Here is a 56146-nt window from a genome sequence, read left to right as displayed (position 1 = left end):
ATGTAGGAATAGGCGCGCGGGCGAAACTGCAGCGCGTTGGAATGCGCCGAAAGCCGGATGTCGACCGGCAGCACCCACAGCTTCTTCAGCAACTGCAGAACGCGCGATTCGGCGGTCAGCGGCAGCGATACGATCAGCATGTCGATGCGGGCGATGCGGGCGAATTCGATCAGTTCCGAAATGGTGCCGAGCTTGGGGTAGCCGGCGACGATGGGCGGCGAGCGCTTGTCGCCGCGATCGTCGAAGATGCCGCAGATGCGGATATCGTTGTAGGGCTGCTTTTCGACCGAGCGGATCAGGATTTCCGCCGCCTTGCCGCCGCCGACGATGACGGCGCGCCGCTCCATGCGGCCATCGCGCGCCCAGGCCCGGATCAGCTTCGACATCACCAGCCTGAGGCCGAAGATGAGAACGAAGCCGATGACGAACCAGCTGCCGAACAAAAGGCGCGAATAGTCCTGCGACATCTTCATGACGAATGCCGTCAGCGCCATCAGGGCGAAAGTGCCGGCCCAGACGAGCAGCACGCGGCCGAAATTGGCGATGGGCCGCATCAGGGCGACGATCTGGTAGCAGTCGGTGACGTCGAGCAGCACCACGGCAAGGAACGAGCCCGCTGCGATCGTCACCGGATATTGCCAGGCGAGATAGTTGAAGAACCCGACATAGTGGAAATAGACGGCGAGTCCGGACAGGAACAGCAAGCCGAATTCGACCATGCGCAGGACACCGCTGACCATGATCGGCGACATCGTATCGCGCCGGTACTGCGAGGCGACCTGGCGGGCGACATCGTTCATGCCGCTTGGCGTGTCGCCGTCGGCCGGGCCGTCGAATTTACGCACCGCCTCTGCTGAAAAGCGGCGCGCGGGGTCGATCTCGTTCATGAGGGCTTTCCGCAAGCTTCCCCCCGGTCATAGCAAAAGAGAGCTAAGAAACCCTTGAAACAACGCATGGCTTTGGAACGGCTTGGTCCTGCGCCTACGTGTCGAGCGCGGCGAAATAGGCCTTCTCGATGTCGGCGGCCATCACATCGGCGCCGAAGCGTGCCTTGAGGTTGGCGCTATCGGGCATCAGGTCGCGATAGGCGGCCGGGTCGGCCAGCGCCTGGCTCATCCTGTCCGCGAGCTCGATCGGGTCAGGTCGGATCAGGGCGGGGGAACCGATGTCGAATATCTCCGGAATGCCGCCGACCGCGGTTGCGATCATCGACTTTCCCGCGGCAAGCGTTTCCAGGACGATATAGGGCATGGCTTCGGCGCGCGAGGGAACGATGATAAGCGCGGCAAGGGCAAAGGCCTCCCTGGCCGGCATCGGCGGCAGGAAGCGGACATGGCGCTCGAGCCCGAGGCGTTTCACTTGCCCGTGGTAACGCGGAAGGTCGTCGCCGTCGCCGACCATCACCGCGGTCAGCGCGCGGCCGAACCGCGGGCCGGCGAGCGCCAATGCGTCGATGAAGATGTCCGGTCCCTTCAGGTCGCGCATCATGCCGATATAAAGCAGGTCGGCTGCGTCCGGCGCGGTGATCACCGGCTCGAATTCAGTGGCGCGCAGGCCGTTATAGACGAGGGTGTTGGGAATGGGCGGCTCGCCTACCTTGTGGCGATAGGTCCGCCGCTCATAGTCCGAGACAAACAGCAGATAGTCGGTGAAGCGAGCCATGAAGCGCTCGAGCGCGAAGAACAGCTTTCCGGTGGTCGTGTTCTCGTCATAGTGGAGCGAGCCGCCATGCGGCGAATAAAGGCGGGCTACGCGAGACCTTGATACCCGCAACAATGAGCCGAACAGACGGGCATAGGCGCCACCCTTGGCGCCGTGCCCATGCAGTACGTCCGGCCGCAATTCCTTGATGATCCTGTACGTGCGCCAGGCCGAGGCAAGGTCGCCGGGACCGACGTGGCGCTGCATCGGCGTGCGATGAATGCCGAGCGCCAGCAAGTCCTTCATCTGCTCGAACAGATGTTCCTCGAACGTGCCGCCTGTCGTCGAATCGCAGACGATGCCGACGGAATGCCCGGCGGCGACCTGCGCCTCGGCCAGGTCGCGCACATGCCGGAAAATTCCTCCGACGGGTGAGCGAAAGCAATGGACGATCCTGAGCCTGTCCGCCACTTGGTATCTGTCAGAACAGACGTTCGCGGACGTAGACCGTATCGCCCGGCAGCAACGGGTCGGAGGTGACCACGCGGCCGGTCATCACCTTGCCGTTGATGTCGCGGGTGATGTCGACGCTTTCCTGGTTGGCGCGCGGCGTGAAGCCGCCGGCAATGGCGATCGCCTTCTGCACCGTCAGGCCGGGAACATAGGAATATTGGCCGGCGGCACCCACTTCGCCCATGACGAAGATCGGGCGGTAGCGGTCGATCTCGACCGAAACGTCGGGATCGCGCAGATAGCCTTGCCGCAATTTGTCGGCAATCTCCTTTTCCATTTGCTGCGCGGTGTGGCCGCGCGCTGGTATGGCGCCGACAAGCGGGAAGGAGAGATAGCCGGATTGATCGACGCTGTAGGTGTTGGTCAGCCCGTCCTGCTCGAACACGGTCACGCGGACGCGGTCGCCGGCGCCAAGACGGTAGGGCTGATCGAGCACCTCATGGAAGGCGGCCGGCGTCGGCCGGTAGCTGGAACAGCCAGCCAGCATCGATACGGCAAGCAGCGCGCGAAACAGGGAAGCAGTGCTTTTCATGGCCGGACAGGTACCTTCGACTGGTCGCTGCAACGTCGCAGCAACTCTAGGGATCGAGGTCCGTTATCATCCTGTTAGGGTTAATGGCCGGTAAAGGGAGCGGCCGACACGTGGCGCATCGGCAAGAGTTTTTGTGATTTTTGGCGGTTTTGTTTGTCACCCGCCAGTAAACCCTAACGGAAACTTACCACGATCTTAACGGCTGAGTTACCATAGTTGTTTACGGTGCGTGCTGACCCAGTATCGGAGTAGGGATGCATGTCCGTTCAGTCCGCGGCCGCAGATGTCGATGTCGATCTCAGGCAGCTCTTCGCCAGCCTGGCGAGGAACTGGCTGCGTATAGTCCTCGTCGTCCTGTTGGCAACCGGGCTGGCCTTCGCTTTCGCCTCGCTGGCAACCCGGCACTACAAAGCCGAGACGCAGGTGGAGATCGCGCCGCGCGAATCCATCTACACGCGGCCGGCCAGCAACAACAACGACACCGACAAGCCTATTCTCGACGAACAGGGCGTCGCCACCCAGGTCCAGATCATTTCCTCGAACGAAATCCTCAAGCAGGTCTCGCAAAAGCTCGGTCTGGAAAAACTGCCCGAGTTCAATGAAGCGCTCGACATGTCGGCGCTGAGCCGCGCTCTGGTCCTGGTCGGCCTGAAAAGCGACCCGATGGAAATTCCGACGGAAGAGCGCGTGCTCAAGAAAATGCACGAGAAGCTCAACGTCTATGGCGTCGAGAAGACCCGCATCATTGCCATCGAGTTCTCATCGGAAGATCCCAAGCTCGCGGCCGCCACACCAGACGCGATCGCCGCCGCCTATATAGCGGGGCAAGGGGCGGCCAAGCTCGAATCGAACAGCGCCGCGGCGGACTTCCTGGCGCCGGAAATCGCCGACCTGCAGCGGCAGGTCAAGGATGCCGAGGCGAAGGTCGCCGCTTATCGCGCCCAGTCCGATCTTCTGATGGGTGGCAACAATTCGGTGCTGGCCACCCAGCAGCTTTCAGAACTGTCGAGCGAACTGTCGAAAGTGCGCGCCAACCGCGCCGCTGCGGAAGCGACCGCCGACGGTGTGCGCAGGGCGCTGCAGAATGGCGGTTCGCTGGATGCCGTGCCGGAGGTTCTGTCATCGGACCTGATCCAACGCTTGCGTGAGCGACAGGTCGAATTGCGCTCCAACATCGCCGATCTGTCGACGACACTGCTTGGCAATCATCCGCGCATTCGCGCGCTGAAATCGCAACTGTCCGATCTCGACGCGCAGATCCGCAGCGAGGCCCAGAAGATCATGAAAGGCCTGTTGATGCAGGCCGAGACCGCAAAGGCCCGCGAGAACCAGCTTGTCGCAGACGTCAACACGTTGAAGGCCGCTTCGGCGCAGGCCGGCGAACAGCAGGTCGATCTCGACGCACTGCAGCGCGACGCGACCGCCAAGCGACAGCAACTCGAGCTCTACCTGACCAACTACCGCGAAGCGGCATCGCGCCAGGATCGCAACTATCTGCCGGTCGACGCCCGGATCGCCTCGAAGGCTTCTGTTCCCTCCGAGGCCTATTTCCCGAAGGTCGGGCCGATCGTCGGCGCGGCTTTCGCCGCATCGCTGCTGATCATGGCCATCGTGACGCTTCTGCGGGAGCTGTTTTCAGGCCGCGCGATGCGGCCGGCGAGCGGTTCCCGTTTCGAACGGATCGATGAGGTCGCAATGCCCCGTGTGGCGCAGGCGCCGGTCGCCAAGCCATTTCTCCGCCAGGAGCCTGCCGTTTTGCAGGACCCCGTCGTTCGCCAGGAGCTGCCTGAACCTGCGGATGAAGCAGATGCGGAGCCCTATGCCGCCGCGATGCCGGCCATGGCCGAGGCGCCGGATGTGGTCGCAATGCCCGCAACTGCGGCGACAGAGCAAACGGCTGTCGGGCCCGAACCGGCGCGTTCCACCTTGGGCGAGATCGATATCGAGAAAGCTGCCGAAAAGCTGATCTCCAGCGGTGCGGCGCGCGCCATATTCGTCTCGCCGGAAGGCGACGAGGCGGCTGCATCCGCGATCCTGGTGGCGCGCGAGGTCGCCGACGCCGGGCTGCGCGTGCTGTTGCTGGACCTCACCGCGTCGGGGGCCGCCTCGCGGCCGATGCTGGACAGCGGCCTTTTCCCGGGCATCACCAACCTGCTCGCTTCGGAAGCGCAGTTCAGCGACGTCATCCACGCCGATCTCTACTCGGACTGTCACGTCATTCCCGTCGGAACCGCCGATCCGGTTCGTGCCATGCGTGCCGCCGACCGGCTGCCGATCATCATGCAGTCGCTGACGACAGCCTACGACCTGGTCGTGGTCGAGTGCGGACCGGCCGACGCGCAAGGCATCGGCCGCCTGACCGGCGATGCCACCGAGGTCTTTCTCTCCATGCTGGAGGCCGACGATGAGGTGACGCAGGCTGCGGTCAAGCTGATCGAGAACGGCTACCCCGACCTGACGCTGGTGACGCCGCTCGGCCACGAACCGCCCGGCAATCCGGTGCCGGGACGGCGCACTGCCGCTGCCTGAGGGAGCCGCGGATCGCTTGGCGGAACCGTTCTGCGGTTCGCCCGATCTATCCCAGTTCAAGCGTCGTTACGCCGAACACCCTTTGCAGGTCCAGTTCCGGGGCAGGACCTTTGTACATGCGCGTGGTGGTGAAGGTCGGCGCAAAGCCGGCCGCATCGAGCGCAGTTATGAAGCCGGTGTTATCGGCGGGGACGTCGATGTGCAGCTCGCCGCCCTCACAGGCACCGGCCAGTCCCTCCAGGAGTTGCAAAGCGGTTTCCATGTCGTCGGCAAACAGCGGGCCGATCTTGAAGCCGGATCGACAGCGGCGCGCCACACCAAAGCCGGTGACGCCGCGCGAACCGATCGCCGCCAGTCCATGATGCGGTTCCTGCAGCCATCCCTGCAGGAAGGCCCATCGTGACGCCGGAAAACAATGGGAGTCATAGGCGACGATGTCGGACAGGAGCTGCTTTGTAATCATCCGCAGCCCATCGTCCCTGACCGCCGGGCCTGCCTTGCGCCCGGTGAAGCGGATGGTCTCGTAGGCCGGTGCGAAGCCCTTGCGCCGGTAATTGGCCTGCTGCTCGGCGACGCCGTCAAGGCCGACGGTCCGGCCAACGAGCCTTTTCATGCCGGCGTCCCACACCGTCTTGCCGTAGCCCATGCCGCGCATGTCAGGCCGGGAGATGTAGAGGCCGATGAAACCGAATTCGCTTCCATAGGCCACGGCCGAAATTGCCGCAGCCATGTCGTCGCCGACAAAGGCGCCGATGAAGCCTTCGGGGTCCGCCGCCTGGAGCATCGCCGGGTCTTCAAGACCTGGGTTCCAGCCTTCCGCGGCCGCCCAGTCGACGAGAAGCCCCAGTTCCTGCAGGGACAGTGTGCGGATGATCGGCTTCATGGCGTCAGCTATCTTCTTCCGAGGGCGCTGCCTGACCGGCGGCTTTGCGGCGCAGCACCTTGGTCAGCTTCCAGATCATCGGGCTGTTCTTGACGAAGGCTTTCAGCCGCGCGCCTTGCCGAAGCGTCAGCGCCAGCATGCGGCCCTTCACGGTCAACGGGACCAGCACTTCGAAATGCCGCGTTTCGATATCGCACCACAGCCGCTTGTAAGGCTCATCTCCGACCGAAAAGTCATAGACCTCGAAACCAGTCTCGCAGGCTTCCTGGATGTTGTCGAAGAACAGGAAGTCGCCGGGGCTGGCGTGCCCGAGATCGTCCTCGGCGATCGCTCCGAATTCGCAGATCAGGCGTTTGCCCGAGCGGCTTGAACCGGTGATGGCGCGCAGCTTGCCGGCAACCGCGAGTCCGTGCAGCACGAACGAAGGCTTGTCCTCGGCAAGCGCCTGCATGAACAGCGCGCGGAAGAAGCCGCGTACCTGCGCGTCGCCAAAAACATTGGCGATGCCCATCTTGCGGAAGCGGAGCTCCTTCATCTCGAAGAAGGCGTCGAGCAGCGTGTCCACCTCGTCGGGGGTGCGGGCCTCAATGCGCCGATAGCTGCCTACGGCCTCGAATTTCCGGATCTGCGACCGGTGCTTCTTGCGTTTGCGTTTGCCGCTGGCGCGGGAAAGCAGCGCATCGAAGCCGCCGGCGAGATCGACGGCTAGCGACAGATTGGGGCTGGAAAAATGGTCGAGCGATGCGAGCGGATTGGCGACGCCGTCGAGATCGGGCAGCAACCGCTCGAGCGCGACCAGATCGATGTCCGGGCGTGCCTTGGCGATGGCCGCCAGTACCGATCGGAGGGCCGGTATATCCGCCTTGGCCAGCCAGTTCGGGTCCGCGGCGACGAAGTTGCCGTTGGCGTGGCGCCCACCCATGAAGCGGGCGATCCGGAACAGCCCCTTGGAGGCAACCTCCAGCGCCAGCGAAAAAACCGGTTTGCCCTCGACACTCAGCGTCGCGACAAGCAGGTCCGGTCGTGTCTCGGCCGCCCAATTCTGGACCCAGGCAGCACTCTGCGCCGGCCCAAACAAAGCCGAGCGGCAGAACTCGGCATAGGCCGCGAGTCCGTCCGTGGACGCCACTGAAATCGACAGGTCGGCATGGTCCCGTGGCAAGGCCCGCGACGATGCCTCGGTCGCCGCAAGCCGATTGCCGTCAAATGACGCAGTTGCGTCAACCATACCTCAATCCTTAGGGCGTATTGATCGCGATTTGGGGGTTCGCATAGGCGCATTCCGTGCTTGGATCAGCCTAGGCGCAAAAGGTGAATGAATGATCGACGGCGGGGAGGCAATCCGGAAACTGGCGCTGAACGTCGCCCGCTATACCGGCCTTGCACCGCTGGCCAAGCCGTTCATCGGCGGCATTGGCGCCATCCTGATGCTGCACCGTGTTACCGCGACGCCGGAAAAGCCGGACAGCGTCAACCGGCATCTGAATATCGCGCCCGGCTTCCTTGACGCCATGATCGCCGACATGAAGGCGCATGGCTATGCCTTCGTCTCCATGGACGAAGCGGTGGAGTGCATCAAGGTGGGCGGCAAAGGCGGTCAGTTTGCCACGATCACCGCCGACGATGCCTATCGCGACAACATGGTCGAGGCGCTGCCGGTGCTCGAGAAGCACGGCGCGCCGATCACCATCTATGTCGCGCCCGGGCTGATCAACGGCACAGCCGACCTGTGGTGGGACGTTGTCGAGGACATCGTCAACGCGCGCGATACCCTCACTCTGACGCGGCTGAACGGTCCCCTGACAATCGATTGCTCGACCCCCGCGAAGAAGCTGCAGGCCAATGCACGCCTGCACGCCTATCTCACCGCCGAAATCCGCGAGGAGGACCTGCAGGCTGTGTTGCGTGACCTAGCTCGCGCAAACGGCATCGACTCCGACGGCCCACGCTTGCGCACATTGATGAGCTGGGATGAAATCCGTCGCATCGCCGCGCATCCGCTGGTGACGATCGGCGCCCATACGATCAACCACAGCAACCTGAAGCGGCTCTCCGAAGCCGATGCCCGGCACGAGGTTGGCGCCGTGCGCGCCATGTTGCAGGCCGAACTGGGCGAAATGCCCCGCCATTTCGCTTATCCCTATGGCTATGCCAGCGCCGTCGGCTGCCGCGAAGTGGGCTTTGCCCGCGACGCCGGCTATACCTCCGCCGTGACGACGCGCCACGGCGTGCTGCGCGCCGAGCATGCCGGGTTCCTGCACGCCTTGCCGCGCATCTCCGTCAACGGCCGCTACCAGAGCCTCGCCCACATCCGCACCATGCTGTCGGGCGTGACGACGCCGCTCGCCAACGCCGGCAAGATGGTCGTCACCATCTGACGCTGGCGTTTTCGCCTAGCGCTTGGCTCTCGGCTCCAGCATCAGCCACTTGATGATGCCCATCGCCGGCAGCACCCAGAGCAGGCCGCTGAGCAAGAAAAAAAGGAAATGCACCCACGGACCCGACTCCGACAGCCGGGCGACCGCGAAGATCGATGCGACCAGCGCATAGACAATGACCAGCGCCACCAGCAGAAACATTCCGATCAGCTTTTTCAGGCGCAGGGGCATGGTGGTCTCCTGATCGAGCATGCCGGAATTCGCACAGGCGGCCTGGCCGGCTCAAGGGGTATTGGCCTCGCATAGGCCTTGAGGCGAGACTGTGCAACCGGTGAGACGCGGCGCGACGGCGTGCCGCGCCGTATGGTCTTGCCAGCACGGGTGCGATGGTCCACCAATCCGCCAAATCAACCTGCCGGGACAAGATCATGGCTGCCATATCAGCTGCCGCGCCATACGTTGCCCGCGACCGCGACCTGCATAACCGGGCGCTGCTGCGCGGCTGGCTCTATGTGGTGCTTCTGGTGCTGTTTGCGCTGGTGCTGGTCGGCGGCGCCACCAGGCTGACCGATTCCGGCCTGTCGATTACGCAGTGGAAACCGATCCACGGCGTGATCCCGCCGCTCAACGATGCCGAGTGGCAAGAGGAATTCCAGCTCTACCAGCAGATCCCGCAATATGCCGAGCTCAACAAGGGCATGAGCATCGAGGCCTTCAAGTCGATCTTCTGGTGGGAATGGGCGCACCGCATCCTGGCGCGCAGCGTCGGTCTGGTCTTTGCGTTGCCGCTGCTGGTTTTCTGGGCGACGCGCCGCATCGAGCGCGGCCTGGGCCCGAAACTCGTGGGCATTCTCCTGCTCGGCGGCCTGCAGGGCGCCATCGGCTGGTGGATGGTGGCTTCAGGATTGGTCGACCGCGTCTCCGTCAGCCAGTACCGGCTGGCGACCCACCTGACGCTTGCCGCGCTGATCTTCACCGCCACCATGGTGGTCGCGCGCGGACTGGCGCCGCATTCCGAGCCTGCCGCCGATGGATCGACGCAGAGGCTGGCCGGCTTCATCGTGCTGCTGGCGCTGATCCAGATCTATCTCGGCGGCCTGGTCGCCGGGCTTGACGCCGGCCTCAGCTACAACACCTGGCCGTTGATGGACGGCAAGATCATCCCGGGCGATCTGCTGATCCTCGAGCCGGCATGGCGCAATTTTTTCGAGAGCCCAAAGACGGTGCAGTTCGTCCATCGGCTTGGCGCCTACACGGTATTCGTCGTGGCGTTGTGGCACGTGATCGCCACGCGCCGGCGGCTGCCTGAAACAACGCATGCGCGCCGCGCGACGCTGCTGTTCTTGGCTGTGCTGGTGCAGGCCTCGATCGGCATCGGCACGCTGCTGATGCATGTGCCGCTGCATATGGCGCTGACCCATCAGGGATTTGCGCTCATCGTCCTGGGGTTTGCAGCCGCCCATTGGCGCGGCACCAAGGGCGCCTATCCCTTGCCGCACGAAATCGCACGCAGGGCCTGACCTCGAACCGATCGGCCAACTACATCCAGAATTCGTTTGTAGATGTCGTCTTCTCGCCATCGAATTCCGCCTGCCGCAACGCCGCGGCGGACGGCGCGGACTGGTCCTGAGCGGCTTTGGCTACCTTGTCGGCGGCCTTGAGCGCATCGAGCCTGGCCTGGGCCACGGCGATATCCTGCTGCACCTGGGCAGCCTTTACCTGATCCGTGATCGCCTTGGCCTGGTCTTCCAGGTCCTGGATCTGCTTTTCGAGCGCGGCCTCCTGGGCTGCATTGCTCGAGGAATTCGACGAGGAATACTGGGCTGCCTGGGAGGAACCCGAAATCGCGCTGACCATGACAAATCCCGAAGTGGAGCCGAGGCCAGTCAGTAGCCCATCGCTGTGAACAAGCGATTACCGCGCCGCAGCCCGCGATCAGAAGCTTGCCCGCACCGCCCGGATCGCCTCGGCGATCGACAATTCGCGGCTCTCCTCGACCTCATTGTCGTCCTCATGATGCCAGGCAGCCGACAGGCAACCATAGGCGATGGCATGATCAAGGACGGCTGGTGGCGTCTGGCCCAGTGTTTTGGCGAAGATCTCGGCCATATGCGCGATCCGCTCCGGATCGAGGCAAAGCTCGTCCCGGTCGAGCGGGTTGTAGAACATGTTCGCGGCGTCGAAGCCGGGGTCGCCGAGAACGCTCTTCGGATCGATCGCCAGCCAGCCGCGCGGCCCGTGCAGGATGTTTTCGTGATGCAGGTCGCCGTGCAGGGGCCTGATATCGTGCGGATTGGCCAGCAGTCGATCGGCGATGATGGCGGCCTCGACATAGAGGCTGTCATGGCCCGAATCGCGGTCGATTGTCGCCTTCTTGAACAGGCTTGAAAACCGTTCCCGGAGCGGCTGAAGCTCGGGCGGGAAGGGGTCTTTCCCCTGTGAAAAATAGTTTCGCCATCACCTCGGCCGCGATTTCGGTGGCGGCGTTGTCGCCCTGTTGGTCGAGCACCTGCTCCAACAAGGTCTCACCGGCATATTCGAGCAGCATGCTGTGGCCGTCGCGGCCGAGCAGGCGCACCGCGCCTTCGCCGCGTCGCCAGGCGAGATAATGCTCGCCGCGCAACTCGTCGGCGACGTCGTCGAAAGGCTTGAGCGCCTTGACGATCGCCGGCGAGCCGTCTGCGCGCAAAACCTTCCAGATGCGGCTCGAAAAGGTCTCGGCAATGAGTTCGGGTGCGCTGACTTTCCAGCGCGCCGGAAAGGCGGGCGTGTCCATCAGAGGCCGAGCATCAGATCCATGTTCTGCACGGCGGCGCCCGAGGCACCCTTGCCGAGATTGTCGTAGACCGCCAGCAGCAGGGCCTGCGCCCGTTTGTCATTGGCGAAGACATAGACCTTCATCCGGTTGGTGCCGTTGTAGACCTCGGGATCGATCTCCGGCATGCGCTCCGAATGCGCATAGGGCGCCACCTCGACCACGCCGCCCTTGATAGCGGCGAAATGGTCGGCAATCGCCGCATGCAGTTCCGCACCGGTCGGCACATGGTCGAGGCCGCCAAGCTGCAACGGTACGACGGTGATCATGCCTTGCGCGAAATTGCCGACCGCCGGCTGCATGATCGGATCATGCGACAGCCTGGCATAGGCCCTCAATTCCGGCACGTGCTTGTGCTGAAGGGTGAGGCCGTAGGGCAGGAATTCCGAGGCGTCCTCGCCCTTGGCGATATAGTCCTCGATCATCGGCCGTCCGCCGCCCGAATAGCCCGAAATGCCGTTGACGGTGATCGGGAAATCCGCCGGCAGCAAGCCGGCGGTGACGAGGGGCCGCAACGTCGCGATCGGTCCCTGCGGCCAGCAGCCTGGATTGGCGACGCGTTTTGCCGAGGCGATCGCCTTTGCCTGGTCCTTGTCCATCTCGGCGAAACCATACGCCCAGCTTTCCGCCACGCGATGCGCGGTCGACGCATCGATGACTTTGGTGGTGTCGTTGGCGATCAGCGAGACGCTTTCCTTCGCCGCGTCGTCGGGCAGGCACAGGATCGCGACATCGGCGGCGTTGAGGAACTCGGCGCGTGCCGCCGTTTCCTTGCGGCGTTCGGTCGGGATGGAAATGATCTCCAGATCACTGCGCTCGGTAAGCAGCGCCCTGATCTGCAGGCCTGTGGTGCCGTGTTCGCCGTCGATGAAGATTTTCGGTTTCATGGGTTGATCAAATTCCTTGATATTTCAAAACTATATGCCCTGACCTTGAATCACTGCGGCACCATTGTGGTTGCCGTTGTTCAACTCTTCAAGCCGGGCCTTTCGCTCAGCCAGCAGGCCGAGATATTGCATAGCCACCATCGAGCCGGCGATCGCCGTTATATCGGCGTGATCATAGGCCGGCGCAACCTCTACGACATCGGCGCCGACAATATCGACCTGGTTGAGTTGACGCAGCGTCGACAGGATCTTCGCCGAGGACGGCCCGCCGGCAACTGGCGTGCCTGTGCCAGGCGCATAGGCCGGATCGAGGCAGTCGATGTCGAAGGTGAGATAGGTCTTCTTGCCGCCGGTGCGGTCGACGATGGCGTAGGCGATATCGGACGCCCGCATCTCCTCGATTTCATGGCCATGGAGGATCTTGATGCCGAACGTGTCGGGCGCATGGGTGCGGATGCCGATCTGGATCGAACGGTCGGGATCGATGATGCCTTCCTTGACGGCACGGCCAACGAAGGATCCGTGGTCGATGCGCTTGCCGTCGTCCGGCCAGGTATCCTGATGGGCGTCGAACTGCACCAGTGCGAGCGGACCATGGATGGCGGCATGCGCCTTGAGCAGCGGCCAGGTGACGAAATGGTCGCCGCCGAGCGTCAGCAGGAAGGCGCCGGATTTGAGGATCTTGGCCGCTTCGCGCTCGATCGTGCCGGGGGTCTTCTGGTGATTGCCCGAATCGAGCAGGCAATCGCCATAGTCGACGACCGCCAGATGCTCGAACAGATCGCGTGAAAACGGATATTGCGGGTCGTTGTCGAGGATCGCCGAGGCGCGGCGGATGGCCTGCGGCCCGAAGCGGGCGCCCGGCCGGTTGGTGACGGCGGCATCGAAGGGAATACCCCACACCACAGCATCCGCGCCCTTCACGTCCTTGGTGTATTTGCGCCGCATGAACGACAGCGCGCCGGAATAGGTCGGCTCGAACGCGGCGCCCGTTTTGGAACGGGCGGTGAAGGCGTTGTCGATGTTGTTGTTCGCCATTACGGATCCTCGTTTTTCATCGGGTTGCAACAACTACAGAACCGGCACGGAAGATGCCAGTCACAGCTTGGCGAGACGGAATGGCGCTGCCCGAGTGCCACGGCAAGACAGGATTGTATCATCATGACGCAGACCGCGTTTCTCAACCCCACCCGTGCCGCGGCGTCGACCCACACCGGCACGGTCGCCGGTGAACGCTTCCTGGTGCTCGATTCGTGGCGTGGCATCTGCGCGCTTCTGGTGGCGCTGTTTCACTTTCCGACCGCTTCGACGATTTCGCAAAGCGCCTTCATCGGTTCGTCCTACCTTTTCGTCGACTTCTTCTTCGTCCTTTCCGGTTTTGTCATCGCCAGCAGCTACGGCGATCGGCTGAACCAGCCGGAACAGGTCGCGCGTTTCGCCCTGGTCCGTTTCGGCCGTATCTACCCACTGCACCTTCTCATGCTTGCCGCCTTCGCTGGCTTCGAGCTGCTGCGGCTGATGCTGCCGCAATTGCACGGCACCGGGGCTGCGCCCTTCACCGGAGGCTTCGACCTTGGGAGTCTGCTTGCCAATCTTCTGCTGCTGCAAGGTGTCGGCTTCGAGGATCAATTGACCTGGAATGCGCCAAGCTGGAGCATTTCCGCCGAGTTCTTCGCCTATCTCCTGTTTGCCGGCGTAGTCTTGGTCGCCGGCGCGCGCGCCTGGATATGGTTCGTTGCCGCCGCCGTCACCGCGCCGTTGTTCCTGCTCGGCTTCTCGACCCATCATATGGATGTGTCCTTCGATTTCGGCTTTATCCGCTGCCTGTACGGCTTCTCGCTCGGCGCCTTGCTGGCCTGGTTTCAGCATGATTCCATTGCAGGGGCACGACAGGCCCTGGCCAGGGGCGGCCCGCGGATGGACTGGACCCTTGCCGAAATCGTCATGGTGACCGTCATCGTGCTTTTCGTCTCGCTGGCGGGCGGCAATGATTTCGGCATCGCGGCACCCCTGGTGTTCGCGCTGGCGCTGTTCCTGTTCGCCCATGAGGGCGGCTGGATCAGCGCCTTGCTGAGAACTCCGTTCATGTTGACGCTCGGCGCGCTGTCCTACTCCATCTACATGGTGCACATCTTCGTCCAGGCGCGCATGATCAACGTCGCCGGGCTCGTCGAGCGCAAGCTCGGCCTCGGCCTGATCGGCGATTTCATGCTGCGCGGCCAGCATGCCACCGGCTTCGGCGCCGGCTGGGGATCGGTGGCGATCGTCGTCATGCTCGCCGCCACCATCGCCGCCTCCTGGATCACTTGGCGCCTCATTGAGATGCCGGCCATGGCGTGGTTCCGCAGGCTCTCAAAACGCATCTGACGCGCACTCCCCGCGAACAACCGCTAGCCGGCTTCGTTCACCTGGATGTCACGAGGGTCGCCTATCCCGATTTCGATCCGGCAAGGAGCGATTCTCGATGCGGACCATCTGGCTGAGCCTTCTGTTTTCCTCGGCACTTGCGGCCTTTTCTGGCCAGTCATTGGCCGGCGAGACCCGCGCCAGGCAGATTCTTGACCGCTTCGAGCACGCCAACCAGTGGCGCGACCACGTCATGGTGGTCGCGCATCGCGCCGGCAGCATGCAGGCGGGCAAGACGCTCTACGCGGAAAATTCGATTGCCGCCGTGGAGGGGGCGATCGCGATGGGCGCAGAAATCGTCGAGGTCGATATCAGGCGCTCGAAGGACGGTGAGTTCGTCGTCATGCATGACAGCTGGCTCGACCGCACCACGACCTGCAAGGGCGAGGTGGTCAAATACACACTGGCCGAACTGAAGACCTGCAGGCTGGTGATCGAGGGCACCGGCGCCGTCACCAATGAGACGGTTTCGACGCTGCGCGAGATGCTCATGGCAACCAGGGACAGGATCCTCATCAACCTCGACAACAAGCTCGACGTCGGCGACCTCTCGGGCATGATCGCGGTCGCTCGCGATCTCGGCATGGCCGAACAGGTCATCGTCAAGGAGAATTTGTGGAACCAGGACAGGATCACCATGGTCAAGGCCGCAATGGCCGCCATCGGCGACGGCTTCGAGTTCATGCCGATCATCGCCGATGATGCGGTGCGTGATGCCGGCTTCGCCCGGACGGTCGACCATGCCTTTTCGCCGCGCGCGATCGAGCTGATCAACTGGCGGGCAGGCGCCGAGACGCTGACCGAGACCGGCGGACCGTTGTTCAGCACACGCATGCGCGCGGCCGCGGTGAGGGGAAACTGGCATATCTGGGCCGACACCTACGCCATCGCTGGCAAGCCGGGCGGCTTCCTTGCCGGCGGCCGCGGCGACGAACTGGCCGTGCAGGCCAGCCTGCCGCGCGAAAGCTGGGGTTTCTGGGCCGATCGCGGCGCCACCATCATCCAGACCGACGAGCCGAAGGCGGCCATTGGCTGGCTGGCAGCGAACGGTTTTCGCGTGCCTTATGCGAACGAGGCGCGGCCCGTTGAGCCGGCGAATACGGCGAGTATCAACTAAGCGGCGGCTGCAGCAGCCAATCTCCCCCCTCGTGGGGGAGATGCCCCACGAGGGGGGAGATTGGCTAGCCTCAGGCCGCCTTAGCCATCCCATCCAACTCCCCCAGCACATCGTCCGAAAGCTTGAGTTCGGCAGCAGCGAGGTTTTCCCGCAAATGTCCGACCGACGATGTGCCGGGAATCAGCAGGATGTTGGGCGAGCGGCGCAGCAGCCAGGCGAGCGCAACCTGCATTGGCGTGGCGCCGAGGCGCGCCGCGATTTCCGACAGGGTGGAGGATTGCAGCGGGTTGAAGCCGCCGAGCGGGAAGAACGGCACATAGGCGATGCCGTCGCGGGCAAGGTCGTCGATCAGGGCGTCGTCGCCGCGATGCGCAAGATTGTACTGGTTCTGCACGCAGACGATCTCGGCGATCCCGCGTCCTTGCGCGATCTGGGCCGGCGTCACGTTGCTCAATCCTATGTGCCTGACCAGGCCCTGTTGTTGAAGCTCGGCCAGCACGGTGAGCGGCGCTTCGATCGATCCCTCGGCTGGACCATGGGTATCGAACATGATGCGTAGGTTGACGACGTCGAGCACATCGAGCCCGAGATTGCTGAGATTGTCATGCATCGCCTGGGTCAGCGCTTCGGCAGAAAAGGCCGGCAACCACGATCCATCCGCGCCGCGCCGGGCGCCGATCTTGGTGACGATGACGAGATCGTCAGGGTAAGGCGCCAGCGCTTCGCGGATCAAAAGGTTGGTGACGTGCGGGCCATAGAAGTCGCTGGTATCGATATGGTCGATGCCTTGCGCAATCGCCTCGCGCAGCACGGCCAATGCCGTGTCATGGTCCCTAGGCGGTCCGAAAACGCCGGGACCGGCGAGCTGCATGGCGCCGTAGCCGAGCCGCTTCACGGTATGACTGCCGAGCTTGAAGGTGCCGGATTGTTGGATGTTGGACATGATTGATCTCCTTTGAGGAGGCAGAGATAGGCGCTGCCCAACCTCGTGATAATCCGGTACAATCCACACAGGCCGTGCGGAATGGCGAACAATGATGGACCTCAGCGATCTGAACGCCTTCGTGGCGGTGGCGCGCGCCGGCGGTTTTCGCGATGGCGCGCGTGCGAGCGGCGGCAGCGCCTCCGGGTTGAGTGAGGCGGTGCGTCGGCTGGAAGTGCAGCTCGGTGTCAGGCTGTTCAACCGCACGACGCGCAGCGTTGTTCCCACCGAGGCGGGCCTCAGCCTGCTGGAGCGGCTCGGCCCGGCGCTGTCGGAGGTGGAGGCGGCGCTGGACGTGGTGAACGGCTTTCGCGACAGGCCGGCGGGCTCGCTGCGTCTCAATGTGCCGGTCAGCGCCGCGCGGTTGATCTTGCCCGATATCGTGCCGGGTTTCCTCGCCGCCTATCCCGGCATCCGCCTGGAAGTGATCGCCGATGAGAACTTTGTCGATGTGCTGGCGGCCGGGTGTGACGCCGGCATCCGCTATGACGAGCGGCTGGAGCAGGACATGATCGCGGTGCCGATCGGACCGCGCGTGCAGCGCTTCGCCACCGCCGCCAGCCCTGCCTATCTTGCTCGCCATGGGCGACCGCAACACCCGAGCGACCTGCTTGGCCACTCTTGCGTGCGCGGGCGCTTTGCCAGCGGTGCGATGCTGCCCTGGGAGTTCGAGCGCGACGGTGAGGTGGTGCGGGTCGATCCGACAGGGCCGCTGATCGTGCGCATCGGCGGCGCGACCGATCTTGCCGTCGATACGGCCATCGCGGGCACAGGCATCGTCGGCCTCTTCGAGGGCTGGCTTCGCCCTTACTTCGAAAGCGGCGCGCTTGAGCCCATTCTCGAACCGTGGTGGCCGAGTTTTCCCGGACCGTTCCTCTATTATCCCGGCCGGCGCCTGGTTCCGGCCCCGCTGCGGGCGTTCATCGACTATATCAAGGGCGGCAAGGCCTGACCTGTTTTGTGACGGCGCCATCACCCCACCGGCACTACGCGCCGACCTCCCCATCGAGGGAGGTCGCGCCGCAGGCGCGGATGGGGTGACTGCCGAGCCGCAAACAAAAAGGCCGCCCGGAGGCGGCCTTTCGATGGTCTGAAGCTACGGAGCGTTTAGCGCTTCGAGAACTGGAACGAACGACGGGCTTTCGCCTTGCCGTACTTCTTGCGCTCGACGACGCGGCTGTCGCGGGTCAGGAAGCCGCCCTTCTTGAGCACGGCGCGCAGCGTCGGCTCGTAGTAGGTCAGCGCCTTGGAGATACCGTGACGCACGGCGCCAGCCTGGCCGGAGAGACCGCCGCCGACAACTGTCGCGACGATGTCGTACTGCCCGGCGCGGTTGGAGGCGATGATCGGCTGGTTGAGGATCATCTGCAGGACCGGACGCGCGAAATAGGTCGCGAATTCCTTGTCGTTGACGATGATCTTGCCGGAACCCGGCTTCACCCAGACGCGCGCAATGGCGTTCTTGCGCTTGCCGGTGGCATAGGCGCGGCCCGACTTGTCGAGCTTCTGGACGTGGACGGGGGCCGCCGGCTGGGTATTGGTGTTGCCGGTGGCGGCGCCCAGTTCTGCGAGCGAGGAAAGCTCAGCCATCTTATGCGACCTTCTTGTTCTTGGCGTTCAGCTTGGCCACGTCGAGCACGACGGGCTGCTGGGCGACATGCGGATGCTCGGCACCTGCATAGACGCGCAGGTTCTTCATCTGGCGACGGCCGAGCGGGCCACGCGGGACCATGCGCTCAACGGCCTTCTCGACGACACGCTCGGGGAAACGACCCTCGAGCAGCTGGCGCGCGGTGCGCTCCTTGATGCCGCCTGGGTGGCCGGTGTGCCAGTAATAGACCTTGTCGGTGAACTTCTTGCCGGTGAACACCACCTTGTCGGCATTGATGACGATGACGTTGTCGCCGTCGTCGACATGCGGGGTGAAGGTCGGCTTGTGCTTGCCGCGAAGATGATTGGCGATGACAGTGGCCAGACGACCGACGACGAGACCTTCGGCGTCGATCAGGATCCACTTCTTCACCACATCCGCAGGCTTCTGCGAAAAGGTTGTCATGTTTTCTGCTCTCGGTTCTGACCTTCATAAGAGAAGGCGTTTCTTGTTGCTTGGATTGTCGGAAGAACGCTGCCCGCCGCCAATAACAAAACGGCGGCCTTTGCGGGCCGCTGCTTCGTGAGGGGCTTATAGGCGAGGGTGTTTCTGGCGTCAAGGTGCACGAAACGGTCGATAGCAGGTAAAGTAGTGCAAAAACAAGAGTTTAGGTAAAAGGTATTATTTTACCACATCGCCATTTCGCTTTGGCGGGATGGAATAGGTGCCGGTGGCGTGCGCCACCGTGTGTCCGTCCGGGCCGGCAACGATGTCGATATCGAACACCATCAGGCTTTTTCCCAGCTTCAGGATGCGGCAATGGCCATCGATCGGTCCGGCCCCGGCCTTGCGCACGAAATTGATGTCGAGGTTGACGGTAACGGAAAGCGCATCCGGCCCGGCATGGCTGAGCACGCAGACGTAGCCGCCAATGTCGGCCAGCGTGAACAGCGAAGGGCCGGATACGGTGCCGCCCGGACGCAAGTGCCGCTCGCCGGCGTTGAGCCGCACGGTGCAGCCGCCGGGGAACACGTCGATCGCCTCGAAATATTTGAACTGCTCATTGAGCTGCGGATAGACGGTCTCCATCAGCGCATTGACTTGTTGCGCGGTCAGCACCGGCTTCAAATTGGTTTGGGCGGGCATGTCGGTCTCTCGTTTTTGGCCTACCTGTATGGGCGCGGCGCGGCATTTCTGACAATCTTCGTCCCCTGGTGCAAGCGATCGGTGTTGGACGAAACCTGATCCGGTATTAGATACTCTGGCAGCCCCAGCGGAATCGCGGAGACCTTACCATGGCCGAAATCCTTGCCATCAAGCCTGCCGCCGTTGAGGGTCCGGTTGTTGCACGACTGGACAAGGGCGTGCTGCGCCTCACACTCGCCAATCCGCCCGCCAACGCCCTGTCGCTGGCGGTGATGGCGGCGCTGACGGCCGAACTCGAGCGCGCCAAGGCCGATAAGGCGGTTCGCGTGATCGTTTTGTCGGCAGCCGGCAAGGTGTTCTGCGCCGGCCATGATCTCAAGGAAATGACGGCGCGCCGCACTGACGCCGATCATGGCAAGGCCTTCTTCGCAGAGACGTTTGCCGCCTGTGCGACGCTGATGCAGGCGATCGTGCGGCATCCCTTGCCTGTCATCGCGGAAGTCGACGGCCTCGCCACCGCCGCCGGGCTGCAACTGGTCGCCAGCTGCGACCTGGCGATCGCTTCGCATGAGGCGACCTTCTGCACGCCGGGCGTCAACATCGGCCTGTTCTGCTCGACGCCGATGGTGGCGCTGTCGCGCAACGTCTCGCGCAAGCAGGCGATGGAGATGCTGTTGACCGGAGAGACGATCGATGCGGCGACCGCCAAGGAGTTCGGCCTGGTCAACCGCGTCGTGCCGCGCGAATATTTGAATCAGATCGTCACCAAATACGCGCAAACCATTGCTTCCAAATCATCTTTGGTGGTCAAGACCGGCAAGGAGGCGTTTTACGCGCAGGCCGAAATGGGGCTGGCGGACGCCTACGCCTATACCGGTCGGATCATGGTCGAAAACATGCTCGCGCGCGACGCCGAGGAAGGCATCGGCGCCTTCATCGGCAAGCGCAAGCCGGAATGGACGGACGAATAGGAGCAGCACCATGGAACCGCGTATCTCCATCATCACCATCGCCACGGACGATCTCGACCGTGCGGTGCGCTTCTACGAGGCGATGGGCTTGAAGCGGCATGCCGGTATCACCGACGGTGTCGCCTTCTTCCAGATGGGTGGCGTCATTCTTGGCCTGTTCCCACGTGCCAGCGCAGAAGAGGATTCCGGCATTGCCTTCGCCGCGGCGCCATCGGCGGTCTACCTCGCCTACAACACCCGCTCCGACGCCGAAGTCGACGACGTGCTCGCCAGGGCGGAAAAAGCCGGCGGCCGCATCGTCAAGCCGGCCGGCCGGGCCTTTTGGGGCGGCTGGTACGGCTACTTCGCCGACGCCGACGGGCATGTCTGGGAAGTGGCGCACAATCCGGCCTTTCCGATCGCGGAAGACGGCACGATTTCGCTCCCCGGCTGATGGCTCATCGCAAGCAACTGACGCGGCTAAAGGCTCCCTATCTGAAGCGCATCCTGCTTGACGCTGAGCGCGTGGCGGACTGGGAGAAATATCCCTGGAACCTGCCGCTGTTTCGCGGCCATGAGTTCGAGCTCGAATTCACCACGCCGATCACCATCATTGTCGGCGAGAACGGCACCGGCAAATCGACGCTGCTCGAGGCGATCGGCGCACTGGCCGGCTATGACGAAGCCGGAGGCGGCAAGGGCTACAGGCCTGTCGACCATGCCGGCGCCATCGACAAGAGTGGCGCAGCACTTGCAGACACTTTCCGCGGTCACTGGCTGCCGAAAGTCACTGCCGGCTGGTTCTTTCGTGCCGAATCTTTCTACTCCGTGGCCCGCTATCTCGATCAGGCGGCGCTGGAGTCTGGCGGGACGCCGCCGGACTTCCTGTCCTGGTCGCATGGCGAAGGTTTTATCCGCTTTTTCGAGGAGCGCTGCCGCAGGCAAGGCATCTACATCCTCGACGAGCCCGAGAGCGCGCTTTCGCCGTCGCGACAGATCGAGCTGCTCAAGATGCTGCGGCGCATGGACCAGTCGGGCACCGCGCAGGTGATCATGGCGACGCATTCGCCATTGTTGATGGCTTGTCCAGGCGCGCGGCTGTTCCGCATCAGCCGGTTCGGGCTGGAGCCCGCCGACTTTCGCGACACGGACCACTTCCGCATGCTGCGCGATTTTAGCAATGACCCGGATGGCTTTCTCGACGAGGCGTTGTATGAGGACGAGGCATGATCCACGATAGCTACGACAACACCTACATCGCCGGCATCCTCAATTCGGTGAAGACCGTCGCCATGGTCGGCGCGTCCGCCAATGATGTGCGGCCAAGCTATTTCGTGCTGAAATATCTGCTGGCCAAGGGCTTTTCGGTGTTCCCGATCAATCCCGGCCAGGCCGGCAAGGAGATACTCGGTCGGATGACCTATGCCAGGCTCGCCGATATTCCGGAGCCGGTCGACATGGTCGACATTTTTCGCGCGCCGGCGGCGGTGCCCGGCATCGTCGACGAGGTGTTGCGGCTCGATCCCTTGCCGAAAGTCATCTGGATGCAGCTTGGCGTTCGCCATGACGAGGCAGCCGCGCGCGCCGAGGCCGCGGGCATCAAGGTGGTGATGAACCGCTGCCCCAAAATCGAATATGGCAAACTGTCCGGCGAGATCGGCTGGACCGGCGTCAACTCCGGCGTGCTGTCGTCGAAGAAGCCGCTGATGCGGTCGGGATTCCAGAGTTTCGGCGTTCGCCAGAAATAGGCGAGGGGCGAAAGCGCAAGATTATTCCGGCAAACGCCGTATTTTCCTGCCGCTTGATAGAAGGTCCTGCACGGAAGGGCATTTTCTTCTTTGCATTCGCGGCCGGGCTTCGCCAAGAATGCCCGGCGATTTCAAGAGTTTCAAAAAGGGAGGTTTTCAGTGACCCGCACGCCAGGTTTTAACACGCTCGCCGTCCACGCCGGCGCCAAGCCCGACCCGGCGACCGGCGCTCGTGCCACGCCGATCTACCAGACGACCTCCTTCGTCTTCGACGATGCCGACCATGCCGCCTCACTGTTCGGCCTGAAGGCTTTCGGCAACATCTACACCCGCATCATGAATCCGACGCAGGCGGTGTTGGAAGAGCGCATGGCGGCACTCGAAGGCGGCACGGCGGCTCTTGCGGTCGCCTCCGGCCACGCCGCGCAGGTGATAGTGTTCCACAATCTGATGCAGCCGGGCGACAATTTCGTTGCCGCCAACAAGCTTTATGGCGGTTCGATCAACCAATTCGGCCATGCCTTCAAGAATTATGGTTGGGAGGTGCGCTGGGCCGACACCAACGACATCTCGACCTTCGAAAGCCAGATCGATGACAGGACCAAGGCGATCTTCATCGAGAGCCTTGCCAATCCGGGCGGCACCTTCGTCGACATCGAGAAGATCGGCGACATCGCGCGCAAGCATGGTCTGCCGCTCATCGTCGACAACACGCTGGCCTCGCCCTACCTGATCCGGCCGATCGAGCATGGCGCCGACATCGTCGTCCATTCGCTGACCAAGTTCATCGGCGGCCACGGCAATTCGATCGGCGGCGCCATCGTCGATGGCGGCACCTTCGATTGGTCGAAGTCGGGCAAATATCCGATGCTGTCGGAACCGCGCCCCGAATATGGCGGCCTCGTCCTGCACGAAACCTTCGGCAATTTCGCTTTCGCCATTGCCGCGCGTGTGCTCGGCCTGCGCGATCTCGGCCCGGCGATCTCGCCGTTCAACGCCTTCCTCATCCTGACCGGCCTGGAAACCCTGCCGCTGCGCATGCAGCGCCACTGCGACAACGCCGTGACGGTTGCTGCCTGGCTGTCCAACCACCCCAAGGTTGCCTCGGTGAACTATCCCGGCCTGCCCAGCGACAAGAACAACGCGCTGCAGAAGAAATACTCACCACTTGGCGCCGGCGCCGTGTTCACCTTCGCTCTCAAGGGCGGCTATGACGCCGGCGTCAAATTCGTCGAGGCGCTCGAACTGTTCTCGCACGTGGCCAATGTCGGCGACACCAAGTCGCTGGTCATCCACCCGGCCTCGACCACGCACCGCCAGCTTTCCGACGAGCAGAAGGTCAAGGCCGGCGCAGGACCGGACACGGTGCGGCTTTCGATCGGCATCGAGGACGTTAACGACATCGTCGCCGACCTCGAACAGGCGCTTGCCAAGGTCTGACCGATCATGAGCGAGTCAAAAATTCTTGCCATCGGCGTCGACACTGTCGACGCCGAACAGGGCGCGCCGGCACCGGACCGGCTGATCTCGGGCGATCCCAAATTCCGCACCTGGAATGTCGAGGAGCGCGACGGCGGCCTCTACGCCGGCATCTGGGAATCGACCCCGGGCAAATGGCGCATCGTCTATGACGAGTGGGAGTTCTGCCACATCCTGTCTGGCGTTTCGGTGATCGCGGAAGACGGCGGGCAGGCACGCACCGTCAAGGCCGGCGACAGCTTCGTGCTGAGGCCCGGCTTCAAAGGCAGCTGGGAAGTGCTTGAGACGACTCGCAAGGAGTATGTGATCAAGCTGTAGACCATGATCCCGAAAAGTGGAGGCCGGTTTTCGGGTAAAGATCATGGTCGAACAACAAAAGATGCGCGGATCAAACGATGCGATCGATATCGCTGTCCGAGAATCCGTATCGCGCCATCATCTGTCGGTGCCAGTCGCTGCCCACCAATTCATCGAGGCAAGCATCGACGCGCCGGAGCAGGGCTGAATTGCCTTTGGCGATCGCGAAGGCACCGGCCGACGGCTGCTTTTCAACCGGGGGAACCTCGACAAGTCCAAGCCGCATTTCGGGCCGCCGGGTCAGATAGCCTCGATGCGCCATGGCGACGCTGGCATAGGCGTGCACGACGCCGTTGGCCACTGCGTCCGCCGCATCCGCCTGCGTTGCAAACATCCTGATCTGCCCAGGCGCTATTCCGTTGTGCAATGCCGTAAGATGCTGAACCTGATCGGTTATGACCCCAATCAACGCGGTCCGGTCCTCGGCAATGGATTGGTAGCCGCGAAAGCCGCACGGATTGTCCGCCGCGACCAGCAACCCATCCTGCAACGCCCATATCGGCCGAGTGAAGTCGACAAGCTGCCTGCGCTCTTCGGAGACGAACAGGCCGGTCGTCATGGTCCAACGGCCCTCGACCAGCCCAGGCAGCAGCTCAGCGAATTCGGTTTCGATCGGCTTAAAGCTCGCCAATCCGAGCATGTCACCGAGCCTGCGCGCAAGCTCGACGTCACAGCCTGAGACCTCGCCCGATGCGCCGGTGAAGCAAAATGGCGGTTCTTCCAGGAAGGCGAATTTCAACTCGGTCATGTCAGGCAAAGCGTCGCCGTCCTATTTTGCCGGAAACTGGCTGAGGCAGCCCCAGGTTCGCGATCGTCAAAAGCCGACGGCGAGCGTTTCCAGCCCATGGAAGTGGTAAGTGTCGCGGAACCGCGCCTCTTCAGCAAGATGCAGCTTCGGATGCCGTTCGAACAAGGTTTTCAGCGACACCTGCAATTCGAGCCGGGCGAGCGGCGCGCCGATGCAGAAATGAATGCCGGCGCCGAAGGAGACGTTCTTCTGGTCGGCACGGTCGGGCCGGAAAGCGAGGGGATCGGCGAAGGCGCGCGGGTCATGATTGGCCATGCCAAGCAGCAGCCCGATCGTCTGCCCCGGCTGCACGACGATGCCGGGCGAGACTTCGATCTCCTGATAGGCGTAGCGCGTGAACATGTGCAGCGGCGCGTCGAACCGCAGGCATTCCTCGACCGTTGCCGCGGTCGTCTCGGGCGAGCCGAAGAAGCGGCTGACATCGCCCCCTTGCGCAAGGATCGAGCGGACGGCATTGCCGGTCTGGTGCACGGTCGCTTCATGGCCGGCATTGAGCAGCAGGATCGCCGAGGACACCATCTCGTCCTCCGACAGCTTTTGGCCATCCTCCTGCGCCGAGATCAGCAGCGACAAAAGGTCGTCGCCGGGATTCCTGCGTCGTTCGGTGACGTAGCCACGGAGGAAATCCGCAAATTCGCGCGCGGCGCGGTTGGCCGTCTCTTCGATTTCGCGGGTGCGGCCATGCATATACATGGCAACCATCTGGTGCGACCAGTCGAGCAGTTGCGGCCCCATTTCGACCGGCACGCCGAGCATTTCGGCAATGATGGTGATCGGCAAGGGCGCCGCGAAAGCAGGCAACAGGTCGACCGTCTTGCCTGGTTCGAAACGGTCGATCAGGTCGTTGGCCAAGGCCTCGACACGCGGCCGCAGCCTTTCGACCTGGCGCGAGACGAAGGCGCGGTTGACCAGTGTTCTCAGACGCGTGTGCACCGGCGGCTCCAGTTCCAGCATCGAATTGGCTTCGAGCCCGTCGAAGGCCCTGAGATGGCTGCGGTCCTGTCCAATGCCGCGGCTGTCTGGAATGCCGGCCGGGTTCTGGCGGCCGAAGCGGCGGTCGCGCAGCAGCCGGTTGACGTCGTCGAAGCCGCCAAAGCACCAGAAGCCGAATTCTTCCCAGAAGAATGCATTCGATACGCCATGCAGGAAAGCATAGGCATCATAAGGGTTTTGAAAAAAGGCCGGCTCGTGCGGGTCGAGCCGCAGGCGTCGAGTGGCTGGATCAAAGACCAGGGCGGGTGGCGTCAATTTGCTCATGCCAGACCAATAGCGCGGCTTGCCAGCCTGGTTCCAGACCGTATGTTGGCGCCCGCAATCGAATACGTTGAGCCAGCCGACCGGCTGCGGAAAGTCTGATTTGATGAATGTGATCGTTGTCGGCGCGGGCATTGCCGGTCTCTCCACGGCGTGGTCGCTGGTCAAGGCCGGCCACAGCGTTTCGATCGTCGAGCAAGGGCCGATCCCAAACCCGATGGCCGCGTCGGGCGACCATCATCGCATCATCCGCCGCGCTTACCGCGCGGGGACCGGCTATGGCCGGCTGATCACCGAAGCCTACCAGGCCTGGGACGAGATGTGGGCCGATCTCGGCGAAAGCCATCTTGATGCGCGCGGATTTGTCTGCGTTTCGCGCGAACCGGGCGACGAGGCCGAGGAATATCGCGAGGGCCTGGAAGAAGGCAATTTTCCGTTCGAATTGCTGGAGCCCGATGCAGCAGTGAAACGCTGGCCGTTTCTCGAAGCCGGCTCGTTTCGCTACGCCTATTTCTCGACCGAAGGCGGCGCCCTGCATTGCCGCAAGATAGCCTCCGGCATGGCAAACTGGCTGCGCGCCAACGGCGCCAATGTCTACGAAAACAGCAAGGTCATCGAAGTCGACGCCGAAGCCGGCCACATCGTGCTCGAAAGCGGCGAGACGATGCAGGCCGACCGTATCGTTGTCGCCGCCGGCGCCTGGGTGCTGAAACTGTTTCCGGAACTGGACGGCGAGCTGAAGACCTATCGAACCGCACTCGCCTATGTCGAACCGCCGGCCGACCTCAAGGCCGCCTGGCGGGTGGCACCGGTTGTCCTCGATGTCGGCGGCGCGATCGACGGCTATGTGATCCCGCCCTCCGGCGGCGCCGGCATGAAATTCGGGTCCGGGCTGCACAGGGTGCCGACCAGCGACGCCGATTGGAACCGTCAGCCGGTGGCGGGCGAGGGCGAGGCGATCCGCAACCTGTTTTCGCCGCCGATCGCGCGCATCGAGGAATACAGGGTGACCGAGGTGGTCACCTGCGCCTACACCTTCACCGAAGATGAGAAGTTCTTCGCTCACGAGCGAGGAAAATGCCTGATCGTCTCGGCCTGCTCCGGCCATGGCTACAAATTCGGCGCTGCGGTCGGCCGGCGCGTTGCGGCCGCGGTGGGCGACGGCGACATCGCCGGCCTGAAGACATGGCTGCGGGCGGAAGTGGCCTGAACGCCGCCAGGTTGAAGACTCACTCAGCGATGATTTCGTCTGCGGCGGCAATGACTTCGGACACAATCGCCTGCACGTCATCTGGGGTCGTTCGGTGATTGACGAAACACGCGCGCAGCGCGAAATGGCCGTTGATCGTCGCATTCGACAGATACACCCGGCCGCGCGCGATCACGCGGCGCAGGATCGCTTCATTGTTCTTTGAGCGGTGGCGGAAACAGACTGCGCTTAGCGATACGGGTGCAAGCTGTTCCAACTCCGGCTGCGACGCGATTGCCTGCGCCAACATCTGGGCATGGTTGAGATCGCGGGCGATGGCTTCGCGATAGGCACGGCGTCCGTGATACTGCAGCGACATCCAGAGCTTCAGCGCACGGAAGCGTCGAGAGAGTTCGATCGACTCCTCAAAGAACGCAAATGCTTCCGTAGGGTCATCGCTCAGTATCCTGACGTAGTCGTCGCTGTGCGAAAAAGTCTTTCGCGCAATGTCCGGGTGACGATAGAGCAGGCAGCCGCAATCGAGTGGCTGATAGAGCCATTTGTGCGCATCCAGTGACAGCGAATCCGCCGAAGACAACCCTTGGAACTTTTCCGGCGCCGCAAGAGCCGCCAGCCCTCCGTAGGCACCGTCGACGTGCATCCACAGCGCCTCCCTCCGGGCGATGTCTGCAATCTCGGGAAGGGGATCGATCGCACCGGAGATGATGGTGCCGACCGTGGCCACGATGGCGATGGGCATGTTTCCGGCCTCGCGGTCGACGGCGATAGCCGCCTGGAGGGCATCCGTCCGCATCCTGAATTTGTCGTCGACAGGGATCAAACGGAGATTTTTTCTACCGATCCCCAACAGCGCGACGGCCTTTGGAATGGACATGTGCACTTGCTCGGAAGCATAGATCACGCAGGGCCGTACGCCTGTTTCGTTGGCTGGCAGCTTCGCTTCCCGCGCCATCCCCAGGGCCATGAGGTTCGCCGTCGAGCCGCCGCCGCACAGGCTGCCTGTAAATCCGGGGCAACCGACAGCCTCCGCCAACCACCCGACCACGGCGCGTTCGATCGATGTCGCAGCCGGAGCCGACCGCCACGACGTCACATTCTGATTGAGCACCGCAGCCAGCAGCTCCCCCAGCGCGCCGACCGGTTCGCCGGAGCCGACGACATAACCGAAGAATCTGCCGGTTGAAGGCCGCACATGCTCCGCGATCGACTTGAAATCCTGCAAGACTTCCCGTCCGCGGCCGCTCTCCTGCCAAGGCCGCGAGAACAGTTCGGTCGTCTGTTTGCCGCTGGTCGTGGGATACGTCCGACGTTCCTCGAGGGAGGCCCAGTAACCTTTGGCAAGCGCCAAGGCTTCTTCGGCAAGGTCTGACAATTCCTGATTGGAAATTTCCAGGTCGCGCATGCCCTCAGCCCTACGGAGATCCGCTGCGACGCAGGTTACGCTATGCTCGCTAATCCTGGCAATGCCTGGGAATATGCACCCGCCGCCAGCCCGATGAACCTTCGCGAACCAGCACGCGGCGCGCGACGGTCTGGTAGGAGGCGGGAACATCGATGACGCGCCTTTGCCCCGGCCGCACCAGCACCTCCTGGGCGATTCTGTCGTATTGTGCGGGAATGACGACGCGCCGCGTGCGTTCGGGCTGGACCACCACGGTTTTGGCAACACGTTCGTAGCGCGCCTTGTGCCATACCCTGCACAGCACCTTGCGACCATGGATGACGCGCCATTCCCAGGAGTAGCCGCCGCCATCGACCCGGACCGTGCGGTAGACGGTGCGGGTGACGGCCGGCACGATCTGGTAGGTCACTTGCGCCGGAACGGTCATCACGACGCGCTCGCGGGTACCGTAGATGGCGGGCGTATAGTCGACCTGCTGGCCGGGCGGGCTGATCAGCACGTCTTCCTAGACCGTGTCGTAGACGGCCGGACTGCGGACAGGTTCATAGCATTCGACGGCCCGGCCGCCGGCCGCTGTCTGCGAAATCGTGTCGAGCATGGTCAGCCCGGCAATGGTGAAGCATGCGGTCTTCCCGGACATGACACTCCCCTGTTGAACTCCACGCATAAGTTCAACGTTGAATTGTAGAGGAAGCCGTTTCGGAGAAAAGCGGTTTCGGCGCATTTCGTTAAGTGACGCGGTTAAGAAACTGCTACCTTGCGCGGCCGCCCATGCGGCTCCGGACCCGCGGAAGCATCCGCCGCCGCGAATCCTTGGTCAGAAAGCTTGATTCGACTTACCCAGATGGCTAGGAGGGGTCGGCCTTGCACAAGGATGAGCCGGCATCCTATTTACGGAATAACGATCCAGAACCGATTCTGCCCGATCCGCCAGCATTCCCGGCGCCGGAATCCCACCGCGAGATAAGAGACAACTGATGAAGAACCCCGTCGAAACCTACATGAACCTCGTTCCGATGGTGGTCGAACAGACCAATCGCGGCGAGCGGGCCTACGACATTTTCTCGCGTCTCCTCAAGGAGCGCATCATTTTCATCACCGGTCCGGTCGAGGACGGCATGGCGACGCTGGTCTGCGCGCAGCTTTTGTTCCTCGAAGCCGAGAATCCGAAGAAGGAAATCAACCTCTACATCAATTCGCCGGGCGGCGTCGTCACCTCCGGCATGGCGATCTACGACACCATGCAGTTCATCAAGCCGGCCGTGTCGACGCTCTGCATCGGCCAGGCGGCTTCGATGGGTTCGCTGCTCCTGACCGCCGGCCACAAGGATATGCGCTTTGCCACGCCGAACGCCCGCATCATGGTTCACCAGCCTTCCGGCGGCTTCCAGGGCCAGGCGTCCGACATCGAGCGCCATGCCCTGGATATCATCAAGCTGAAGCGTCGCCTCAACGAGGTCTACGTCAAGCACACCGGCAAGAGCTACGAAGAGATCGAGAAGACGCTCGACCGCGACCATTTCATGACCGCTGACGAAGCCAGGGATTTCGGCCTCATCGACAAGGTCATTTCGTCGCGCGAGCCGCCTGAAGGCGCTGTGGCATAAGGGCTTATTGGCAGTTGGATGGCGGCATCACGCGCTTTTGGTGTGTCTTGCGGCATTTCGGCCACAATTGGCTGTTCCCTCGGGGGACAGGATTGCCTACGTTAAGGCTATGTTGAGTTTCGGCGGCTTAGCTTTATGCGGGGTTGTCGCGAATCATTGCCACGTTTTCTGATTTGTGTTTCGTACGGAATGCGTTGCGGGAGCCGGGACACACTGGCGGCGGCGGATTCCCGCGATAGATAGAGTATGCGCCCTTTCAGCCAGACCATCGGCGGGCGGCCATGAAAGGACATGAAAATGAGCAAGGTCGGCAACAACAGCGGCGATTCCAAGAACACGCTTTACTGCTCGTTTTGCGGCAAAAGCCAGCACGAAGTGCGCAAGCTGATCGCCGGTCCGACGGTCTTCATCTGCGACGAGTGCGTCGAACTCTGCATGGACATCATCCGTGAAGAGAACAAGACCTCGATGGTGAAGTCGCGCGAAGGCGTGCCGACACCGCAGGAGATCCTCAAGGTTCTCGACGACTATGTCATCGGTCAGCCCTACGCCAAGCGCGTGCTGTCGGTGGCGGTCCACAACCACTACAAGCGCCTCGCGCATGCCGGCAAGAACAACGATGTCGAACTGGCGAAGTCCAACATCCTTTTGATCGGCCCGACCGGTTGCGGCAAGACGCTGCTCGCGCAGACGCTGGCCCGCATCATCGACGTGCCCTTCACCATGGCTGATGCGACGACGCTGACCGAAGCCGGCTATGTCGGCGAGGACGTCGAGAACATCATCCTGAAGCTGTTGCAATCGGCCGACTACAATGTCGAGCGCGCCCAGCGCGGCATCGTCTACATCGACGAGATCGACAAGATTTCGCGCAAGTCGGACAATCCCTCGATCACCCGCGACGTGTCGGGCGAGGGCGTGCAGCAGGCGCTCTTGAAGATCATGGAAGGCACCGTCGCCTCCGTGCCGCCGCAGGGCGGCAGGAAGCACCCGCAGCAGGAGTTTCTGCAGGTCGATACGGCCAACATCCTGTTCATCTGCGGCGGCGCCTTCGCCGGGCTGGACAAGATCATCTCGGATCGCGGCCGCAAGACCTCGATCGGCTTCGGCGCGGTCGTCGCTTCGCCGGAGGATCGCCGCACTGGCGATGTCTTCCGCCTGGTCGAGCCCGAGGATCTGTTGAAGTTCGGTCTTATCCCCGAATTTGTCGGCCGTCTGCCGGTTCTGGCGACGCTGGAAGACCTCGACGAACCGGCGCTGATCCAGATCCTGACCGAGCCGAAGAACGCGCTGGTCAAGCAGTATCAGCGGCTGTTCGAGATGGAGAATGTCGACCTGACCTTCCACGAGAACGCTCTTTCGGCGATCGCCAAGCGCGCCATCGAGCGCAAGACCGGCGCGCGCGGCCTCCGTTCGATCATGGAGGCGATCCTGCTCGACACGATGTTCGAGCTTCCCGCGCTCGAAGGCGTGCGCGAAGTGGTGATTTCGGAGGAGGTGGTGACCGGCAGTGCCCGGCCGCTCTACATCTACTCCGAGCAGAAGGAAAAGAAGGGCAATGTCAGCGCCTGACATGAGCCCGCAGCGAAATTCTGGAACGGCGCCGCAAGGCGCCGTTTTGCTGTCGCGCAGGGGTTTTGCGCGGCGTACGGCTTGGCGTCGCAAATGTGTCACTCGCGGACGGGTTGGAAGTGCGGATTTGGACGCGCCCCTTGATCTTTGGGGGTCGTGCATCCAACTAACTGGAGAAGGCCGAGGTGCCCGATTTCTGTGCTGTAAAACTCCCGTCATAAACGGTGGTAGGCGGAACGATCCCCGGTCGTTAATATAAGATTCGCGGTTGGCTGATTGGCGGCCGCGACATGAAAGGTTGGACAATGGCCAAAGTATCCAAGGCACCCAGCGACGGCGTCTTCGCAGTTCTCCCACTGCGCGACATCGTGGTGTTCCCGCACATGATCGTGCCGCTCTTCGTCGGGCGTGAGAAGTCGATCAAGGCGCTGGAAGAGGTGATGGGTCAGGAAAAGCAGATCCTGCTTGCCACCCAGATGAATGCCGCCGACGACGATCCCGAGCCCGATGCCATCTTCGACATCGGCACGCTCGCCAATGTGCTGCAATTGCTCAAGCTACCCGACGGCACCGTCAAGGTTCTGGTCGAAGGCGCTTCGCGTGCGAAAATCGTCTCGTTCACCGACCGTCCCGACTTCCACGAGGCCCGCGCCGCGGCGCTGGTCGAGCCGGAAGAGGAAGAGGTCGAGGTTGAGGCGCTGGCGCGTTCGGTCGTCACCGACTTCGAGAACTACGTCAAGCTGAACAAGAAGATCTCGCCCGAAGTGGTGGGTGCTGCCAGCCAGATCGACGACTATTCCAAGCTCGCCGACACGGTTGCCTCGCATCTCGCCATCAAGATCCCTGAGAAGCAGGAAATGCTGGCCACGCTCTCGGTCAAGGAGCGGCTGGAAAAGGCTATGGGCTTCATGGAAGCCGAAATCTCCGTCCTGCAGGTGGAGAAGCGCATCCGCTCGCGCGTCAAGCGCCAGATGGAGAAGACGCAGCGCGAATACTACCTCAACGAGCAGATGAAGGCGATCCAGAAGGAACTCGGCGAAGGTGAGGACGGCCGCGACGAGGCCGCCGAGATCGAGGCGCGCATCAAGAAGACCAAGCTCTCCAAGGAGGCCCGCGAAAAGGCGGAAGCCGAGTTGAAGAAGCTCCGGACGATGTCGCCGATGTCGGCTGAATCGACCGTCGTGCGCAACTATCTCGACTGGATCCTGTCGATTCCGTGGGGCAAGAACTCCAAGGTCAAGCAGGACTTGGCTTTTGCGCAGAACGTGCTCGACACCGATCATTTCGGCCTCGACAAGGTCAAGGAGCGCATTGTCGAGTATCTCGCCGTGCAAAGCCGCCAGAAGAAGCTGAAGGGGCCGATCCTGTGCCTCGTCGGCCCTCCCGGCGTCGGCAAGACCTCGCTCGGCAAGTCGATCGCCAAGGCGACCGGTCGCGAATTCATCCGCATGGCGCTTGGCGGCGTGCGTGACGAGGCCGAGATCCGTGGTCACCGGCGCACCTATATCGGCTCGATGCCCGGCAAGGTCATCCAGTCGATGAAGAAGGCCAAGAAGTCCAACCCGCTCTTCCTGCTCGACGAGATCGACAAGATGGGCCAGGACTTCCGTGGCGATCCGTCATCGGCGTTGCTCGAGGTCCTCGATCCGGAACAGAACTCGACGTTCATGGACCATTACCTCGAGGTCGAATACGATCTGTCGAGCGTCATGTTCGTGACGACGGCGAACACGCTGAACATCCCGGCGCCCTTGATGGACCGCATGGAGATCATCCGTATTGCCGGCTACACCGAGGACGAGAAGATCGAGATCGCCAAGCGGCACCTGATGCCGAAGGTGATCCGCGATCATGCGCTGCAGCCGAAGGAGTTTTCCGTCGGTGAGGACGCGATCCGCGCCATCGTCCAGACCTACACCCGTGAAGCGGGCGTCAGGAGCCTGGAGCGCGAGCTGATGAAGCTCGGGCGCAAGGCGGTGACCGAAATCCTGAAGACGAAGAAGAAGACGGTGAGCATCACGGCGGAGAACCTCTCCGATTACCTTGGTGTGCAGCGCTACCGCTTCGGCCAGGTCGAGGCTGACGATCAGGTCGGTGTCGTCACAGGTCTTGCCTGGACGGAAGTCGGCGGCGAACTGCTGACGGTCGAAGGCGTCATGATGCCCGGCAAAGGCCGCATGACGGTGACCGGCAACCTGCGCGACGTGATGAAGGAATCGATTTCGGCGGCGGCCTCCTATGTCCGCTCGCGCGCCGTCGATTTCGGCATCGAGCCGCCGCTGTTCGACAAGCGCGACATCCACGTGCACTTGCCGGAAGGCGCCACGCCGAAGGACGGCCCGTCGGCAGGTGCTGCCATGGCGACAGCCATTGTGTCGGTACTGACGGGTATTCCGGTCCGGGCGGATGTGGCGATGACCGGCGAGATAACGCTTCGCGGCCGCATCTTGCCGATCGGCGGGCTCAAGGAGAAGCTGCTCGCCGCACTGCGCGGCGGCATCAAGAAGGTGCTGATCCCGGAAGACAATGCCAAGGATCTGGCGGAGATTCCGGACAATGTGAAGAACGGCATGGAGATCATTCCGGTCTCACGTGTCGGCGAGGTGTTGCGGCACGCGCTGGTGCGTATGCCGGAGCCGATCGAATGGGTCGAACCGGTCAATCCGCCGGCCGCGACAGACAGTGCCGACGACGCTGGAAAATCCCTGGCGCATTAGAGCTCCGGGCGTCCATCTGGACGCACAAAGGACGCTCTAACGCTCAGACTTGTGCATGGCCCCTGCCGAAAACCGGCTACGGTTTTCAGGGCCATGCATTGGTTTTCGTCAAGGTTGCAGCGCACAAACGGAGAGCCGGGCCTAGCGCCCGGCTTTTTCATGTGAAAAACCCAGCATTTCCGGGCTTTTTCCGTTTTTTTCCTGCCTTTTCGGCTTGGTTGCGGCAACGCTTCTTTCTACAGTCCGTTTCCTGCCGGATGAGTCGATAGTTCCGGTGTTCTCATGGAAGGGAATTTTTATGAACAAGAACGAACTGGTGTCCGCTGTCGCCGACGCCGCGAGCATTTCGAAGGGTGACGCGCAGTCGGCGGTCGATGCGGTATTTTCCACCATCACCGGCGAACTGAAGAAGGGCGGCGATGTCCGGCTTGTCGGCTTTGGCAATTTCACCGTGTCAAAGCGTGCCGCCTCGACCGGCCGCAATCCTCAGACCGGCGCCGAAGTGAAGATCCCGGCGCGTACCGTGCCGAAGTTCTCGGCCGGCAAAGGCCTCAAGGACGCAGTCAACTAAGCGCCTTTTTCTTTTCAGAGACCAGAAAAGCCGGGCTTGCCCGGCTTTTCATTTTCGTGGCCTACGCACGTACACACGACCAGAAAAGCCGGGCTTGCCCGGCTTTTCATTTTTGTGCCAGACGCTGACGCGACGGCGGCCGGCTTATGCGGTCGGCGCTTCAGGGCGCATAAGGCCTTCCTTCTTGAGATCGGCCCAAAGGGCTGCGGGCAGTTTCGCATCGAGCAGCGAGCGATTGCTCTCGACTTCGCTCGGCCGCTGGCCACCGGGGACCACTGAGACGACCGAAGGGTGCAGTAGCGGGAATTGCAGGGCGGCCTCGATCAGCCGCACGCCATGGCGCTTGCAGACGCTCTCGATGCCGGCGACGCGGTCGAGGATGTCCTTCGGCGCTTCGGAGTAGTTGTAGTAGGCGCCGGGCTTCGGTCCGGTCGCCAGGATGCCGGAGTTGTAGGGGCCGCCGAGAACGATGCCGATGCCGCGTGCCTGGCAGAGCGGCAGGAAGGACGTCAGCGCCTCCTGTTCCAAGAGCGTATAGCGACCGGCCAGCAGGAACAGGTCGAAGTCGCCGCGCTCGGCCAGCGTCTGCGCGACCTGCCACTCATTGATGCCGCCACCGAACGCCTTGATCACGCCCTGGTCGCGCAGCGACAGCAAGCCGTAATAGCCCGAGCGCATGAACTCTTCGAGGCGCCGGTCGGAGGCTTCCTTGCTGCCATGGGTGAAGATGTCGACATCGTGCACGAAGAGGATGTCGATCCGGTCGACGCCGAGGCGCTCAAGCGAGGCTTCGAATGAGCGCATGACACCGTCATAGCTGTAGTCGTACACCTCGCGGCGCGACGGCGTGTCGAAGAATTTGCCGATGCCGGTGCGCTCTTCGGGCGGGCAGGCACGCATGATGCGGCCGACCTTGCTCGACAGCACATAGTCCTCGCGCTTCTTGCCGCGCAGGAACGGGTTGAGCCGCGTTTCCGAGAGGCCGAGCCCATAGAGCGGCGCGGTGTCGTAGTAGCGGCAGCCGGTCGCCCAGGCGGCCTCCAGCGTGGCGTTGGCGTCCTCGTCGGAGACGGCACGGTAGAGGTTGCCGAGCGGCGCCGTGCCGAAGCCGAGCTCGGTGAAACTGATGCCGCCATTGCCGATGCGGTCGAAATGCCGTGTCTTCATATGCTGCCGTTTGCCTCGTTTGATTTGTCTGACATGACACTATCATGCCTGTGGTCCGGCAAAAGCATCGCTGCGCGTTGGACACGCATTTTCGCGGTTGCTAGCATGAACGAAATCAAGCTGTTCGTAGCAGCAAGAGCGGCAAATCCCAGGGTAATTTTCAATGGCAGGTTTGCGGTGAGCAACAAGAGCAAAAGCCTGTTCGAGACCGCGCTTGAGGAGCTCGGCGGCGTGCTGGCACGCATCGACGAAAGCCGGATCGACGCCGCCTGCAAAATGCTGGCCGGCGCGCGACAGATCGTCGTCTATGGCTGCGGCCGCGAGGCCTTGCAGGTCAAGGGTTTTGCCATGCGGCTCTACCATTTGGGCCTGCCGGTTTCCGTGGTCGGCGACATGAACACACCGCCGCTGGGGCAGGGCGATGTCTTCCTGGTCAGTTCCGGGCCGGGAGAGACCTCGACCGTGCTGACCTTGATGCAGGTCGCGCGCCAAGCAGGTGCAACCAATCTCCTGTTGACCGCCCAGGCCGAAGCCAGCGCGGCAAGGCTTGCCGACTTCACCCTGCTCATTCCCGCGCAGACCATGGCCAACGATCAGGGGGCGCAAAAAACATCGGTCCTGCCGATGGGCTCGGTGTTCGAAGGCGCACTGTTCCTGCTGTTCGAGGTGATGGTGCTGAAGCTCAGGGAATTGATTGGCGCGTCGCCTGAAGCAATGCGCGCCCGCCACACCAACATGGAATAGATCATGCGCTACGAACTGATGCTGCCACACCAGATCCGCAGGGCGATCGCCGAGAATTGGCCGGTCGCTCTGCCGCTCGGCGTGCTCGAATACCATGGCGAGCACATGGCGGTCGGCATGGACACGCTGGCCGTCGTCAAGACGCTGGAGCTGTTCGAGAAGGAGAGGGACGTCGTCATCCTGCCGCCGTTCTACTACGGTGCGGCGAGCTACGCGGTGGCGCCGCCGGAAGGCAGCGGCTCGGTGCAGGTCGGCGGCGCTGCGCTGGCGCCGTTTGGCGAGGAACTGTTCTACAGCCTGCTGCGCATCGGCTTTCGCAACATCCACGCCATCATCCACCACCAGACCGAGAATTTCGCCGCCGGCATGCCGACCGATCTGGCGTTCAAGACCGCCGGCCGCCAGGCGATCTTCCGCTTTCTCGAAAAGGAGCGCGGCGAGGGCTGGTGGGGTTCGCAGGCGATGGCCGACTACTATTCCGGGCACGCCGCGGGTGAAAATTTCTTCAACTGGGTACAGGTTCATCCGCTGATGCCGGCTGACATGAACGGCAAGTACCCGTTCGACCATGCCGGCATCGGCGAGACATCGCTGATGCTGGCGCTATGCCCGGAGGCGGTGGACGCCGGTCACTTCGACGACAACAAGAGCTGGTATACGGCGAGCGCCAAGGATGCTTCGGCTGAGCTTGGGCAGAAGGGTGTGGCTATGATCCTCGATCACCTGCGGATGATTCTAGGGGCCTAGCGCGGTCTTCCTTCTCCCACAAGACAATGGGGAGAAGGGAAGAGGCCGCCCTGCTACTTCACCGCTCCCGCGGTCATGCCCATGATCAGATAGCGCTCGAGCGCTATGCCGATGACGGCGAGAGGCGCGATAGCCGCCGTGGCGAGCGCTGCCATCGACCACCAGTTGATGCCTTGCGAGCCTGTCTGGCTCGCCACCATGACCGGGATGGTCTTGGCGTCGGTCGAGGTCAAAAGGGCGGCGAAGAAATACTCGTTCCAGCACAGCACCATCGCCAGGATGAAGGCGGCGACCATGCCCGGCAGCGCGATCGGCATGACGATGCGGAAGAAGGCGCCCCAGATCGACAGCCCGTCGACAAGTGCGGCTTCCTCGAGCTCGACCGGGATCGAGTTGAACTGGTCGCGCATGATCCAGATGACGATCGGCAGCACCATCAGCGTGTAGAGCAGGATCAGCCCGACGCGCGTGTCGAGCAGGCCGACCTCGCGGTAGAGCACCAGGAAGGGCAGTGCGAGCACCACCGGCGGCAGGATCAGCTGCGACAGGAAGAAGAACGAGATGTCCTCGTTCCTGAACCAGGCGAAATGATAGCGATAGCGGGTGAGCCCGTAGGCGGCGAGGCTGCCGATGACGATGGCGAGGCTCGACGCGCCGACCGAGGTAATCACCGAATTCATGAAGCGCTTGAGGAACTCCTCGCGCACCGTCGAGGTCTGGAAGATCGAGTCCGGCGACAGACCGAGCGAGCGCCAGCCCTTCCAGTCCGGCTGGAAGTCGACGAAGGGGATGAGATGGCCCTGGGTGACGTCGACCGCGGTCTTGAACGAGGTCGTGATCGTCCAGTAGATCGGGAACAGGCAGATGAACGCCCAGAAGGCCAGCGCCCCATAGATGAAGACGCGGCTGGCGAGGAAGCTCGCCGGCGAGCGGATCTCCGAGGCGACATATTCGGTGGTCTGAACGCTCATCTCAGCTCAATTCACATTTCGGACAAAACGGTTGGCAAATTTCAACAGCCACGTGACGAACACGACGATGATCACCAGATAGGCCATCGCCAGCATGGTTCCGTAGCCGACATTCGAGCGGTCGCGATATTCGCGGTAGATGAAGCTCGACACGGAATCAGTGGCGCCGCCGGGGCCGCCGGACGTCACCGTGATGATGATGTCGGCAAGCTTCAGCTTGAAGATGATGCGCAGGATCACCGCCGTCACCGACACCGGCAGCATCAGCGGAAAAGTGACCTGCCAGAAGGTCTGCCACGCACTGGCGCCGTCCACGCGTGCGGCTTCGAGCACCTCGCGCGACATCGCCTGCAGCCCGGCCAGCAGCATGATCATCATGAACGGAATGAAGGTCCAGGCATCCAGTATCATGATCGATATGCGCGCGATGATCGGGTCGGAGAAGAAGGCCGGATTTTCCCAGCCGAGATGGCGGGCCAGCGTTGCGGCCGGTCCGAACCGGTATTCCATCAGCGACTTGCCGATCATCCACGACACGGCGACCGGCGACAGCATCAGCGGCATCAGGAAGACGACGCGGAAGAATTTTCGCGCCCGGATCTGGGCGTTGAGGAGCAGCGCCAGGCCGAAGGCGATGACATATTCGACCGCCACCGCCAGCACATAGAGCACCATGTTGAACAGCGCGTTGCGGTAGTAGGGATCGGCCAGCATCTGCCAGAAATTGTCGAGCCCGTTGAACTTGCGGCCACTGAAGGAACTGAGGTTCCAGTCGGTGAGGGCGATGTAGAATCCGAACAGCGTCGGGAAGATCACCATGGCGATGGTGAACAGCAGCGCCGGCAGCAGGAACAGGGCACGCTGGCCATCCTCGCCGCGCGTCAGCACCTGGCCGGCGCCGATCGCCACGCCCCACAGAACATAGGCATAGACGACGGGGCGCCAGGTCTCGAAGCCGATCGTATCGGCGCTGCCCTTGTAGAGGATCTCCAGCACGATCGTCGCCAGCAGGCCAAGCGTCGCAACGGCCATCAGCGCCCAGCCAAGGCGTTTGCGGCCTGGAGAGATCAGATCGGAAGGGCCGGCATCTGCCGGCCACTGGTTCGCGGTCGAAGTCTGGTCAGCCACAAATCTCGCCCGTTTGAAGGCTCTCGAGGAGCCGGAGCCGGTCTAAAGTGGTCCGGCGTTGCCGCCGGACCACGGTTCATAGGCCAGCCTACATGCCGAGCGAAGCTTTGTAGAGCTTGATCTGGTTGTCGCGGCCGATCTGGTCGGTCAGCTTCTCCCAGGCCGCCGCAATGGCGTCGGCGCCTTCCTGCGCCTTCATCTTGCCGGCGAAAGTGTTGGCCAGGATGTCCTCGGCGGCGCTGTAGTACTGGAAGATGCCGGGGATGCGTGGCTCGATCGCCGCGTTCGGATGGTTGTAGCTGTCGGATTCCGACTTGAGGTAGGAGGTGATGAACGCCTCGTCGTAGCCGGCCGCCACCCATTCGGGAATGTCGAAATGCGAGTTGCGGTAAGGCTGGAAGCCCGATGGATACATCGCCGTCCAGATCGACAGGTCCTTGCCGCCGAGATGAGCGGCGGCGGACCATGCCGCCTTCTTCTTCTTTTCGTCGGCATCGACGCGGGCCATGACATAGACGCCCCAGCCGAGATAGGCGCAGTTGGGCGCATAGTTCGGGCCGCTGGCGAGCTTGTCCCAGGCGCCGGTCTTCGCATTGTAGACATCGTCCGAGCCAGGCAGGATCGAGAAGCCGGTGACGTCGCCGACGACGGAAGAGTCGTTGGTCTTGACGTTGGAGCCGACGTCGCCCCACCAGGTGACCATCGAGCCGGTGCCGGCCAGGAACTGCTGGAAGGCGGTCGTGTTCGGATCGGCGTTGATCTGGTCGGCGGGTTCGGACGGCAGCGCGTCGATGACGTCCTGGATGGCGCGCACCCAGGCCGGATTGTTGACGCGCGGCTTCATCGTGTCGGCGTCGAACAGCCAGGCCTTGTCGTCCGGATGCTTGGCATAGGCGCTAGCGCGGCTGCCGAGGAAATAGAAGCCGAAACCACCCCACGCCTTGGGCGCGTCGAGATAGCCAAAGACGTCCTGGTCCTTGAGTTTCTTTCCCTTGAGGAACTTCGTCACCGCCTGGACCTGCTGCCAGGTCTTCGGCACGCCCCATTCACCTTCGCCGCCGCCGTCCTTCCAGGCCTTGGCGAGGTCGGCATCGGTAAACACGTCGGTGCGGTAGTTGAAATTGTGCGCGTCGCCGTCGACGGTCACGCGGTATTGCTTGCCGTCCCAGGTGCCGACCGGCGGCTGCAGATAGGCCACGACGTCCTTCATGTCGATCTGGTCCTTGACCCAATCCGGCATTTCCGAGGTCAGGCCCTTGCCGCAGACATCGCCTTCGAACGGCGCGCCCATCTCGATGATGTCGAAATCGACGGTGCCGGTGGCGATCGACTGCTGCAGGCGGGCGTTGTAGTCGGCCTGCGCCAGGTCGATCCAGTTGATCTTGGCGCCGGTATAGGTCTCCCATGGCTTCAGGAAGCCGCGGAACAGCACATTGTGCAGGTTCTGGTTGTTGAGACCCATGAAGGTCAGCTCGACGCCGGCGAATTCGCCTTCCTTGACGTTGGCCTTGGTCGCCTCGAGGCAGAGTTCACCGACCTTCTGGAAATCGGCGTCCGTCGGCTGGCCTTTGCCGACGCCGGGGATCTGCAGGATTTTGGAGCGCAATTCGCTTGCCGCGGAGGCCGGTCGCGTCAAGGCGCCAAGTCCGGCGCCGGATGCGGCTGCGATCGCGGCCATGCTGGCCGCGCCCTTCAATATGTCGCGCCTTGTGGCGCCGGCACGAACCAGTTTCTCGTAAAGACCCGTTCTCATCGCCTATTTCCTCCCAGAACATCAGTGTGAATAAATCGGCCAACTGTCGGACGCTGGAGCGCCAAGGATGCTCCCCGGTTCGGAAACGAATTAGGCAGGACCCCACCCTGCGTCGATTGAAATTCCCTGCGGATCGGGTACCGACATTTTGACCAGCGCCTGCCACTATTCTCACAACCAAACGCCGTGTCAACGAGAGCGGGTTTTTATCTATAAGAGACCGACTTGCCCTGGCAGGTCGCGTTGGGTAGCTTCTGCGCCTACGGCTAATGGAGCCGATGGGGGAGATATGGCGCAAGTCGCGATCAGCAAGGTGGCCAAGGCCTTTGGAACGGTCAAGGTTCTGCACGAAGTCAGCGTCGATATCGCAGACGGACAGTTCGTGGTGCTGGTTGGCCCTTCGGGTTGCGGCAAGTCCACGTTGCTCAGGATGGTGGCTGGGTTGGAGACCGTCTCCGCCGGCACGATCGCCATCGGCGACCGCGTCGTCAATCATCTGCCGCCGGCCAAGCGCGACATCGCCATGGTGTTCCAGAACTATGCGCTCTATCCGCACAAGACGGTCGAGCAGAACATGGCCTTTGCCCTCAAGCTCAGGAAAACCGATCCGGCCGTGGTCGCCGAGCGGGTCAAGCGCGCCGCCGATATCCTCGACCTCAACCCTTATCTGAAGCGCTATCCCCGCCAGCTTTCCGGCGGCCAGCGCCAGCGCGTGGCCATGGGCCGCGCCATCGTGCGCAATCCGCAAGTGTTCCTGTTCGACGAGCCGCTCTCCAATCTCGACGCCAAGCTGCGCGTGCAGATGCGCACCGAGATCAAGGAGCTGCACCAGCGGCTGAAGACCACTACCATCTACGTCACCCACGACCAGATCGAAGCCATGACCATGGCCGACAAGATCGTCGTCATGCGCGACGGCCGCATCGAGCAGGTCGGCGCGCCGCTCGAACTGTTCGACAGACCGGCCAACCTGTTTGTCGCCGGCTTCATCGGTTCGCCCTCGATGAACCTGCTCAAGGGCGTCATGCGCAAGGGTGCCAGGCCCGGTGTCGACATTGCAGGCACGCTGTTCCCGATTGCACCAGGCAATGCAGCGCAGGATGGCCAGGCTGTCGTCTATGGCGTGCGCCCGGAGCATCTCGAGATCCATCCCGATGGCGTGCCAGCGAAGATTTCGGTGGTCGAGCCGACCGGCTCGGAAACGCTGGTGTTCCTGCGCTTCGGCGACGGCGAGATGGTGGCGCTGTTTCGTGAGCGGCACGACTTCAAGCCCGGCGACACGCTGACCCTGAAGCCCCGGCTCGATCAGATCCACCTTTTCGACGCAGAGACCGGCAAGCGTCTCTGATCCCAACTCACGAGGAATACCATGCTCAAAGGCATCAACCCGCTGCTCAATGCCGACGTGCTGCAGGCATTGCGGGCAATGGGGCATGGCGATGATCTGATCATCGCCGACACCAATTTTCCGTCCGATTCGGTGGCGCGCCAGACGGCGCTCGGCCGCGTGCTGCGCATCGATGCCTCGGCGGCGCAAGTGGTCAAGGCGGTGCTGTCGCTCTACCCGCTCGACACATTCGTCGATGATTCGGCCGCACGCATGGAGATTGTCGGCAAGCCGGACGAGATTCCGCCCGTGCAAAGCGAAGTGCAGAAGGAGGTCGACAACGCCGAGGGCAAGTCGTGGCCGATGATGGCGGTCGAGCGTTATGCTTTCTACGAGCGCGCCAAACAGGCCTATTGCGTGATCCAGACAGGTGAGCGCCGCTTCTACGGCTGCTTCGCCTTCCGCAAGGGCGTCGTGCCGCCGGATGCGGAGTAGCGGCATGGCTTCGGGCAAGCCGGTCGTCATGAAGCCGGTCGTCATCCTGGGTGTGTTCGTCGCCGACACCGCCTACAGGGCGCAGCGGCAGCCGCGCATGGGCGAAACCATCCTCGGCACATCCTTCACGCTGGGGCCGGGCGGCAAGGGCTCGAACCAGGCCGTGGCCGCCGGGAAGCTCGGCGCCGACGTCACCTTCCTCACCCGCCTCGGCGTCGATCCCTTCGCCGACATGGCCAGGCAGACCTGGGCGCAGGCGGGCGTCAAGAATGCCGTCATCGACACGCCGGAAAGCTACACCGGTGCCGCCTACATCTTCGTCGAGGAGACCACCGGCAACAACGCCATCATCGTCAGCCCCGGTGCCGCCATGCTGATCTCACCAGCCGACATCGAAGCCAATGCCGGGCTGATCAGCGGTGCCGGCGTCTTCGTCACCCAGCTCGAACAGCCGATCGAAGCAGCCATGCGGGCGCTGGAGATCGCGCGTGGGGCAGGGGTGACGACGATCCTCAACCCGGCGCCTGCGGCAAAGCTTCCCGACCGCATCTACAGGCTGTGCGACTACCTCACGCCCAATGAGACGGAGACGGAGGAATTGACCGGGATGAAGGTATCCTCAGTCGACGAGGCGCGAGCCGCCGCGGACAAGCTGCTCGAAAAGGGTGTCGGCACGGTCATCGTCACGCTGGGTGACAAGGGCGCGCTTTTGCATTCGAAGGAGCGTTCCGACCATGTTCCCGCCGTCAGTGCGGGCGCCGTGGTCGAGACCACCGGGGCAGGCGATGCCTTCAATGGTGGTCTTGCCGCGGCGTTGTCGCGGGGCGTGGAGCCGTTGCAGGCGGTGCGCTTTGCTTGCGCCGTCGCCGGTATCTCCGTGACGCGACCGGGGACTGCACCGTCGATGCCGACGTTGCAGGAGGTCGAGGCACTACTGGGGAGGGGGTGATCTTGCGGGGCAGACGTAGGCACGGGCCGAAAGGACCTGAGTGACCTCAGGTCTCTTGCAAGACAATATTTTTGACAATCAATGTCGACATTTCTCTGAAGCCAAGAGCTTGATACCCTTGAGAGAAATGGCGCGAGTGACGGGGCTCGAACCCGCGACCTCCGGCGTGACAGGCCGGCACTCTAACCAACTGAGCTACACCCGCGCATGGCGAACACGTGTCAGCCGTGTTCGTCGTTGGGGCGCTGGATAAGGGGTTCGCCACCGGGTGTCAAGCGCGACAGGACAGCATAACAGCAAACAGGAGAAGGTTTTTTGACAGCCGGCGTTTTGTTGGCAAAACCGGCATCCAACCAGGGCGTCCTGCATTCATTTGGCCTTGCGAAGCGGACCCTGACCGCTTAAAGGTCCGGCCCGGAGCGGGCGATTAGCTCAGTTGGTAGAGCGCTTCGTTTACACCGAAGATGTCGGCGGTTCGAGCCCGTCATCGCCCACCATTCCATAGTCCATTCAAACTGTTCCCAGACACGGAACCGAGTCGTCTGGTTCGTGCTGCACTCACGGTGGCAACAGTCGAAAATCATTGCCCTCCGGCAGCAACTGCCCGCCATCGACGACAATGGTCGTGCCGGTGATGTAGCTGGCATCGTCGGAGGCGAGGAACAGGAAGGCGTTGGCGACGTCGCGCGGGCTGCCGAGGCGGCCGAGCGGAATGGAGTCCTCCATGTTCTTGATGTAAGCCGCGCCGCGATGCAGCTCGATGGCTTCGGTCAGGATGTTGCCGGGCTCGACGCCGTTGACGGTGATGCCGTAGCCGGAGAATTCCAGTGCGGCGGCGCGGATGAAGCCGTTGATGCCGGCCTTGCTGGCCGAATAGTGGCCATGGCCCGGGCTGGTGACATGCGGGCCGGTAATGGACGAGGTGTAGAGCATGCGGCCGAAGCCTTGCGCCTTCATCGGCACCAGGGCCGCGCGGCTGGCATTGAAGGTGCCGCGCAGATTGACCGCCATGACGCGGTCCCAGTCGTCGCCGCTGGTGTTTTCGATCAGCTGCCAGGGATAGATGCCGGCATTCTGCACGATGACGTCGAGGCGGCCATGGAGTTTGAGCGCCAGCGCCACGGCGGCCTCGGCGTCGCTCATTTGCGAGATGTCGGTGCGGATGAAGGGGACGCCCAACTCGCCAGCGGTGGCTTGCCCGGCCTCGACCTCGGTGTCGGCGAGCACCAGCCTCGCGCCTTCCTCGGCAAAGCGTAGCGCGATGCCCTTGCCGATGCCGCGGGCACTGCCGATGATCAGCGCTACCTTGTCTTGTAACCGATTGGTCATGCGAGCCGTCCTGTCATGCGAGTCTTTGGCGGATGGTTTGCTTGAAGGCGTCGAGCAGCACGGCCGCCAGCACCAGCAGGCCGTGGATCACCTGGGTGAAATTGGCCGGCAGGCCCATCAAATTGATCGCCGTGTTGATGGCCGAGAGCAAAAGCACGCCGGCATAGACGCCGGGCAGGGTGCCGACACCGCCCTTCAAGCTGACGCCGCCGATGACGACCGCGGCGAACGCGTTGAACAGCAGGCCGACGCCGAGATTGGCGGTGGCGCCCGACGTGCGGATCGCCAGCAGCCAGCCGGCGAGGCCGGCGATGGCGCCGGCGAGAACAAAGGCGATGATGAGATTGCGGTTGACGCGGATGCCGGCGCGGAAGGTCGCCGTCTCGTTGCCGCCGATCATCACCAGATGCCGGCCGAACGGCGTCTTGGCCATGATCAGCGAAAAGACGACGAAGCAGCCAACCGCGATCCAGGCGGTCAGCGGCAAGCCGATCAGGCGCTGGATGCCGAACCAGCGGATGGCCGGCGCCAGGTCCTGTGCCGAGCGGCCGCCCGAAATCACCAGCACGAGGCCACGCACCCAGATGTAGGACGCCAGCGTGATGATGAAGGCGCTCATCTTCACCTTGACCACCAGATAGCCGTTGAAGGCGCCGATGAGGCCACCGACGGCCAGCGCCAGCAGCAGCGAAACCGGAACCATCAGCCATTCGGGATGCAATTGCACGCCCATGCCGATGCCCGACGAGCAGAATAGGATGCCGACCGCCATGGCGCTGAGCGCTGCGACGGATTCGACCGACAAATCCATGTGGCCGGCGATGATCACCAGCGCCAGGCCGATCGACATGACGCCGAGCACGCTGGAAGCCTCGATGATGTTGGCGAAAATGCCGAGCTGAAAGTAGTTCGGGACGAAGATGGAGAAGACCACCAGCACGAACAGCAGCATGAACCAGACGAGGTTGTCGAGTACGAACTCCAGGGCTTTGCGTGTGCGCGGGTTCATGGGCTGATCCGGTTGGCGCCCCGCGAAATCAACTCGATTTCGTCGGGTTAAGGCGCGGATTCAAATTCGCCACGGCATCCTTTCGGACGCGGCGGTGTGAAGGGGCAGGCTCCGGGCCGTTACGGCCCGGAGCGCTTTCAATGACTATTCGACCGACTTGACGGTGTCCGTCGGCGGCTTCTGGTTGCCCCAGAAGGCCGGATTGTCGACGTTTTCCTTGGTGATGGCGGCACCGGGGATCTTGATGTTCGGACCCCAGGCTTCCTTGGTCACGGTCGATTTCAAGCCGAGCACGTCGTATTCACCGGGCTTGATCTCCTGCTTCTTGACGATCTTGTCCATGAACATGGCGACAGCCGCGGCCTGCGCGTAGAGCGGCTGCTCGATTTCGGCGTTGAGCCAGCCCTTGCGGATCAGGTCGAGGCCGACCGGAGCGCCGTTCGAGCTCATCAGCATGACGTCGCCCGGCTTCTTGCCGGCTGCCTCGAGCGAGGCGACGGCGGCGACCGAAAGGTGCGCGGCATGGCTGAAGATCAGGTCGATGTCGGGGTTTGCCAACATCTGGTCGGCAACGATTGTGCCGGCATTGCTGGCTTCCCATTGCATGGCCGGAAGCGAGATGATCTTGACGTCCGGAAACGCCTTCATCTTCTCCTCGAAGCCCTTCTGGATGTCGAGCGTATAGGGATCGCCGGGATCGCCGAGCACCTGCAGAACCTTGCCCTTCACCGAGCCGTTCTTGGCTTTCAGCAGCTTCTCGGCCTGGTCCGCGGCGACGTAGCCGATCTCGACCGTTCCGGCGACAGAGGTGAAGTCGGATGGCGTCGAGGTGATCTGGCGGTCGAACTCGACCACCGGGATGCCGGCGGCGCGGGCTGCCTCGATCGACGGTTTCAGTGCATTGAAGTCAACTGCCGCCAGGATGATGGCCGCCGGCTTCAGCGCGATGACATCGTTCATCTGCGATTGCTGGGCGTCGGTCTTGTTGTCGGCGTTCAGCGTCTTCATCTCGTAGCCGGTCTGCTTCAGGAACAGTTCCAGCGCGCTCACCGAGCCGGTCTGAAACTCGTCCAGCAGGGTCGGCACCATATAGTAGACGATACCCTTGGACTGGGCGAATGCCGGCGTGAGCGTGGCAAAGGCCAGTGCAAGGATACCGAAGACAGCAAGAAGTATTCGCTTCATGTCGTTCGCTCCTCTTAAGCCGGACCCCTCTTTGTCCCTCAGCCTGTCGGTCCGGCACCGGCAAGCGTCTCACCGGTGATCATGTTGATCACCGCATCGGGACTTGTTTTATTGCGTGCGACATCGCCGGCCACGACGCCTTGGCGGATCACCACGATCCGGTCGGCGACCTGAAAAGCCTGCTGCATGATATGGGTGATGATGACGACGCCGATGCCCTGGTTCGCCACCTGGCGGATCATGTCGAGGCCGCGCCGCGTCTGTTCGACCCCGAGCGCTGCGAACGGTTCGTCTAGCAGCACCAGCTTGCCGCCCCAATGCACGAACCGGTTGAGCTCGATGGCTTGCCGCTGGCCGCCCGAAAGGTGCTCGACATTGGCGCGCAGCGAGGGAATGCGGGTGCCGGCACTGGCCAGCGCCTTTCCGACGACGGCTTCCATGGCGCGCTCGTCGAGCACGGGAATGCCGAAAACCTGTCTGGTGATTTCGCGGCCCATGAAGAAATTGGCGACCACGTCGACATTGGTGCACAGCGACAGGTCCTGGTAGACGGTCTCGATGCCGGCTGCCTTGGCCTCTGCGGGCGACCGGGCAAGGAACTCCTTGCCCTCGAACAGCATTCGGCCGGAGGTCGGCTCCAGTCCGCCGGCGATAATCTTGACCAGTGTCGATTTGCCGGCGCCGTTGTCGCCCAGCAGCGCCACGACCTCGCCCTTGCCGATCGAGAAGCTGATGCCCTTGAGCGCTTCGATCGCGCCATAGTTCTTGGTGACGTTGTCGAGCACCAGCAGGGGTTCACTCATGCCGCAATCTCCCTGCCTTTGAGAAGGTCGCGCTCGCGTTCGCGTTCGGCCGCGAACATCTGCCCGAAGCGAGGTGACAGCACCCCGGAAACCGCAAGGGCGGCGGCGCCGCGCAGCACGGAATGCTGCCCGCCGCGTGCGACCACAACCCTGGGCGTCGTGCGGTCCTTGCGAGCCGAGACGGAGTTGTGCAGGCCTCCGGCCGAACCAGCCAGCATTTCGAGCAGGTCGGCGGACGCCAGCCCGCCGAGGATGACCGTCTCCGGGTCGAACAGGTTCTCGATGACGGCGACGGCGTTGTGAAAGATCGGTGCGACTTCGGCGACCCAATCCGCCTCGCTGCCGTTCCAGCGCCGGAGCGCCTCGAGCGACAAATATCTTTCGAGACAGCCGCTGTTGCCGCACGGGCAAGCCTCGCCGCCCGGAATAACGGGAATGTGCCCGATCTCGCCGGCATTTCCCCAGGCGCCGCGCAAGGCGCTGCCATCATGAACCATGACGCCGCCAAGGCCGACGCCGAAATAGAGATAGTAATATTCGGAAAACTGGGCGCCGAGGCCGTAGAGGCGCTCGCCCATGGCGGCTGCTGCCATATCGGTTTCAAAGAAGGCCGGCAATCCGGTGGAGGCCGCCAGCCGTTCGCGCAGCGCTACATCCTTCCAGCCGGTCATGGTGGTCGGCCCCACGAAACTCATGGACTCCACGTCGAATGGGCCGGGCAGGGCCATGCCGACGCCCAGCACCCGTCCGCCAGCCCGTAGTCTGGTCAATTCCACCACCATCGCCCCGATCAGCTCGAAGGCGTGGTCCGGCGTCGCATTTGGCGCCTCGCGGTAGATGCTCTCGATCACGTCGCCGCTCAGATTGATCAAGGCGGCGCTGATACCAAGCGGAGTGATGTGGATGCCGACGGCATAGCCCCCATCGGGGTTGATCCGGAGCGTCGCTGGCGGCAGGCCGCGCCCCTTCGGCTCTTCGCGCAGCGACAGGATGTAGCCCTGATCTTCCAGTTCGCGAACGATGGTCGACACCGTCTGGACGGTGAGGCCGACGCGCCGGGCGATCTCGCCGCGGGCGATCGGTCCATGCAGGCGGATGGACTCAAGCACGATGCGCCGGTTGTACGGCCGCCCGAACTCCTGATTGGTCCCCCGCAGTGCCATGATTGCGCCCCTTAGGAGAGCGCAGCTTTGCATTGCTTATTTATTCAGTCAAATGGAATTCAAAAATAAATTCACGACGAAGTTTTCCAGGGAAGGCCTTCGAGGACGTATTCGGTTCAGGACCTGCTCACACGCCGCCCTGGCTGATTGCCGCCATGTCGAAACCGTTTCAAAGGTGGGCGAACCCCGCGACCGTTGATCCGACAAAGCATGGAGCAAAGATGATCGAATTGCCGTTTGCCCGCGACGAGTACCAACAGCGGCTACGAAAAATCCGCACCGAGATGGCCAAGCGCGGTCTCGAGCTCCTTGTTGTCAACGACGTTGCCAACCAGCATTACATCACCGGCTATGATGGCTGGTCGTTCTATACGCCCCAGGTCGTGCTCGTGCCAATCGAAGAGGTCGAGCCGGTCTGGATCGGGCGCGCCATGGATGCGGCCGGCGGTCTTCTGACAGCCTGGATGAAGCCGGAAAACGTGGTTGGCTTCCCGGAAGACCATGTTCAGCGCGTCGATCGCCATCCGATGGACTGGATCGCAAACTGGATCGTCGCCAGGGGCTGGGGGAGCAGACATATCGGCATCGAACTCGAAGCCTATTATTTCTCCCCCAAGGCGCACGCCCGGCTTGTCGCCGGACTTCCCAACGCAAAATGGCACGATGCCGACCTGCTGGTGAACTGGATCCGCGCGGTCAAATCGGCGCCCGAGATCGCGTATTTGCGCAAGGCATCGACCCTGGCCGAAGCGGCCGTCACGCGGGCCTTCGAGGTGATTGCGCCGGGTGTTCGCGAATGCGATGCCATCGCCGCCATCCAGGCGGCGCAGATTGCGGGCAGCCCGGATTTTGCCGGCGACATCACCGCGCTTCCACCGACAATCCTCGGTGGCGAGAATGCCTCGGCGCCGCACATCATGTGGAGCGACAGGCGGTTCGGGGAAAACGAGACGATCGCGCTGGAACTTGCCGGCGTCTGCCGCCGCTATGCCGCCGGCCTCGCCAGGACCATGCAGCTTGGCAAGACGCCGACAAATGTTTCGGACACGGCAAAAGCGGTGATCGAGGGCATGGATGCGGTGCTCGACGCGGTCAGGCCGGGAACATCAGCCGAAGCCGTCGAAGCCGCCTGGCGCAAGGTCATCCAGCGCTACGGACTGAAGAAGGAATCGCGCATCGGCTACTCCATCGGGGTTGCCTATCCGCCGGATTGGGGCGAGCACACGATCAGCCTCAGGCCGGGCGACAAGACCGTGCTTGAACCGGGCAATGTCGTTCATTCCATCCTCGGCATGTGGATGGACGGCTGGGGCATCGAGATCAGCGAGACCATCCTGGTCACCGAAACCGGCCATGAGACCCTGACGAAGTTCCCGCGAGAGATCCATGTCAAATCCTGAGGGTTCGGCCACGGCGGGTGGTGTTGCGAAAACCGTGACGACCGATATCGCCGCCGGAATTCTCGATCGGATGATCGAGGTCCGCCGCCATCTGCACCGCAATCCCGAGCTCTCGAACCAAGAGGCCGGCACGCAGCGTTATCTCAGGCAGATGCTGGTGGATCAGGGGATTGCCGACATTCGCGACGTCGCCGGCTTTGGCCTTGCCGTCGATATTGTCGGCACCGGCAAGCCGTCAAATCGAAAGGTCGCCATTCGCGCCGACATCGATGCCTTGCCGATCGAGGAGGAGTCCGGCGTCGATTATGCATCGACGAATCCAGGCGTGATGCATGCCTGCGGCCACGACGCCCATGCATCGATGGCTTTCGCGGTCGCCGCGCATCTTCACCAGTCGCGGGACAGTTTTGGCGGCACCGTTCGCCTGATCTTCCAGCCGGCGGAGGAGGACGAACCGTCGGGCGGCAGGCGGGTGGTGGAAGAGGGGCTTCTCGACGATATCGACGCCGCCATCTGCGTCCACGTCGATCCGTACACACCGACCGGCAAGATCGCCGTCGGCTCCGGTCCCTACACTCTGGCCTGCGACACTTTCGATGTGGTCGTCATCGGCTCGGCGGCGCACTCGGCAAAACCGCATGAGGGTGTCGATGCGTTGGCCGTGGCTTGCTCCCTGGTGAGCGAATTGCAGAAGATCGTTTCGCGCGAGATCGACCCGTACGATCCGCTGGTGATTTCCGTGACGGCCATCAACGGCGGCAACGCCTACAATGTCACCGCCGGCAAGGTCACGTTGAAAGGCACCATCCGAAGCGGCAGCGACGCCACCCGCGAGCGGGCCTGGCACCGCGTTCGTACGATAGCCGATGGGGTAGCGACAAGCCACGGCGCGCGTGTCGAGGTCGACATCCACAAGGGCGAACCTGGTGTCGTCAACGATGTCGAGATGACCGAGCTGATTGCCGCCAGCGCCAAGGCCTGCATCGGTGCCGACAACGTCCTCAAAACGCCCGGATGGACGATCGCGGACGACTTTGGCTACTACAGCGAGAAACGCCCGTCGGTCTATTTTCGGCTGGGAATCCGCAACGAGGAGATCGGATCGGTGTTTCCGCTCCACCATGCCCGGTTTCGTGTCGACGAGGCCGCGCTGAAGGTCGGCGCGGCCACCCTGGTTGCGGCAGCGACGGCGTTTCTGTCGACGGGAGCGCCTTAGTCAGCCATCATGATGGTCATCGGCGCATGGGGCAGGAGCCCAGGATCGCTTACAGATACTGGGCGACCTTCTTGCCGACCGTGAGGAAGCGCAAGGGATCGATCGCTTCGCCATTGTGGCGGACTTCGTAGTGCAGATGCGGGCCGGTCGAGCGGCCGCTGCTGCCGGTCTTGCCGATGACGGCGCCGGCGTCCAGTTTCTCGCCAACGGTCACGTCGATCTCGCTGAGATGCCCGTAACGTGTCGCAAAACCATTGCCGTGGTCGACTTCCACCATGCGGCCATAGCCGCCGTTCCAGCCGGCCTTGGTGACGGTGCCGGGCGCGGTGACCTTGGCGGCCATGCCGATCGGCGCCCTGAAATCCATGCCGGAATGCAGTGCCGCGGTGCCGAGGATCGGGTCGGTGCGCACGCCGAACGGGCTGGTGACGGAGTGGCCCGGCGCGGGGTTGGTCAGCGGCAGCTGGCGCGCTTCCTTCTTGAGATGGTCGAGGGCGTCAAGCGCTTCGTCCAACTCCTTGACCTTGCTGTCGAACATCATCGAACTGTCGACCGGAATGAGCGGTCCGCCGACATCGCTGTCGCCCTTGCCGAAGTCGCTGTCGACGGGCAGTCCGGCCGCCTCGAGCGCCTGGGTGATGGCATCGGCGCTCTTGTAGGCATTGTCGGCAAGCGTGCTGATGCGGGTCAGTTGATCGCTCTCGATGGATCTCAGCGATTGGTTGATCGAAACGAAGAGCTTGTCGGCACGATCGGCGGCTGAAGCGCTAGGCAGCGGATCGGAGCGGGTCGACCACAGCGAGAACGGCCTTGTGTCGCCGGCGCCGGGATCGGCGCTCAGGCTGGCGACCGCATAATTCGTCGCGGGCTCCTTGATGCTGCCGGTCACTTCGGCGCGTTTGTCCGGCTTCGCAACCGCTGCCGGATATTCGGCCGGCGCTGCGCCGACTTCGCTCTCGGCGCGTTCGAGCAGCGGGCCAAGGCGGCCGTGACGCTGGCTCAGCTGGCTCTGCCGTTCAAGCAGTTCGCTGACCTTGGTTTCCATCAGCTGCTGGTCGAGTAACTGCCGGCTGGTGATGCGGTCGACCTGGGCGCGAAGCGCCGAAATTCGATCTTCATAGGCTTGTTGCATGCGCGCTTGGCGCGCAGTGGTGGCGCCGATCAAATCGTCGCGCAGGACGAGATAGGAGGTGGCCATGAGGTAACCTATGGCAATGGCGGCCAGCGCCGAGCCGATAAAGGCCGCCAGCCACGGCCGGATTGTGAAATGCCTGATCTCGTTGCCCCGGGCGATGATGACCGTATGGGGCTCCTTACGCCTGCCGAAGACTGCGGACTGACCGGTTACGTTCACGGGACCAAGCTTTCGTTTACGACACCACGACAGCTTGACTACACATTATTAAGGTTAACAAAGGCTTGCAGCGCCGACTTGTCCGCAGCGGTTGCCCGCCGGGCGTGCGTAAGGTTGTAAGGGAAACCGGGCCGGCCTCGCCGGCAAAATCTCAAAGCGCACGAACGGCCTCGAGCACCTCTTCCGCATGGCCCTTGACGCGGACCTTGCGCCAAATCCTGGCGATCCGCCCGTCGCGGCCGATCAGGAACGTCGCGCGCTCGACTCCCATATACTTGCGGCCATACATCGATTTCTCGACCCACAGATGGTAGGCCTCGATCACCTTGCGCTCCTCGTCGGCGGCGAGGTCGATGGTCAGATTGTACTTCGACTTGAACTTGTCGTGCTTCTTGACGGGGTCGGGCGACAGGCCGATCACCGCGGCGCCGGCCTTCTCGAACTCCGGCTTCAGCTGCGAGAAGCTGATCGCCTCCTGCGTGCAGCTTGTTGTGTCGTCCTGCGGATAGAAATAGAGCACGATGGGCTTGCCGGACGATGCGGCAAGGCTGACTGATCCGCCGCCGTCCCGCGGCAGGTCGAATTGCGGCGCGAGATCGCCTACGTCGAGGTCAGCCATACCGATGCCCTTGTTTGAGGTTACGCGCGAAGCCACACCGATATAGTGTCGGACGGGGATTCGTCCACGATCGAGTTCGTACAACGGAAAATTGCGTGGATCAGGAGCGACCGCAGCACGAGAAGATCCGGTTCAGGCGTGATGAGATCACCGACCTGGGGACCTTTCCGTCCGCCTGCCGTGTGCCGCCGCTCGGTCAGGCGTCGATCGGACGCGGTTTTCGCATCCTGTCGCGACTGTTCGCCGGTCTGGTCGCTTTCGTGCTGCTGGCCGCCATGCTCGTTTATCTGGTTGGCGCCTCCGGCATCGGAGCCGACCGGCTTCGCACCGAGGCGGAAACGGCGCTCGAGAAACTGGCGGGCGTCGATGTCAATGTCGCGGTCGGGCCTGCCCGCATCACGCTCGACGGTTCGAGTTTCATCGCGCTCCAGGTCAGCGACGTCAGCTTGAAGACATCGGACGGCAAGCCGATGGCCGATGCCGGCCGCGTGCGCTTCGGCGTGCGTCTGTTCCCGCTGCTGTGGGGAGATGTGCGGCTGACCAGCGCCAGGATCTCGGATGCCCGCATCGTCGTGGCTGCGATGCCGTCCGGCGGCGACTGGACCGCCGGCCTGCGCAATGCGGACGGCCTCATCGATCCGGAGAAGCTGTCCGCTGCGGTGTTCGGAAACATCAACCACGCACTCGATGCCGTGCGGGAGGATTCGCTGCGCCGGATCGACCTTCGCAATGTCGAATTCGTGCTGCCCGAAACCGGAGCGATCAAGCTCGTCAAGCTCACCGACGCCACCGTCGTGCAGTCAGGCCCGGGCGGCATGCAGTTCTCGTCCACGGCGGACATCGACGGCAGGACGGCTACCGTTGCCGCTTCCGCCTCCCGCGATATCGCGGCGCACCGCGTCACGGCACTGGATGCGAGCGTCGATCTGGCCGATACCGGCGACATGGCGGCCGCTGCCGGCAAGCTGGGAACCGTCGCGCTGAAGCTGACGGGATCGGAAGGGTTCGGCGCGAACGCATCGCGGCTGACGGCCGCTTTGTCGTCGACGGGTTCTGTCCTTGATCTCGGCACGCGAGGACTGCTGCCGGCGGACGTCGATATCAATGCGACGCTGGTTGCGGGCAGCAACAAGATCCAGGTCGACAGATTGCTGCTGAAGACCGGCCGCTCGACATTCGATTTCGCCGGGTCGATCGGGCCGAAGCCGGCAAGCGGAGCGGTGGGTGAAGAACCCTCCTATCGCTACGACCTGACCAGCGACGGGTCGTCGCTTGCGCCTTCGGAGTCGCCCGAGCCGGCGCTCACCTTCCTCGCCCGGATTGCCGGGGTCTACAATACGGTGAGCCACAAACTGGTCGCCGAGCAGATCGCGCTCCGGTCCGCCGGCTCCGGCGAGATGCTTGGCACCGCCGCCGTGGCGTTCGTCGACGGCAAAGTGCCGGGGATCAATCTGGCGTTCAACATCCACGACATGCAGGTCTCTCACGTCAAGCAGCTATGGCCGTGGTTTTCGGCGCGCAATGCCCGGCTGTGGGTGCTGGCCAATCTGTTCGGCGGCCGTGTTGTCGACGCCAACCTTCAGTTCCAGGTGGTGCCGGGCCGGCTCGGCAACGGCGTGCCGCTTTCGGCCGATGAGGTGTTCGGCCGCTTCCAGATCGAGGGATCGCGCTTCGACACCGCCGGCCGCATCC

General features: G+C 63.0%; 51 protein-coding genes, 2 tRNA genes and 3 pseudogenes (1 of these 56 cut by a window edge). 26 read left to right on the top strand and 30 right to left on the bottom strand.

The window, feature by feature from the left end; translation table 11 throughout:
• The 3 genes from EOA19_RS28165 to EOA19_RS28155 all read right to left on the bottom strand — a co-directional run.
• Window positions 1–887, bottom strand: the 5' portion of a protein-coding gene (locus tag EOA19_RS28165) for an undecaprenyl-phosphate glucose phosphotransferase (RefSeq protein WP_128305463.1). Its footprint begins 649 nt before the window's first position; 887 of the gene's 1536 nt are visible here — the first part of the coding sequence; it begins with the start codon at window positions 885–887; its stop codon lies off the left edge, out of view.
• A gap of 94 nt (window positions 888–981) precedes the next feature.
• Window positions 982–2112 carry a glycosyltransferase family 4 protein gene (locus EOA19_RS28160; protein WP_128305462.1) on the bottom strand — a complete coding sequence of 377 codons (1131 nt, stop codon included), beginning with the start codon at window positions 2110–2112 and terminating at the stop codon, window positions 982–984.
• A 10-nt stretch (window positions 2113–2122) separates the two neighbouring features.
• The gene (locus tag EOA19_RS28155; protein WP_013532220.1) at window positions 2123–2686 is read right to left on the bottom strand and encodes a polysaccharide biosynthesis/export family protein; all 564 of its coding nucleotides are present in this window, start codon (window positions 2684–2686) and stop codon (window positions 2123–2125) included.
• A 258-nt stretch (window positions 2687–2944) separates the two neighbouring features.
• On the opposite strand from EOA19_RS28155, the gene EOA19_RS28150 reads away from it, so the two are divergent.
• Window positions 2945–5215, top strand: coding sequence for an exopolysaccharide transport family protein (locus EOA19_RS28150; protein ID WP_128305461.1), 2271 nt, complete (start codon window positions 2945–2947; stop codon window positions 5213–5215).
• A gap of 46 nt (window positions 5216–5261) precedes the next feature.
• Here EOA19_RS28150 and EOA19_RS28145 read toward each other — a convergent pair whose 3' ends face one another.
• Together EOA19_RS28145 and EOA19_RS28140 are read right to left on the bottom strand one after the other, a co-directional pair.
• Complete coding sequence (locus EOA19_RS28145) at window positions 5262–6098, bottom strand: GNAT family N-acetyltransferase (RefSeq protein WP_023810260.1); 837 nt, start codon at window positions 6096–6098, stop codon at window positions 5262–5264.
• 4 nt (window positions 6099–6102) lie between these two features.
• Window positions 6103–7326, bottom strand: coding sequence for a GNAT family N-acetyltransferase (locus EOA19_RS28140; protein ID WP_023810261.1), 1224 nt, complete (start codon window positions 7324–7326; stop codon window positions 6103–6105).
• Between the two features lie 91 nt (window positions 7327–7417).
• Here EOA19_RS28140 and EOA19_RS28135 point away from each other — a divergent pair, with 91 nt between their 5' ends.
• Window positions 7418–8476, top strand: a complete 1059-nt coding sequence (locus tag EOA19_RS28135; protein WP_128305460.1) for a polysaccharide deacetylase family protein — start codon at window positions 7418–7420, stop codon at window positions 8474–8476.
• Window positions 8477–8491: 15 nt separating this feature from the next.
• Here EOA19_RS28135 and EOA19_RS28130 read toward each other — a convergent pair whose 3' ends face one another.
• Window positions 8492–8707 (bottom strand): DUF2842 domain-containing protein, encoded by a 216-nt coding sequence (locus EOA19_RS28130; RefSeq protein WP_023810263.1) that lies wholly within the window; start codon window positions 8705–8707, stop codon window positions 8492–8494.
• Window positions 8708–8904: 197 nt separating this feature from the next.
• Between EOA19_RS28130 and EOA19_RS28125 the strand changes: the two genes are divergently transcribed.
• Window positions 8905–9996, top strand: a complete 1092-nt coding sequence (locus EOA19_RS28125) for a COX15/CtaA family protein (RefSeq protein ID WP_128305459.1) — start codon at window positions 8905–8907, stop codon at window positions 9994–9996.
• Between the two features lie 19 nt (window positions 9997–10015).
• Here EOA19_RS28125 and EOA19_RS28120 read toward each other — a convergent pair whose 3' ends face one another.
• The 4 genes and pseudogenes from EOA19_RS28120 to speB all read right to left on the bottom strand — a co-directional run bounded on the left by EOA19_RS28120 (window position 10016) and on the right by speB (window position 13216).
• Window positions 10016–10333 (bottom strand): hypothetical protein, encoded by a 318-nt coding sequence (locus EOA19_RS28120; protein WP_128305458.1) that lies wholly within the window; start codon window positions 10331–10333, stop codon window positions 10016–10018.
• Window positions 10334–10411: 78 nt separating this feature from the next.
• Window positions 10412–11255: pseudogene (locus tag EOA19_RS28115) on the bottom strand (aminoglycoside phosphotransferase family protein).
• A complete protein-coding gene (gene argC / locus EOA19_RS28110; RefSeq protein ID WP_128305457.1) occupies window positions 11252–12178 on the bottom strand; it encodes an N-acetyl-gamma-glutamyl-phosphate reductase in 927 nt (308 codons plus the stop codon). The pseudogene EOA19_RS28115 and the gene argC overlap by 4 nt, the downstream one beginning before the upstream one ends.
• Before the next feature lie 30 nt (window positions 12179–12208).
• Window positions 12209–13216 carry an agmatinase gene (gene speB, locus EOA19_RS28105; RefSeq protein WP_127288726.1) on the bottom strand — a complete coding sequence of 336 codons (1008 nt, stop codon included), beginning with the start codon at window positions 13214–13216 and terminating at the stop codon, window positions 12209–12211.
• 123 nt (window positions 13217–13339) lie between these two features.
• On the opposite strand from speB, the gene EOA19_RS28100 reads away from it, so the two are divergent.
• Both EOA19_RS28100 and EOA19_RS28095 read left to right on the top strand, forming a co-directional pair.
• Window positions 13340–14545, top strand: coding sequence for an acyltransferase (locus EOA19_RS28100; RefSeq protein WP_128305456.1), 1206 nt, complete (start codon window positions 13340–13342; stop codon window positions 14543–14545).
• Between the two features lie 97 nt (window positions 14546–14642).
• Window positions 14643–15701, top strand: coding sequence for a glycerophosphodiester phosphodiesterase family protein (locus tag EOA19_RS28095; protein WP_128305455.1), 1059 nt, complete (start codon window positions 14643–14645; stop codon window positions 15699–15701).
• Between the two features lie 70 nt (window positions 15702–15771).
• On the opposite strand, the gene EOA19_RS28090 is transcribed toward EOA19_RS28095, so the two are convergent.
• On the bottom strand, window positions 15772–16644 hold the full coding sequence (locus EOA19_RS28090; RefSeq protein WP_128305454.1) for an aldo/keto reductase family oxidoreductase: 873 nt from the start codon (window positions 16642–16644) through the stop codon (window positions 15772–15774).
• A 91-nt stretch (window positions 16645–16735) separates the two neighbouring features.
• On the opposite strand from EOA19_RS28090, the gene EOA19_RS28085 reads away from it, so the two are divergent.
• Window positions 16736–17635 (top strand): LysR family transcriptional regulator, encoded by a 900-nt coding sequence (locus EOA19_RS28085; RefSeq protein WP_128305453.1) that lies wholly within the window; start codon window positions 16736–16738, stop codon window positions 17633–17635.
• A 155-nt stretch (window positions 17636–17790) separates the two neighbouring features.
• Here the strand turns inward: EOA19_RS28085 and rpsI are convergent, their stop codons facing one another.
• The 3 genes from rpsI to EOA19_RS28070 form a co-directional block, all read right to left on the bottom strand.
• Window positions 17791–18273 carry a 30S ribosomal protein S9 gene (rpsI, locus tag EOA19_RS28080; RefSeq protein ID WP_023810272.1) on the bottom strand — a complete coding sequence of 161 codons (483 nt, stop codon included), beginning with the start codon at window positions 18271–18273 and terminating at the stop codon, window positions 17791–17793.
• A 1-nt stretch (window position 18274) separates the two neighbouring features.
• Complete coding sequence (rplM, locus tag EOA19_RS28075) at window positions 18275–18739, bottom strand: 50S ribosomal protein L13 (protein ID WP_013532205.1); 465 nt, start codon at window positions 18737–18739, stop codon at window positions 18275–18277.
• Between the two features lie 216 nt (window positions 18740–18955).
• Window positions 18956–19420 (bottom strand): PaaI family thioesterase, encoded by a 465-nt coding sequence (locus tag EOA19_RS28070; RefSeq protein ID WP_128305452.1) that lies wholly within the window; start codon window positions 19418–19420, stop codon window positions 18956–18958.
• A gap of 149 nt (window positions 19421–19569) precedes the next feature.
• Between EOA19_RS28070 and EOA19_RS28065 the strand changes: the two genes are divergently transcribed.
• The 6 genes from EOA19_RS28065 (at window position 19570) to EOA19_RS28040 (ending at window position 23915) form a co-directional block, all read left to right on the top strand.
• Window positions 19570–20391, top strand: coding sequence for an enoyl-CoA hydratase (locus tag EOA19_RS28065; RefSeq protein WP_128305451.1), 822 nt, complete (start codon window positions 19570–19572; stop codon window positions 20389–20391).
• A 10-nt stretch (window positions 20392–20401) separates the two neighbouring features.
• Entirely contained in the window at window positions 20402–20824 is a 423-nt protein-coding gene (locus EOA19_RS28060; protein WP_027162400.1) for a VOC family protein, read from the top strand.
• Window positions 20824–21600, top strand: a complete 777-nt coding sequence (locus EOA19_RS28055; RefSeq protein ID WP_128305450.1) for an AAA family ATPase — start codon at window positions 20824–20826, stop codon at window positions 21598–21600. Before EOA19_RS28060 ends, EOA19_RS28055 begins: the two co-directional genes overlap by 1 nt.
• Window positions 21597–22118, top strand: coding sequence for a CoA-binding protein (locus tag EOA19_RS28050; RefSeq protein WP_023810278.1), 522 nt, complete (start codon window positions 21597–21599; stop codon window positions 22116–22118). Before EOA19_RS28055 ends, EOA19_RS28050 begins: the two co-directional genes overlap by 4 nt.
• A 159-nt stretch (window positions 22119–22277) precedes the next feature.
• Complete coding sequence (locus EOA19_RS28045; protein ID WP_128305449.1) at window positions 22278–23558, top strand: O-acetylhomoserine aminocarboxypropyltransferase; 1281 nt, start codon at window positions 22278–22280, stop codon at window positions 23556–23558.
• 6 nt (window positions 23559–23564) lie between these two features.
• Window positions 23565–23915 (top strand): cupin domain-containing protein, encoded by a 351-nt coding sequence (locus EOA19_RS28040; RefSeq protein ID WP_128305448.1) that lies wholly within the window; start codon window positions 23565–23567, stop codon window positions 23913–23915.
• 70 nt (window positions 23916–23985) lie between these two features.
• Here the strand turns inward: EOA19_RS28040 and EOA19_RS28035 are convergent, their stop codons facing one another.
• Window positions 23986–24702: a transporter substrate-binding domain-containing protein gene (locus EOA19_RS28035; protein ID WP_128305471.1), complete on the bottom strand. Its 717-nt coding sequence runs from the start codon at window positions 24700–24702 to the stop codon at window positions 23986–23988.
• Window positions 24703–24768: 66 nt separating this feature from the next.
• Window positions 24769–26019, bottom strand: coding sequence for a cytochrome P450 (locus EOA19_RS28030; protein WP_128305470.1), 1251 nt, complete (start codon window positions 26017–26019; stop codon window positions 24769–24771).
• Window positions 26020–26122: 103 nt separating this feature from the next.
• On the opposite strand from EOA19_RS28030, the gene EOA19_RS28025 reads away from it, so the two are divergent.
• A complete protein-coding gene (locus EOA19_RS28025) occupies window positions 26123–27226 on the top strand; it encodes an FAD-dependent oxidoreductase (RefSeq protein ID WP_128305447.1) in 1104 nt (367 codons plus the stop codon).
• A gap of 19 nt (window positions 27227–27245) precedes the next feature.
• Here the strand turns inward: EOA19_RS28025 and EOA19_RS28020 are convergent, their stop codons facing one another.
• Window positions 27246–28628, bottom strand: coding sequence for a pyridoxal-dependent decarboxylase (locus EOA19_RS28020; RefSeq protein ID WP_128305446.1), 1383 nt, complete (start codon window positions 28626–28628; stop codon window positions 27246–27248).
• A gap of 49 nt (window positions 28629–28677) precedes the next feature.
• Window positions 28678–29268: pseudogene (locus EOA19_RS28015) on the bottom strand (hypothetical protein).
• Window positions 29269–29605: 337 nt separating this feature from the next.
• Between EOA19_RS28015 and EOA19_RS28010 the strand changes: the two are divergent.
• From EOA19_RS28010 to hupB, 4 genes are all read left to right on the top strand, one after another.
• Complete coding sequence (locus EOA19_RS28010; protein ID WP_023810285.1) at window positions 29606–30235, top strand: ATP-dependent Clp protease proteolytic subunit; 630 nt, start codon at window positions 29606–29608, stop codon at window positions 30233–30235.
• 297 nt (window positions 30236–30532) lie between these two features.
• Window positions 30533–31807, top strand: a complete 1275-nt coding sequence (clpX, locus tag EOA19_RS28005) for an ATP-dependent Clp protease ATP-binding subunit ClpX (RefSeq protein ID WP_013532190.1) — start codon at window positions 30533–30535, stop codon at window positions 31805–31807.
• 305 nt (window positions 31808–32112) lie between these two features.
• Window positions 32113–34524 carry an endopeptidase La gene (gene lon, locus EOA19_RS28000; protein WP_023810286.1) on the top strand — a complete coding sequence of 804 codons (2412 nt, stop codon included), beginning with the start codon at window positions 32113–32115 and terminating at the stop codon, window positions 34522–34524.
• A 298-nt stretch (window positions 34525–34822) separates the two neighbouring features.
• Window positions 34823–35095, top strand: a complete 273-nt coding sequence (hupB, locus tag EOA19_RS27995) for a DNA-binding protein HupB (protein WP_023810287.1) — start codon at window positions 34823–34825, stop codon at window positions 35093–35095.
• Between the two features lie 144 nt (window positions 35096–35239).
• Here hupB and EOA19_RS27990 read toward each other — a convergent pair whose 3' ends face one another.
• A complete protein-coding gene (locus EOA19_RS27990) occupies window positions 35240–36262 on the bottom strand; it encodes an aldo/keto reductase (RefSeq protein WP_128305445.1) in 1023 nt (340 codons plus the stop codon).
• A gap of 177 nt (window positions 36263–36439) precedes the next feature.
• On the opposite strand from EOA19_RS27990, the gene EOA19_RS27985 reads away from it, so the two are divergent.
• The gene (locus tag EOA19_RS27985) at window positions 36440–37006 is read left to right on the top strand and encodes an SIS domain-containing protein (protein ID WP_128305469.1); all 567 of its coding nucleotides are present in this window, start codon (window positions 36440–36442) and stop codon (window positions 37004–37006) included.
• 3 nt (window positions 37007–37009) lie between these two features.
• Entirely contained in the window at window positions 37010–37753 is a 744-nt protein-coding gene (locus EOA19_RS27980; protein WP_128305444.1) for a creatininase family protein, read from the top strand.
• A 53-nt stretch (window positions 37754–37806) separates the two neighbouring features.
• Here EOA19_RS27980 and EOA19_RS27975 read toward each other — a convergent pair whose 3' ends face one another.
• The 3 genes from EOA19_RS27975 to EOA19_RS27965 all read right to left on the bottom strand — a co-directional run bounded on the left by EOA19_RS27975 (window position 37807) and on the right by EOA19_RS27965 (window position 41605).
• Window positions 37807–38724 carry a carbohydrate ABC transporter permease gene (locus EOA19_RS27975; RefSeq protein WP_023810291.1) on the bottom strand — a complete coding sequence of 306 codons (918 nt, stop codon included), beginning with the start codon at window positions 38722–38724 and terminating at the stop codon, window positions 37807–37809.
• Between the two features lie 6 nt (window positions 38725–38730).
• Window positions 38731–39852 (bottom strand): sugar ABC transporter permease, encoded by a 1122-nt coding sequence (locus tag EOA19_RS27970; RefSeq protein WP_128305443.1) that lies wholly within the window; start codon window positions 39850–39852, stop codon window positions 38731–38733.
• A gap of 88 nt (window positions 39853–39940) precedes the next feature.
• Window positions 39941–41605 (bottom strand): sugar ABC transporter substrate-binding protein, encoded by a 1665-nt coding sequence (locus EOA19_RS27965; RefSeq protein WP_023810293.1) that lies wholly within the window; start codon window positions 41603–41605, stop codon window positions 39941–39943.
• A gap of 289 nt (window positions 41606–41894) precedes the next feature.
• Here EOA19_RS27965 and ugpC point away from each other — a divergent pair, with 289 nt between their 5' ends.
• Genes ugpC through rbsK form a run of 3 tightly spaced genes read left to right on the top strand, consistent with a single transcriptional unit; the run spans window position 41895 to window position 44376 of the window.
• Window positions 41895–42953 carry a sn-glycerol-3-phosphate ABC transporter ATP-binding protein UgpC gene (ugpC, locus tag EOA19_RS27960; RefSeq protein ID WP_023810294.1) on the top strand — a complete coding sequence of 353 codons (1059 nt, stop codon included), beginning with the start codon at window positions 41895–41897 and terminating at the stop codon, window positions 42951–42953.
• Window positions 42954–42974: 21 nt separating this feature from the next.
• Window positions 42975–43427 carry an RbsD/FucU family protein gene (locus tag EOA19_RS27955; RefSeq protein WP_128305442.1) on the top strand — a complete coding sequence of 151 codons (453 nt, stop codon included), beginning with the start codon at window positions 42975–42977 and terminating at the stop codon, window positions 43425–43427.
• A gap of 4 nt (window positions 43428–43431) precedes the next feature.
• Window positions 43432–44376, top strand: coding sequence for a ribokinase (gene rbsK, locus EOA19_RS27950; RefSeq protein WP_128305441.1), 945 nt, complete (start codon window positions 43432–43434; stop codon window positions 44374–44376).
• Between the two features lie 128 nt (window positions 44377–44504).
• On the opposite strand, the gene EOA19_RS27945 is transcribed toward rbsK, so the two are convergent.
• Window positions 44505–44581: transfer RNA gene (locus EOA19_RS27945), tRNA-Asp, on the bottom strand.
• 216 nt (window positions 44582–44797) lie between these two features.
• Between EOA19_RS27945 and EOA19_RS27940 the strand changes: the two genes are divergently transcribed.
• Window positions 44798–44873, top strand: a tRNA-Val gene (locus tag EOA19_RS27940).
• A 61-nt stretch (window positions 44874–44934) separates the two neighbouring features.
• Here EOA19_RS27940 and EOA19_RS27935 read toward each other — a convergent pair.
• The 5 genes from EOA19_RS27935 to EOA19_RS27915 form a co-directional block, all read right to left on the bottom strand.
• Window positions 44935–45705 carry an SDR family NAD(P)-dependent oxidoreductase gene (locus EOA19_RS27935; protein WP_128305440.1) on the bottom strand — a complete coding sequence of 257 codons (771 nt, stop codon included), beginning with the start codon at window positions 45703–45705 and terminating at the stop codon, window positions 44935–44937.
• A 13-nt stretch (window positions 45706–45718) separates the two neighbouring features.
• Window positions 45719–46714, bottom strand: a complete 996-nt coding sequence (locus EOA19_RS27930; protein ID WP_128305439.1) for an ABC transporter permease — start codon at window positions 46712–46714, stop codon at window positions 45719–45721.
• Window positions 46715–46858: 144 nt separating this feature from the next.
• A complete protein-coding gene (locus EOA19_RS27925) occupies window positions 46859–47899 on the bottom strand; it encodes a sugar ABC transporter substrate-binding protein (RefSeq protein ID WP_013532176.1) in 1041 nt (346 codons plus the stop codon).
• Between the two features lie 38 nt (window positions 47900–47937).
• Complete coding sequence (locus tag EOA19_RS27920; protein WP_128305438.1) at window positions 47938–48702, bottom strand: ATP-binding cassette domain-containing protein; 765 nt, start codon at window positions 48700–48702, stop codon at window positions 47938–47940.
• Window positions 48699–49865, bottom strand: coding sequence for an ROK family transcriptional regulator (locus EOA19_RS27915; protein WP_128305437.1), 1167 nt, complete (start codon window positions 49863–49865; stop codon window positions 48699–48701). The genes EOA19_RS27920 and EOA19_RS27915 overlap by 4 nt, the downstream gene beginning before the upstream one ends.
• A 221-nt stretch (window positions 49866–50086) precedes the next feature.
• Between EOA19_RS27915 and EOA19_RS27910 the strand changes: the two genes are divergently transcribed.
• Together EOA19_RS27910 and EOA19_RS27905 are read left to right on the top strand one after the other, a co-directional pair.
• Window positions 50087–51265, top strand: coding sequence for a M24 family metallopeptidase (locus EOA19_RS27910; RefSeq protein WP_128305436.1), 1179 nt, complete (start codon window positions 50087–50089; stop codon window positions 51263–51265).
• Window positions 51252–52481 carry an amidohydrolase gene (locus EOA19_RS27905; RefSeq protein WP_128305435.1) on the top strand — a complete coding sequence of 410 codons (1230 nt, stop codon included), beginning with the start codon at window positions 51252–51254 and terminating at the stop codon, window positions 52479–52481. The genes EOA19_RS27910 and EOA19_RS27905 overlap by 14 nt, the downstream gene beginning before the upstream one ends.
• Before the next feature lie 49 nt (window positions 52482–52530).
• Here the strand turns inward: EOA19_RS27905 and EOA19_RS27900 are convergent, their stop codons facing one another.
• On the bottom strand, window positions 52531–53835 hold the full coding sequence (locus EOA19_RS27900; RefSeq protein WP_128305434.1) for a M23 family metallopeptidase: 1305 nt from the start codon (window positions 53833–53835) through the stop codon (window positions 52531–52533).
• Between the two features lie 151 nt (window positions 53836–53986).
• On the bottom strand, window positions 53987–54454 hold the full coding sequence (locus EOA19_RS27895; RefSeq protein WP_128305433.1) for a peroxiredoxin: 468 nt from the start codon (window positions 54452–54454) through the stop codon (window positions 53987–53989).
• A gap of 95 nt (window positions 54455–54549) precedes the next feature.
• Here EOA19_RS27895 and EOA19_RS27890 point away from each other — a divergent pair.
• Window positions 54550–56146, top strand: a pseudogene (locus EOA19_RS27890) (hypothetical protein); the annotation flags it as partial.

It is taken from the genome of Mesorhizobium sp. M7A.F.Ca.US.010.02.1.1 (assembly GCF_004023085.1).
Classification (GTDB): Bacteria; Pseudomonadota; Alphaproteobacteria; order Rhizobiales; family Rhizobiaceae; genus Mesorhizobium.
Note: the sequence above shows the minus strand (reverse complement) of the source record. Positions and strands in the feature narration are given on the sequence as shown.

Excerpts from the sequence above, each read along its gene's own strand:
- EOA19_RS28155 (WP_013532220.1), bottom strand. The coding sequence starts at position 2,686 with ATGAAAAGCACTGCTTCCCTGTTTCGCGCGCTGCTTGCCGTATCGATG.
- EOA19_RS28150 (WP_128305461.1), top strand. The coding sequence starts at position 2,945 with ATGTCCGTTCAGTCCGCGGCCGCAGATGTCGATGTCGATCTCAGGCAG.
- EOA19_RS28145 (WP_023810260.1), bottom strand. The coding sequence starts at position 6,098 with ATGAAGCCGATCATCCGCACACTGTCCCTGCAGGAACTGGGGCTTCTC.
- EOA19_RS28140 (WP_023810261.1), bottom strand. The coding sequence starts at position 7,326 with ATGGTTGACGCAACTGCGTCATTTGACGGCAATCGGCTTGCGGCGACC.
- EOA19_RS28135 (WP_128305460.1), top strand. The coding sequence starts at position 7,418 with ATGATCGACGGCGGGGAGGCAATCCGGAAACTGGCGCTGAACGTCGCC.
- EOA19_RS28130 (WP_023810263.1), bottom strand. The coding sequence starts at position 8,707 with ATGCCCCTGCGCCTGAAAAAGCTGATCGGAATGTTTCTGCTGGTGGCG.
- EOA19_RS28125 (WP_128305459.1), top strand. The coding sequence starts at position 8,905 with ATGGCTGCCATATCAGCTGCCGCGCCATACGTTGCCCGCGACCGCGAC.
- EOA19_RS28120 (WP_128305458.1), bottom strand. The coding sequence starts at position 10,333 with ATGGTCAGCGCGATTTCGGGTTCCTCCCAGGCAGCCCAGTATTCCTCG.
- argC (WP_128305457.1), bottom strand. The coding sequence starts at position 12,178 with ATGAAACCGAAAATCTTCATCGACGGCGAACACGGCACCACAGGCCTG.
- speB (WP_127288726.1), bottom strand. The coding sequence starts at position 13,216 with ATGGCGAACAACAACATCGACAACGCCTTCACCGCCCGTTCCAAAACG.
- EOA19_RS28100 (WP_128305456.1), top strand. The coding sequence starts at position 13,340 with ATGACGCAGACCGCGTTTCTCAACCCCACCCGTGCCGCGGCGTCGACC.
- EOA19_RS28095 (WP_128305455.1), top strand. The coding sequence starts at position 14,643 with ATGCGGACCATCTGGCTGAGCCTTCTGTTTTCCTCGGCACTTGCGGCC.
- EOA19_RS28090 (WP_128305454.1), bottom strand. The coding sequence starts at position 16,644 with ATGTCCAACATCCAACAATCCGGCACCTTCAAGCTCGGCAGTCATACC.
- EOA19_RS28085 (WP_128305453.1), top strand. The coding sequence starts at position 16,736 with ATGATGGACCTCAGCGATCTGAACGCCTTCGTGGCGGTGGCGCGCGCC.
- rpsI (WP_023810272.1), bottom strand. The coding sequence starts at position 18,273 with ATGGCTGAGCTTTCCTCGCTCGCAGAACTGGGCGCCGCCACCGGCAAC.
- rplM (WP_013532205.1), bottom strand. The coding sequence starts at position 18,739 with ATGACAACCTTTTCGCAGAAGCCTGCGGATGTGGTGAAGAAGTGGATC.
- EOA19_RS28070 (WP_128305452.1), bottom strand. The coding sequence starts at position 19,420 with ATGCCCGCCCAAACCAATTTGAAGCCGGTGCTGACCGCGCAACAAGTC.
- EOA19_RS28065 (WP_128305451.1), top strand. The coding sequence starts at position 19,570 with ATGGCCGAAATCCTTGCCATCAAGCCTGCCGCCGTTGAGGGTCCGGTT.
- EOA19_RS28060 (WP_027162400.1), top strand. The coding sequence starts at position 20,402 with ATGGAACCGCGTATCTCCATCATCACCATCGCCACGGACGATCTCGAC.
- EOA19_RS28055 (WP_128305450.1), top strand. The coding sequence starts at position 20,824 with ATGGCTCATCGCAAGCAACTGACGCGGCTAAAGGCTCCCTATCTGAAG.
- EOA19_RS28050 (WP_023810278.1), top strand. The coding sequence starts at position 21,597 with ATGATCCACGATAGCTACGACAACACCTACATCGCCGGCATCCTCAAT.
- EOA19_RS28040 (WP_128305448.1), top strand. The coding sequence starts at position 23,565 with ATGAGCGAGTCAAAAATTCTTGCCATCGGCGTCGACACTGTCGACGCC.
- EOA19_RS28035 (WP_128305471.1), bottom strand. The coding sequence starts at position 24,702 with ATGACCGAGTTGAAATTCGCCTTCCTGGAAGAACCGCCATTTTGCTTC.
- EOA19_RS28030 (WP_128305470.1), bottom strand. The coding sequence starts at position 26,019 with ATGAGCAAATTGACGCCACCCGCCCTGGTCTTTGATCCAGCCACTCGA.
- EOA19_RS28025 (WP_128305447.1), top strand. The coding sequence starts at position 26,123 with ATGAATGTGATCGTTGTCGGCGCGGGCATTGCCGGTCTCTCCACGGCG.
- EOA19_RS28020 (WP_128305446.1), bottom strand. The coding sequence starts at position 28,628 with ATGCGCGACCTGGAAATTTCCAATCAGGAATTGTCAGACCTTGCCGAA.
- EOA19_RS28010 (WP_023810285.1), top strand. The coding sequence starts at position 29,606 with ATGAAGAACCCCGTCGAAACCTACATGAACCTCGTTCCGATGGTGGTC.
- clpX (WP_013532190.1), top strand. The coding sequence starts at position 30,533 with ATGAGCAAGGTCGGCAACAACAGCGGCGATTCCAAGAACACGCTTTAC.
- lon (WP_023810286.1), top strand. The coding sequence starts at position 32,113 with ATGGCCAAAGTATCCAAGGCACCCAGCGACGGCGTCTTCGCAGTTCTC.
- hupB (WP_023810287.1), top strand. The coding sequence starts at position 34,823 with ATGAACAAGAACGAACTGGTGTCCGCTGTCGCCGACGCCGCGAGCATT.
- EOA19_RS27990 (WP_128305445.1), bottom strand. The coding sequence starts at position 36,262 with ATGAAGACACGGCATTTCGACCGCATCGGCAATGGCGGCATCAGTTTC.
- EOA19_RS27980 (WP_128305444.1), top strand. The coding sequence starts at position 37,010 with ATGCGCTACGAACTGATGCTGCCACACCAGATCCGCAGGGCGATCGCC.
- EOA19_RS27975 (WP_023810291.1), bottom strand. The coding sequence starts at position 38,724 with ATGAGCGTTCAGACCACCGAATATGTCGCCTCGGAGATCCGCTCGCCG.
- EOA19_RS27965 (WP_023810293.1), bottom strand. The coding sequence starts at position 41,605 with ATGAGAACGGGTCTTTACGAGAAACTGGTTCGTGCCGGCGCCACAAGG.
- ugpC (WP_023810294.1), top strand. The coding sequence starts at position 41,895 with ATGGCGCAAGTCGCGATCAGCAAGGTGGCCAAGGCCTTTGGAACGGTC.
- EOA19_RS27955 (WP_128305442.1), top strand. The coding sequence starts at position 42,975 with ATGCTCAAAGGCATCAACCCGCTGCTCAATGCCGACGTGCTGCAGGCA.
- rbsK (WP_128305441.1), top strand. The coding sequence starts at position 43,432 with ATGGCTTCGGGCAAGCCGGTCGTCATGAAGCCGGTCGTCATCCTGGGT.
- EOA19_RS27935 (WP_128305440.1), bottom strand. The coding sequence starts at position 45,705 with ATGACCAATCGGTTACAAGACAAGGTAGCGCTGATCATCGGCAGTGCC.
- EOA19_RS27930 (WP_128305439.1), bottom strand. The coding sequence starts at position 46,714 with ATGAACCCGCGCACACGCAAAGCCCTGGAGTTCGTACTCGACAACCTC.
- EOA19_RS27925 (WP_013532176.1), bottom strand. The coding sequence starts at position 47,899 with ATGAAGCGAATACTTCTTGCTGTCTTCGGTATCCTTGCACTGGCCTTT.
- EOA19_RS27920 (WP_128305438.1), bottom strand. The coding sequence starts at position 48,702 with ATGAGTGAACCCCTGCTGGTGCTCGACAACGTCACCAAGAACTATGGC.
- EOA19_RS27915 (WP_128305437.1), bottom strand. The coding sequence starts at position 49,865 with ATGGCACTGCGGGGGACCAATCAGGAGTTCGGGCGGCCGTACAACCGG.
- EOA19_RS27910 (WP_128305436.1), top strand. The coding sequence starts at position 50,087 with ATGATCGAATTGCCGTTTGCCCGCGACGAGTACCAACAGCGGCTACGA.
- EOA19_RS27905 (WP_128305435.1), top strand. The coding sequence starts at position 51,252 with ATGTCAAATCCTGAGGGTTCGGCCACGGCGGGTGGTGTTGCGAAAACC.
- EOA19_RS27895 (WP_128305433.1), bottom strand. The coding sequence starts at position 54,454 with ATGGCTGACCTCGACGTAGGCGATCTCGCGCCGCAATTCGACCTGCCG.